The organism is Thermostichus sp. MS-CIW-23 (assembly GCF_054059455.1).
Genome location: NZ_JBSSCC010000028.1, coordinates 1 through 41,872 on the forward strand (window position 1 = coordinate 1; position 41,872 = coordinate 41,872).

A 41,872-nucleotide genomic window follows, 5' to 3' on the forward strand; every position below is an offset into this window, starting at 1 on the left:
TCTCTCCTTGGGGCGACTGTAAACTCGCCTGAAATTCCGAAACTTAGCTGTCCTCTGGGGCCGCTAGGGATTGGGATAAAGCCCGCACCCTGCGCGTAGCGCGGGTGTCGGGTAGTTTACTTGGACTGACTCCCTCCACCAAGTTGAGCAGGGATCCCGGCCAAACCGCTTAGACAAGGGGAACTGACCTACGCAAAATGGAGGAAGTAGGGGAAAAGCATCTCGTAAATCACTCGGTCGAAGCGTGCCCGTTTACCTGTACTGGGGAGATGACACCTATCGCCTGATGCAGGCGGTGCAGCAGTTGCGCGACCAAGTGCTGGATCCCCACTGGGCTGCTTTTAACTACGATCGCCTGCCGCCGGAATCCACGATTGCCGGGCTCAACCAAGCCATGACCCCGCCGCTGGGATCCACCGCCCGCTTGGTTTGGCTGGAAGAGACGACGCTCACCCACCATTGCTCGGAAGATCTGTGGGAAGAAGTGGAGCGCACACTGGCCCAGTTGCCCCCCACCACCCATTTGCTCTTGACCACCAGCAGCAAACCGGATGGGCGCCTGAAATCCACCAAAATCCTCAAAAAAACGGCCATTGTCCGCGAGTTTTCGCAACTGGCCCCTTGGGATGAGGAGGGCATTCTCCAGCAGGTGCAGCGGGAAGCTGAACAACGGGATCTGGCCCTCAGCCCGGCAGCCGCCCAGAAATTGGCCGAGGCGGTGGGCAATGACTCCCGTCGCTTGGCGATGGAATTGGAAAAGCTGGCCCTGTTTACGGCAGGTCAACAGGATCCCATTTCTCCTGAACAAGTCGAGGCGTTAGTTCCCGCCAGCGCCTACAACAGCTTTCAATTGGCGGGATCCCTGCGCAAAGGGAATCTGGAACAAGCCCTACGCATCTTGACCCATCTGCTGGATCACAACGAGCCGGCTCTGAAGGTTCTGGCGGTGTTGGTGGGCCAATTTCGCACCTGGCTATGGGTGCGGCTGCTGCTGGATCAGGGAGAACGGGATCCCAAGGTCATCGCCCAGAAAGCAGAAATCGGGAATCCCAATCGGGTTTACTTTCTGCAAAAAGAGGTGGGATCCCTGAAGACCACAGCTTTACTGAAAGCAATGCAGCAGCTTTTGCAATTGGAATACAACCTCAAGCAAGGACAGCCGGAACGAGATGCCTTTCAAGAAGCGCTGATCCAAATCGTGGCTATATTGGGTGAAGGCCGAGCTCAGAGCAAGTAGAGCAGAATAAACAACACGATCCAAACCCCATCCACAAAGTGCCAGTAGATCTCGGCAGCTTCGACGCCAAAATGATGTTGAGCGCTGTAGTGGCCGGGTTTAAAGGAGCGCCAGAGCACTGCCAGAATAAACAGCAACCCTGCCATCACGTGGAGACCATGAAACCCCGTTAAAACATAGAAGGTGCTGGCAAACAAATTGGTGGTGAGGCCAAACTCCAGGTTGCTGTACTCATAGAGTTGCCCTGCCAGGAAAACCGCCCCCATCAGCGCTGTGAGGGCAAACCACAGCCGCAGACCCCTGACATCATCGGCCTTGATGGCCGACCCAGCTTTGTGAATGACGAAGCTGCTGGAGAGCAAAATCACCGTGTTGATCCCGGGCAAGAGCAATTCCCGCTCTGGGGTTCCCTCCGGCGGCCAGACAGGAGCGGTGAGGCTGTAGGCCAGGTAGGCCATGAACAGCCCTAGGAAAAGACAGCCTTCTGCCACCAAAAACATCAAGATGCCAAAGACGCGATGATCTGGGTGCTCAGCGTGGGCAGTGTGGGCCCTTGAGTGGCCAACCATCAGCGTTTCAGAGGCAAGGGATCCTTGCATATTCCTTTCCACCTAAATTCCTGAATTCCTGAGACTTCTTGAGGCTGTACAAGCAGCCCAGCCAAGACTGGAATACCCAGTGAGCAGGGGATCAGCCGCCCACCGGGCATCCGGCCTGCTAAGAAGAAGTAGGCTCCGCTTCTGCCAGCGCCAGCTCCCGCAAGGTTTGCAACTGAGCAGCAAAGTAGTCCAGCGTCTCCTTGCTGTGCAAACCGTAGTCATAGGGGCCGGTCAGCAAAATGGGATCCCCATAAAAGTTGTGATGGGGCGGGGGAGAAGAAGTTGTCCACTCCAGTGTCAGGGCCTGCCAAGGATTATCCCCAGCTTTTGGCCCGGCCACCCAGGAGTAGATGGCGTTAACCAAAAAGGGCAGGGTGGAAATGGCCAGAACAAAGGCCCCCACCGAGCTGATCCAGTTGAGGTCGGCAAATTGGGGATCGTACTGGGCCACCCGGCGGGGCATCCCCATCAGGCCCAGCTTGTGCATCGGCAGAAAGCAGATGTTGAAGCCGACGAAGGTCAGCACAAAATGTACCCGCCCCCAAAACTCATTCAACATGCGCCCCGTCATCTTGGGGAACCAGTGGTAGATGCCGGCATAGATCCCAAAGACGCTGCCGCCAAACAACACGTAGTGTAGGTGGGCCACCACAAAGTAGGTGTCGTGAACGTGGATATCCAGAGGCACCGAGGCGAGGATAATCCCGCTCAAGCCGCCGATCACGAACATCGAGACAAAACCCATGCCAAACAGCATGGCCGAGCGGAAGTGGATTTTGCCGCCCCACAAAGTGGCCAGCCAGCTAAACACCTTGATCCCAGTGGGAACGGCAATGGCCATGGTGGCGATCATGAAGAACACCCGCATCCAGTCAGGGGTGCCGCTGGTGAACATGTGGTGCGCCCAGACGATCAACCCCAAAAAGCAGATGGCCAAGCTGGAATAGGCAATGGCTTTGTAAGCAAAGATGGGCTTGCGGGCATGCACCGGCAAAATCTCCGAGATCATGCCAAAGACCGGCAAGATCATGATGTACACCGCCGGGTGGGAGTAGAACCAGAACATGTGCTGGTACACCACCGGATCCCCGCCGCCGCTGGGGTTGAAAAAGGCCGTACCCGCCAACAGGTCAAAGCTGAGCAAGATCAACGCACCAGCCAAAACCGGTGTTGCAATGAGGGTAAGAATAGATGCTGCCAGCATGGCCCAGCAAAACAGCGGCATGTCTTCCATCTTCATGCCGGGCATGCGCATCTTCAGAATGGTGGTGATGAAGTTAACCGCCGCCAGGATGGAAGAGGTTCCTGCCAACAAAATGCTCAGGATCCAGAGTTCTTCCCCCACCTTGCCGCTGATCAAGCTGAGGGGGGGGTAGGAAGTCCAGCCGGCAGCCGGAGCCTCTATGAACAGGCTGGCCAAAAGCAGGATCCCTGTGGGCGGAACCAGCCAGAAGGCCACCGCATTCAGCTTGGGAAAGGCCATATCCCGCGCCCCGATCATCAGCGGTACCAGGTAGTTGCCAAAGCCCCCCACCAAAGCAGGCACGATCCACAAAAAGATCATGATCGTGGCGTGCAGGGTAAAGGCACCGTTGTACCGCTCAAAGCCGAGAAAGTCGGCCTCTGGAGTAGCCAGCTCTGCCCGTACTGCCGTCGCCAGCGCCCCTCCCACCAAGTAGAAGAAAAAGGTGGTCACCAAGTACTGGATCCCGATGACCTTGTGATCGGTGGAGAAGGTAAAGAAGCGCCACCAAGGCTCAGCAGGAAGTTCAAGTTCAACCTTCGGTGCAGCAACAAGTCTTGGGCTGTCTTGCAGCTGGGTCATTGCACAAAAGCTCCTATATCGCGTTGGCAGAATGTTGTTCCCACAAGCGCAGGCCAAAGGGGCGTCAGGGATCCCAGCTAGCCTGCGGAAGGAAGGGATCCAGAATGGGACTGGAGAGACTTCAAATCTGAGGGGGAGACGCCCAAACGCTGGTGGTGGACATGGGCAAAGGCAGACTCGGCCTCAGGGGAGCCTGGCCGAGGAGAGGGATGGACTGGCGAGAAATCTGAAACGAGGGCCAAGGTGCTGCCCTCGCCACGGGCGGCCAAAACTTGCTCCTGCTGCCAGCGCTCGAAGTCTTCCGGCGTATCCACAAACAATTGCCCTGCCATCACCCCATGATAGGGGCCGCACAGCTCTGCGCAGATGATGGGGTACTGCCCCAGTTGAGTGGGCACAAACTCCAGGTGGGTCTCTCGGCCCGGGATCACATCCTGCTTGAGGCGAAACTGCGGCACCCAGAAGGCATGGTTCACATCCAGAGCCGTCATATCCAAGCGCACCCGCTTGTTTAGAGGAAGGTGCAGCTCGCTGGCCACCAGGCCGGAATCCGGGTAGGTGAACATCCAAGCATATTGCATGCCCTGAACTTGGACGACCAGATCCGGCTGGCCCATTTCCTTCCCGGGTAGCACTACAGGGGTATAAGCGTAGCCGGGATCCCCCGCCTCAGCTTCGTGGGAAGACTCCATCGCCATGGCTGCGTGGATGTGCCCGCCGACATCAGCACCCCCGTAGATGGCCTGGTAAACATCCAAGCTGGCCAAGCCCAACCAAAGAATGATCACCGCCGGCACCGCCGTCCACACGATCTCCAGCAGCACATTGCCGTGACTGGGATCCCCATCGCCTTTGTCGCCTCGCCGCTTGCGGTAGCGGACAATACAGTAGAGAAGTACACCCTGTACCACCAAAAAGATCCCTGTGGCAATGGTTATGGTGCTGTTAAAGAGGCTGTCGAACAAGGGGGCTGATTCGGCAGCAGATTCGGGAAGCAGATGGTGGTTTTGCCCGTACCAAAGGCTGGCAAGGGTCAGGAGGATCCCCATACCCACCAAGATGATGTTGCTAATCGCACTCACGACTGCTTTTCCCCAATACAGAGAGCATCTACCCTAGCAGACAATCCGCCCACAGCGTTTGCAGACTACGTTTTCTACTGTTGCCGTTTTTTGTTTTTGTTTACATTGCTTACAGGGCTTACAAAATTTTTGCCTATGGAGCCCGATCCGCTGTGCACGGACTTCCCACCGCTATCAAATACTAGTTCGCGGGGGAAAGAAAGTTGTGTAGACTTATGGATCTCTTCAGGATCTTTCAGGGTGAGCAGTGACGAGGCGGAGCTTTGGTTCCGAGATTTTCGGCAGACCTGTGTAAGGGCGGTACCACATTGAAGGCTGGCTCTGGTTGAGGGTCATCTCTCCAAGCTGAGATTTTTGCTGGCTGTAGACTGAGGTAGGGTGGGATAACCCCGCAATTGGGCTGGTTTGGACAGGTTTTCTCTCTTTAATCTCTGCTTCTGTTTAATCTCTGCTTCGCTTTCCCCAATGTCTTCTCCCCATTCACTGGCGACCTTGCTATCTGATCCAGGGGATCCCTTGCCGATCCAGACTCCATCAACGGTCTCGGAATTGGCCGGAATCTTAAAGGAGTGCCAAGGGCGGAAAGTGCTGCCGCTGGGGCAGGGGAGCAAGTGGGGCTGGGCCCACTCTGTGGAGCCGGTGGATTTGGTTCTCAGCACGCGCGGCTTACGCCGGCTCATCGACCATGCGGCTGCTGATCTCACCGTCACGGTGGAAGCTGGCATGACTTTGGCGGAACTGCAACACATCTTGGCCGAGCGGGGGCAATGGTGGCCGGTGGATCCCCTCTATCCGGAGCGGGCTACCCTGGGGGGCATTATCGCCACTGCCGATACGGGTTCTCTGCGCTGGCGTTACGGCGGGATCCGCGACTTGCTGCTGGGCATAGCCTGGGTGCGGGCGGATGGGGAAGTGGCCAAAGCGGGCGGGCGGGTTGTCAAGAATGTTGCTGGCTATGACCTGATGAAGCTGTTCACCGGATCCTTGGGCAGCTTGGGAATTTTGACCCAGGTGAGCCTGCGGCTTTACCCCTTGCCGGCAGCTCAGTCTGCTTTGCTGGCTACAGGATCCCTGCCGGAGCTGGAGGTTTTGTGTCGGCAGGTGCTGACCGGCCCCGTTAACCCTGTGGGGGTGGATCTCTGGCTGAGGGCAGAGGGATCCCAAGTTTGGCTCAGCTTTCACGGCTCGGAGCGAGCAATCGCCCAACAGATGGCCCAAACGCGGCGGCTGGCCCCTGCAGGGCTGACTTTGCAGGAAGTGAATCCCGACTCTCTGCCCCTGCCTCAACCCGGCTCAGGGGCGGTGCTGGCCAAGTTCGGGTGCCTGCCCAATCAGAGCCTGGCAACATTGGAGCAGTTTCAAACCCTGTTTCCTGGGGCTCAGGTGCAACTGCACCGAGGCTGTGGGCTAGGGCGGGCTTGGCTGGTTCAGCCAGAAGTGGGATCCCTAATGCAACTGCAGCGCTACCTCAAGTCCGCAGGCGGATTTCTCCTGCTTCTGGAGGCTCCGCCAGCTCTGAAGAAGGCTCTTGCCCATGACTTTGGCCCGGCTGCCAGCCTAATGCGCAAGCTGAAGCAGCAATTTGACCCTGCCGGCACCTTCAGCCCCAGCTTGATATAAACATCGCCCTCGCCACCGCTGCTTCCTCGGGATCCCTCTGGCCAAACGTCTTGTTCCGGTGCATGATAGATCTATAAGAAATTGAAACATTTCTTAACATCATTTCTCAGTATCTCAGCGTCAAAGCTAAGAGAGGGATCAGCATGAGCATCGAGTGGCAACGGATACTCCGCGTTGGGGTGGGCTTTTGCCTTGGGCTGTTGATTGCGGTGGGCGGGGGATCCCTGACCTGGGCGCAACCTGCCCTGCCGGTGGTGCCGATGGAGCTGCCTCAGCCGCCCGTGCCGGTCTTGGACTTAGCGGATCAGTTGACCAGCAATCAGGAAGCTCAACTGGCACAGCATCTGAACAAGTTAGAGCAAGACACCGGCTGGAAGCTGCGGGTGCTGACTCAGTTCGACCAAACACCGGGTCGTCAGGTGAAGGAATACTGGGGCTTGAATGAGCGCAGCGTTCTGATGGTGGCGGATCCCAGGGGGGGCAACTTGCTGGCGTTTAATGTGGGGGATGCTGTGCGCGAGATCTTGCCACGTACCTTTTGGATTGAGCTGCAATCTCGCTTTGGCAACCAATTCTATGTGCGGGAGCACGGCACCCACCGCGCCATCTTAGAGACCGTTGATGTCTTGGATCGCTGCTTTCATCAGGGAGGCTGCCGCGTGGTGCCCGGCCTGCCTCAGGAGCAGTGGATCCTAACGCTGGTGACCTCGATTTTGGGCGGGATTGTCTTCGGGTTTGCCGGCAAGCCCCGCCATGCGGAGGAGCTGTTTAACTGGCGTTGGGCCTTGCTCATTTCTCCCCTGTGGTTCATTCTGTTCGGGGCCTTCGGTATCGGGCCGGTGGTCACACGCACGCAGGACTGGATCCCGGTGTTGCGCAACGTCTTGGGGTTTCTGGCAGGGGCTTTGGTGATCTACCTGGCTCCCATTGCTCGCCCGGCAGTGGATCGGCAGTAGCCGACTCTTGAAGTCGGATGGGTGAGTTATGATTAGATTTAGAGAAGATCAAGGCCCTCCCCAAGGGCTCTAGGCTGCTGCCCAAACGCTCCGAGCCGCTTCTGCCCTCCCAAAGGGAGAGGGCGGCCAGGGATTGAGGGAGCAAGCTGGCTATTTGAGATGACTATGGTTGCATCTCTGGAGAAGCTCTCAGCAGCAACTGTCCGAGCCCTTCTCTTGTGGTGCTGGGATCCACAGGACAAGGCCAAGGGGAAATCCTGGAAAATGCTAGGCTTGGTAAAGCCAAATTGCTGGTGTAGCTCAGTTGGTAGAGCACTCGACTTGTAATCGAGCGGTCGTCAGTTCGAATCTGACCATCAGCTTTTGTTGCTATAGAGCTGGGCTCTGCTGTCTCCTCTCGCTGAAGCCGAACTCAGCTTCTACACTGGTGGTTAGATTGGCATTAGCGGGATCCCTGGGTCTTGTTGACAGGAGGCCAAGGCCGTTCCCTGCTCAGTTTGGCATACCTACTCAGCCGATTGGATTGTTCTCCTGATTCTTCTTGGATGTCTATGTCCGGTCTCCCAGCCGCTACGGTTCGTCGATTGCAAAAGCTGCCCCAGGTACCCTCGGTGTGGGAAGGGGATCGTCACAAGCTCTCAGGATCGCCACCCGTGGGATCCCAAACGGAAGGGGAGTGCATTCTTTGGGTAGATGGCGTTCAGGGCGTGGTACGGGCCATGGAGGTGGTGCCCGCCGATTCTGGCTTTGAGCCGATGGTGCGAACCTTGATCATGGCTATGGAGCGGCCCCATGCTGCCTCACCTGCTCGCCCCCAGAAGATCATCGTGCGGGATCGAGAGGTGCAATTTTTCTTGCGCGGCATTCTGCACCAGCTGGACATTAAGGTGGAATGCCAGCCGGAATTGCCTCTAATCGATGAGATCCTTCAGAGCTTTGAAGAGGCCAACGAACGGATCCCTCCCCCTCTGCCGGAACACTATGTTGAGTTGCTGGCCGGCAAAGCCCTTACCCTCTGGCGAGATGCTCCCTGGGATTACCTAGAGGATCACCAAATCTTGGCCATCGACCTAGATCACTGGGACATCCAAACCCTTTATGTCTCGGTGATGGGGCGGTTGGGCATGGAGTATGGGGTACTTTTCTATCGCTCGCTGCCCTCCCTTAAACAGTTTCGCCAGGATGCGGGCCAGCCGGATACTCCCGAAGAGATGGAGGAAGCCTTCCTCAGGCAAGATTGTCTCTATCTCACCTTCCAAGCTCGCAATCCTGAACTCAACGAACTGCCGGATCTGGACTTGGCAGAGTTGGATCCCGAGGAAATTGAGCCGAACTTCGGCACCATTCACCCCCTGGAAGGCTTGCGCGTGACTTTGCAGGAGGATGAGGCGGCGGCCTTATCGGTGGCCTTGGAAGCCTTGCATCGCTTCTTCAAGCAGTACCACCGCAAGCTGGAAGATGACTTTCGCTCCTATCAAGGCCGGTACCGCATTCCCAACCCCCAAGAGAAGGGAGCAACCCTTTCGGTGCAGGTGCGCACTCTGCCGGACGTGGCTGAAGAGCTGCTGCAGCTGGAAGGGGAGGAGGAAGAACCTGCCCAAACCCTGCTGCGGGATGATTTGGTGCCCGAGGGCGCGCAGATAGGTCTAGGGGTCTTGCCGTGGACAACGGTGGAAATGCTGCGTCGCACGGGGCAATGGCATCCTCTCCCCCAAAGCAAGCTGGTGAAAAATGGAGAAGGGCTGCCGGTGGTGATTGTGCGCACCTCTCGATCAAAAGCAAAGCAGCTCATCGAGAATTTGCGTGGGGAAGGCGGGCCCCAGGGCGTTTGTTTCAACACAGGGGTGGATCCCTTCGATGGCGATCGCTACGACCTGGAAATTGTGCAAACGGGCAATCGTGACCTGCACCTGTTTGGGGAGTTTCCCGAAGATGATCCCGTCCACTCCATGGCTCGCAAGCGCTGGGAGCGGCGTTGCCGCGATACGGGTGGCTATTGCGGCTTGGTGGTGGCAATGGGAGTGAATTCTGCCCGTCCAGAGCTGCAAGTGCGCCACATTCTGGCCCTGTTTGAGATGCAGGCTTTGAACCCAACGGGACTGGGACTGGGGCCGATGGTGCGGATTAGCCGACAATTGCACTTGCCTTGACCGTCCAGATGGAGGCAGGTTAGGTGCTGCTGGTAACCTGAGCAACTTTCTCCCAGCCGGGATCCCTTCTTTCTATCTCTGGCAGGTTTACCGGGCGGTGATTCGGTTTTTCCAGGGATCCACGCTATCTTGGCTCTGGTTCTCTCCTGGGTGCTGACCGGCAAAATAGCTCGACAAAGCATCTCGACAAAGCATACAGTGGCCCTATCATCTGGGGGCTCTGGTATTGACCCTCAGTTTGTGGCAAGTGCTTGGAGTTTAGGGCAAGGGATCCCAAGTATCCTGCCGCCGCAGGGTAGCTTGTCGCAGCCGAGCCAAGTTGGCCGATCCAGTGCAAAAGGCAACAATGCGCAGCTCCTCGATCACGGCGCGAAAGGTGTCCACCACTGCCTGCATCTGTCCTTGGGAGACGGCGTGTAAAGCGGGGGCGGCCATACCCACCACATCGGCTCCCAGACGGATAGCTTTGGCCGCGTCGATGCCATTGCGGATGCCGCCGCTGGCCACCAGGGGTAAGTCCGGCAGCAGGCGACGAATTTCCAGCAGGGACAAAGCCGTTGGGATCCCCCAGTCCCTGAAGCTGTGGGCAATGCGTTTTTTGAGAGCATCTGTTTGGCGATGGGCCTCCACCTCGCTCCAACTGGTGCCGCCCGCCCCCGCCACATCCAGGGCTGCCACGCCGCATTCGGCCAGCTGCTGGGCTACTTTGGCACTGAGGCCATTGCCCACTTCCTTCACCACCACCGGCACCGGTAACTGCGCCACCAACCGTTCGATGCGGCCATACAATCCACGCCAGTCGGGATCCCCTTGGGGCTGAACCGCCTCCTGGAGAGGATTGAGGTGCAGAATCAGCGCATCCGCCTCGATCATCTCCACCGCCCGTCGCGCCTGCTCCACCCCATAGCCGTAGTTGAGCTGAACGGCACCCAGGTTGGCCAGCAGCAGAATATTCGGGGCCACTTGGCGCACCTGGTAAGTCCGGGCTAGCTCTGGATGTTCCAAGGCTGCCCGCTGGGATCCCACCCCCATGGCAATGCCCAACTGTTGGGCAGCGGCGGCCAGTTGTCGGTTTAGCTCATGGGCAGCCTCTGTTCCCCCCGTCATGCTGCTGATGAGCAGGGGTGCCTGTAGGCGTTTTCCCAAGAATTCGCAGCTCAGGTCGATCTCCGGCAACAGCAGCTCCGGCAGCGCCACATGCTCAAAGAAAAACCGCTCAAACCCGGTGCGGATCCCTTTGGCAGCCACATCCTGCTGCAGAACAATGTCCAGGTGATCCTGTTTGCGCTCGGAAATGGGGGGGAGAGAATCGGCCATCATGTCAGCAGTGCGGAGCACCTTGGTCTTGGTAGAGATTGTCAGTCTACAACGCCGCGCGCTGCCAAAAGCGAACAGCATTGCCCGTTCGCGCTAGCGGGACGGAGTCCAAGGTGACTCGCTATCTACTGGGACAGCAGTGCGGTTCCCGGTAGGGTGCCGGAGGCATAGCACTGTCGCGTCAGCGGTGCGGAGCACTATGATGTGGGCGGGATCCCAACCGAACAGCCATGCAACCCTTGCACATCTTGCTGGCAGAAGGCAACCCTCATCTGCGCAGCTTGCTGTGTTGGCATTTGCAACAGGCCGGACACCAAGTTTGGGCAGCAGAGACCCTTCGCCAAGCAAAGACTCTGCTGCAACACCAGCCCATTCACCTGCTGATTTTGGATGCGGAGCTGTCCAACCGCGGCGGGCTGCAACTGTGCCAGTGGGCCCATCGCCAATGTGATCTGTTAATTCTGCTACTCTCCCACCGGGGATCCGAGGCGGATATCATCGCCGGCCTGGAGGCAGGAGCGGACGATTACCTCACCAAGCCCTTCAGTATGCAACTGCTGGATGCCCACCTTCTAGCCTTGGCTCGGCGACGACAGCGGCATATTCCTCCCACCTTTCTGCAGTACGGGGATCTCAAAATTGACCTGGTGCAACGGCGCGTTGCCCTGGCCGGGGAAGGGATCGACCTCACGCCCCAGGAGTTTAGCCTGCTGATGGTGCTGGTGCAGGCGGACGGGGATCCCGTCTCTCGTCTAGAGCTACTAGAGCGAGCGTGGCCGGATTCCACCGATAACCCTCGCACCGTCGATACCCATATCCTCTCGTTGCGCAAAAAGCTGGAACGGGATCCGCGCCAGCCCAGCTTGATCCACACAGTGCGCAATGTCGGCTACTGCTTTGGCCTCAGCCCCCCGCTGCCTCAGGAACAGAAAACCGTTTCAGTGGCTGCAGGCGTTTCGGGATCTGGGCCTCAGCGGCAGCGTCGTGGAGTCGCAGCGTCAGGGGAGGCACCTGCAAATCAATCAATCAAATCCCGCTAGGCAGATTGCGCAGGATCCCAGTCGGGATCGCTCAGTTGCAGCAGAGACCGGCGTACCCGCTGCTCCAAGGCCAGGTTGTGATGTCGGCGGCTGACCTGCAAAGCTGCCTGCAAATCCTTAAAAGCTGTTGCTTTATCTCCCATATTCCAGTAGGTCAGCCCTCGTCCGTACAAGCCATACTCGTCGGAGAGGTCAATCCGGTTCATATCCGCTTCCAGGCGAAAGGCCCGCTCGTAGTCGTCCAAAGCAGCTTTGATCTCCCCCAGCGCATAGAGAAGGTTGCCCCTGATGTAGAGAACGTTGGGCTGCTGGGGTTCTCTTTCTAAGCTGCGGCTGAGGTCGGCAATGGCCTCGTCAAAGTAATCACCACAGGCGTAGGTCACCCCCCGCTGGTAGTAGTGGGCTGGGCTGGGATCCCAGTCAATAGCCTGCGACCAATCGGACAAAGCCGCCTCCCAGGTGCCCAGGTAGCTGTGCAAACGGGCTCGCTGGGAATGGGCAAGCGCTGAGGTGGGATCCAAGCGAATGGCTTCATCCAGATGAGCTAGGGCCAAAGGCAGGGATCCCTGTTGCATGAGCAGGTTGGCCAAGCTGAGGTGGTGGGGGACATTGGGGTGTAGGCGCACCAGCTCAGCAAACTCCGCCGTTGCTCCCTGGAGATCCCCCTGAGATTGACGAATCAGCCCGCGATAAAAATAGGGTTCTGGTCGCCGCGGGGCCAACCGGGTCGCCTGGCCGAAATCCTCCAAGGCTTGGGGAACTTGGCCGAGGGCAAAGTAGGCTTCTCCCCGCAAAATGTAGGCGTTGGCCAGGCAGGGATCCCGTTGCAGAGCCAAGCTGAGCTGTTCAATAGCCCCCAGCAAATCCCGGTTCAGCCACCGTTCTCGACCACGGTTGTAGGCCAAGATGGCCGGACGGGTAAAGGCAGAGATGGCGGCTGCACCCACCAGGCCCATCACTGCCAAAAGACGATCCTGCCGCCAGCTGGCCATGCTCCCCAGCAACAGGGCAACCGCAATCAAAAGGCGCAAACCGGCAGAGTCGTGGGCTCTGAACATACTGCTCTGCACCGCTGTTACGAGCGTATCCTGTTTTTTTAATCTGCTCGCGAGCTTCTGATACATTTACGCTGAACACTGCTGAACATCACTGTTCAACTATGCAGCGATAGCATTCTGTTTGTTTCCATTCGCGTTAGCGGGACGGAGTCCAAACAGAATGGCGGTATCCCGCAAAGCTTTGAGTAGAATACCCAAAGCGCAGTTTCCGTGTCGTCTTACTACCAATTTTCTGCTTTGCTTTGGCTACCATGTTGGCAGACTCGAAAGTAAACAGAAAGATCAACTGGTAGTAATCCGTACTGAACATATTATACATTATTTTCAGTATAGTTGAGCTTATTATTGACTAGAGTCATGCTCTCTGATTCTGCCCGATTTGGCAGCGAAAAACGCCGAACAGCTCAAGCCCAAAAAGCTCCCGTAGCTCACTTGGATCAAGAGTAGAAAGGGGATCCCCGTGCTCCTCCCAACCCTTTAGCTTGTGGGGGTGTGGGGGTAGCTAAGCCCCGCACTGTACCCGTAGCGTCAGTGTCGGGATACAGATACCCCCACATGGTGTATGATGAGAGTAGTTGCACAAAACGGCTTTGCCGGAATCTGGTGCAGCTACGCGGTGGGACATCCCGTGTCTGCTCGCAGAGGGTTCTTGCGTAGGCTCCCCGATGAAGCGAGAAGCCCACACTGTACCCGTAGGGTCAGTGATGGGAGTATGTCACGCCCAGAGCATCAACCGCAGCTCATAGGGATCGTGCATATCGGGGTGAAAGGGCAGCAAGCGGATGGCTAACCCTTGCAAGCCGCTGGCCTCATAGCAAATCTGGCCGGAAAAGATGGCCCGATCCTCCAGCGTCTCCACATAGCGCAGGGAGATTGCCTGTCCTTTCTGAATCTGGCCCTCATCCTTGACCGGCCCCTGGTAAGCTTGCACAATCACATCCTGAGGTTGCAGGGATCCCAGCCGCACTTCCACCGTCACGGTGAGGGGATCCCTGGCCATCACCACTTGGTCATCCTGTGCCAAGGCAAGGCCGGCAGCGGCAGCTTTCTTCGGGGTTTCGATCTGGACGTTGAGAACCTGGATGTTGTACCAATGCTCCTGCAGGTGGTTTTGCCAACGAACGAACTGGCGGGCCGACTCGAAGTGGTCACGGCGCATGCGGTCGAAGTAGTTGCTGAGAGGAATGTAGGCTCGCTGGACGTACTCCAACAGCATGCGCTGCGTGCTGAACTGGGGGCAATTGAGGCGAATCGCCTGCTTCATGCGCTGGATCCACTGATGGGGTAGGCCATCGCTGCCGCGCTGGTAGAAGAGAGGGGCAACCTCCTGTTCCAGCAAGTCGTAGAGGGCATTCGACTCCACCTCATCTTGATAGGCGCGATCCTCATACTCCTCACCGCGGCCAATGGGCCAGCCGGTCTGGTAATAGTCAGCCTCGTCCCACCAGCCGTCCAAAATACTGAGGTTCTGTCCACCGTTGGCTGCCGCCTTCATGCCACTGGTGCCGCTGGCCTCCCGGGGGCGCAAGGGGTTGTTCAGCCACACATCCACCCCGGCCACCATCAAGCTGGTGACATACATGTCGTAGTCCTCAATGAAAACCAAGCGCTGGCGAAACTCCGGCTGCCGCGACACCTGCACGATCTGGCGGATCAGCTCTTTGCCGGGTATGTCGCGGGGGTGGGCCTTGCCGGCAAAGATAAACTGCATCGGGTACTGAGGATGGTTGAGCAAAGCCTTGAGCCGTTCCAGGTTGTGGAGCAAAAGGGTGGCCCGCTTGTAGGTGGCAAAGCGGCGGGCAAACCCAATGGTAAGCACCTCCGGGTTGAGGGCCTCAGAGGCCCGTTGGATCTCAGCCGCTGAGGCAGCCCGTTTCTGGAGCTGTTCCATCAAGCGCTCGCGGGTAAAGTTAATCAGGCGGGAGCGGCTGCGCTCGTGGGCCCGCCACAATTCCCCATCCGGAATCCGATCCACCTTTTGCCAGAGGGGATCCGAAGGAGGAGCCTCTGCCCAATCCGGCCCCAGGTAGCGGTCGTAGAGGGCTTGGTTCTCCTCCCCCACCCAGGTGCGGACATGTACCCCGTTGGTGATGGAAGTAATCGGCACTTCTTCCAGCGGGATCCCAGGCCACAGCCGGCTGAACATCTTGCGGGAAACCGCCCCATGCAGCTTGCTCACACCGTTCACAAAAGAGGCCATGTTGATGGCCAGCACTGCCATGCTGAAGGGAGATTGGAAGTCGCCAGTATTTTCCCGTCCCAAAGCCAAAAAGCGCTCCCGGCTCAGGCCCATCTGGCTGTAGTAGAAGCCGAGGTAGTAATCGATCTTGTCGGGCGGGAATAGGTCGATCCCGGCGGGCACCGGCGTGTGGGTGGTAAACATCTGGCTGGACTTGGCCACCTGCCAGGCCTCTTCAAAGCTCAGCCCCTGCTCGACCATCAACAGGCGAATCCGCTCCACCGCCAAAAAGGCCGAGTGCCCTTCGTTCATGTGGTAGACGGTGGGATGGATCCCAAGGGCCCGCAAGGCCCGCACACCGCCGATCCCCAGCATGATCTCCTGGTGGATGCGCAGATCTTGGTCGCCACCGTACAGCTCATCGGTGATGTCTTGGTCGTACTGGCTGTTGGGCTCGATGTTGGTGTCCAGAAGATAGAGGGGCACCCTCCCCACCGTCACCTTCCAAATGCGGGCGAACACCTTGCGGTTGGGATAATCCACCTCAATGCGAATTTCGCGGCCCTCCGCATCCCTTTGCAGCTCCAGGGGCATGTTAAAGAAATCGTTAATTGGGTAGCGTTCCTGCTGCCAGCCGTCGGGGTTGAGGTACTGGCGGAAATACCCCTTTTGGTAGATCAAGCCCACACCCACCAGGGGCAAGCCCAGGTCGCTGGCCGCCTTGAGGTGATCCCCGGCCAAAACCCCCAAGCCGCCTGAGTAGAGGGGTAGACAATCCGCCAAACCAAACTCTGCCGAAAAATAGGCGTAGCACTCCCCTTCCACCGCTTGGGCCGAACGATACTTGCGATACCAAGTGTCCTCCTGCAGGTAGCTCTGCAGTTGTTGGCTGGCCCGTTCCAACTGGGCCAAAAAGCCGGGATCCTCCGCCAATTCATCCAGCCGTTCCTGCCGGATCCGGCCCAGAAGAGCCACCGGGTTGTGGGCACAGGCATCCCACAGATCCGGATCCATGCGCCGGAATAGGCTGCGGGTTTCTACGTTCCAACTAAAATGCAGGTTGTAAGCCAACAAGCGCAGACTTTCCAGCGGAGTAGGCAGGTAGGGAGTGACCTTAAACGTGCGTAGCGGCTTCATAAAGACTGGGAGGAGCGTTGTTTCCACTGTCAGGCTACCTTGCCCTCAGCCTGAGGGCGTGGCTTTTTAACTTGAATGTCGATTTGTAATCCAGTGGATGCCGAGCTGTAATCCAACGGCTGCTCGAACTCCCTCAGGGCTTTGTTTAGGATGGATCCGACTGCGCCCCTGGCCGATACGATCGCTGCCATTGCCACTGCGGTAGTGCCTGAACAGGGCAGTGTGGGGATTGTGCGCCTTTCCGGGTCACGAGCCCTTCCCATTGTCCAAGCCATCTTTACCCCTGCCCGCCGCAGCGCAGTCTGGGAGAGCCATCGGCTCCTCTACGGCTGGATCCGCGACGAGAAAGGCCAAATCCTGGACGAAGCGCTGGCTGTTTGGATGCAGGCCCCCCGTTCTTACACCCGCGAAGATGTGACAGAGCTGCATTGCCACGGTGGCATCATGGTGGTTCAGGCCACGTTGCAACAATGCCTGCGGCAGGGGGCGCGGCTGGCTCAGCCGGGGGAGTTTAGCCTGCGCGCTTTTCTGAATGGCCGCATTGACCTCACCCAGGCCGAGAGTGTGGCCGATCTGGTGGCGGCCCGCTCCCCTCAGGCGGCCCGGATGGCCCTAGCAGGCTTGCAGGGTAAGTTAGGGGGATCCATTCGCGCCCTGCGCCAGGAGCTGCTGGGTTTGTTGGCAGAAATTGAGGCTCGCCTCGACTTTGAAGAGGATCTGCCCCCCTTGGATGTTGCCGCTTGGCAGGCCCGGCTCCAAGCTATTCAAGCCCAGATGCAAGCTCTGCTGGCCACGGCAGAACGGGGACAACTGCTGCGCACCGGGGTGAAGGTGGCCATTGTCGGGAGGCCCAATGTGGGCAAGTCCAGCCTGCTCAATGCTTGGTCAGGACAGGATCGGGCCATCGTCACCGATCTGCCCGGCACCACCCGCGACGTGGTGGAATCCCACCTGGTGGTAAAAGGGATCCCCGTTCAACTGCTGGACACTGCCGGCATCCGCGCCACCGAAGATCCGGTGGAACGGCTGGGGGTGGAGCGCTCCCAACGCCTAGCCCAGGCTGCCGATGTGCTGGTGCTGGTCATCGACGCCCAAGCGGGCTGGACGGCTGCCGACGCCGCCATCTACGAGTCGATCCGCCATCGCCCCCTCATCCTGGTGATCAACAAAACCGACCTCGCCCCGCCAGAGGGGATCCCTCTCCCCCCCGAGATTGCCCACCGCGTCCCCGCCGTTGCTGCCCAAGGGAAAGGGATCCCGGAGCTGGAAAAAGCCCTGGAGCAGCTTGTCACCCAGGGACGTCCCCAGCCCAATCTGGAGATAAGCCTGAACCAGCGGCAGGCCGCTGCCCTCCAACAAGCCCAAGCCAGCCTGGAACAGGTGGGGCAGGCCATCCAAGCTCAGCTCCCCCTGGACTTTTGGAGCATCGACCTGCGGGGCGCCCTACATGCCCTTGGCCAGATCACCGGCGAGGAGATCTCGGAATCGGTGCTGGATCAGATTTTCAGCCGCTTCTGCATCGGTAAGTAGCCCCCTAACTCATACTCATTTTGAGTTTGTGTTACTATGGGCTCAGTTGGGAAGCCGAAGCGGATCCCCGATAATGGAAACACAGTTAGGAGGTTGGCCATGGTTACCGCCGAGAAAACCCGTCTCTACCCCACCCAGATCGATTTGCCAGCAGAGGCTCGCGCGCAACTGGTGGAGCTGCTCAACCAGTCCTTGGCAGACACGTTGGATCTGAAGACGCAGGTGAAACAGGCCCACTGGAACGTTAAAGGCATGCACTTCATCGCCTTGCACGAGATGTTCGACACTTTTGCCAGCACCCTGGAAAACTACGTGGACATGCTGGCGGAACGGGTTACGGCGCTGGGGGGCATCGCCCGCGGCACGGCTCGCATCGTTGCCCAAACCTCCACCTTGCCGGAGTACGATCTGGCCGCTGAAGAGGGTCGGGATCACCTGCAGGCTTTGGCAGCCCGTTACGCTCAATATGCAGCTTCCGTCCGCCGCAACATCGACCGCACCACCGAACTGGGGGATGCCGACACAGCAGACCTGTTCACCGAGATCTCGCGCCAGATCGACAAAGATCTTTGGTTTATCGAGGCTCACCTGCAGGCGTGACGCCAGCGAGGCCAGTCACAGGCAAGTGGATCAAGCAAAATGGGCGTTAACGTTCCCCTCCTGTATTTGGTGGCTCTGGCCAGTATCCTCGGCGTGGCGGGCTTCTTTGTCCTGCGGGAGGTGCTGCGGGTACGGGCCCAGGAAAAGGTCATCCGTGAGCTGCAGCCCCGCCTGAGCAAAGGCAAGGGATCCCCGCAGGAGCACTACGAGTTGGGCAGCGTCTATTTGCAAAAAGGCCTCTACGACCAGGCGGTTGCCCAGCTCAAAAAAGCCCTAGAAGTGGCCGGGGAGAACATTCCCCCCGTCTGCAACGCCCTCGGTTTTGCCTACTTCAGCCAGGGGCAGTACGACTTGGCCATCCGTTACTACAAGGATGCCGTGGCTGCGGATCCCGGTTATGTAACTGCTTGGAACAATCTGGCCCATGCCTATGAGAAGAAAAATCTCTATGGCCCAAGCCTGGAAGCTTACGAAACTGCCCTGAAGTTGGATCCCCGAAATGCCATTGCTAAGCGGCGCTCGGAGTCTCTGCGCAAACGGTTGCAGCCCAGCCCCTGAGGATCCCATCTGCAATTTCATCCGCAGAAATACTCTTGACCGCAGCACAGTTGTCCATAGGAGTTGGCTCTAAAGACTCCATCCTGCCTGTGCAGGCACTTCCTTATCCTCTCAAAAGAAGATTGATAATACTGAAATCTTGAGTGCAAATGTAAGATCCGGTATCGTGTTGCCTGGGCTGGTATTATGTCTTAAATAAAACGAGAGGCCATTTCATGGATTCGCAATCGGTAGCACCTGTGGTTTTGGTGATCCTGGATGGCTGGGGTTATCGGGATGCTCTCGATGGCAACGCGGTGCTGGCTGCGGAAACCCCTGTCCTGGATAGCCTTTGGGCTGCCTATCCCCACACCCTGCTGCAAGCTTCGGGTCGGGCCGTGGGCCTGCCGGCAGGACAGATGGGCAACTCTGAAGTCGGGCACCTGACTTTGGGGGCAGGGCGGGTGGTGCCGCAGGAATTGGTGCGCATCAGCGACGCGATAGAGACAGGATCCCTTTTCCAGGATCCCTTGTTGATGCAAGTTTGTCGCCAGCTCAGAGAGCGAGGGGGCCGTTTTCACTTCGTTGGCCTTTGCTCCGAGGGGGGGGTTCACTCCCACATCGACCATCTCTATGGGTTGCTCAAGCTGGCGGCCCAGGCTGAGATTCCGGCCTATGTCCACGCCATCACCGATGGCCGCGACACCTTGCCCCGCGATGGTGCCAGGGTTCTGGCCGCCCTGGAAAAAGAGCTGCAATGGCTGGGCAATGGCGTCATCGCCACCCTGAGCGGACGCTACTACGCCATGGATCGGGATCGCCGTTGGGAGCGCACCCAAAAGGCCTACGAGATCATGACCCAAGACGGCCCTGGCCGTGGACAAAGCGCCGCGGAGGTGATGGAAGCTTTCTATGCCCAGGATCTCACAGATGAGTTCATCCCGCCCACCCGCCTGGCTCCGGGGGCTGTGCAGCCGGGAGATGCGGTGCTTTTCTTCAACTTCCGCCCAGATCGCGCCCGCCAACTTACCCAAGCCTTTGTCTGCCCAGATTTCTCAGGCTTTCAGCGCCCCTTGCTGCCGGCTCTCACCTTCATCACCATGACTCAGTACGAGGCGGAGCTGCCGGTGCAGGTGCTTTTCAAGCCGCAGAACCTGGATCACCTGCTGGGCCAAGTGGTGAGCGAGGCCGGCCTCAAGCAATTGCGCATTGCCGAGACGGAAAAATACGCCCATGTCACCTACTTCTTTAACGGCGGCATCGAGCAGCCCTTCCCCGGTGAGGATCGCATCCTGGTGCAAAGCCCGCTGGTGACCACCTACGACCAGGCGCCGGAGATGTCGGCAGTGGAAGTGACCGACAAGGCGATAGAGGCCATCGCCCGCCGCGAATACAGCCTGGTGGTGCTCAACTATGCCAACCCCGACATGGTAGGTCACACTGGCAACTACGAAGCCACCATCTGCGCCCTGGAAACGGTGGATCGCTGTTTGGGCCGGCTGCTGGCGGCAGTGGTAGATGCGGGAGGCACTACTTTGATCCTGGCGGATCATGGCAATGCAGAGCTGATGTGGGATGAGAACGGCAACCCCTGGACGGCCCACACCACCAACCCCGTTCCCTGCATTCTGGTGGAGGGGGAAAGGCGCAAAATCCCCGGCTGTGGCGGCGATGTCAAGTTGCGCTCCAACGGCACTTTGGCTGATGTGGCCCCCACCCTGCTGGAGATCTTGGGCCTGCCTCAGCCCCCCGAAATGACAGGACGTTCGCTTTTGCAGCCGGCAGAATACACCATCCTCCAGCGGCAACCCAGTCCTGTGGGGCGGTAGGTGCCAGGGATCCCTTACTCCGTCACTGGGATCCCTTCTTGGGCCAGCCATGCTGTTAGCTCTCCCCAGTTGCGATAGACAGCCAGAACCCGTGAGCGATCGGGGTGATAGGGGGCAGCCAAGCGCTCCAACTGCAAAAAGCGGGCCTGGGGAGGGATCACCGCCGCTTCGGGGTCGCTGGGGGTAGCTCGCCTCAAAGAGCTGCTGTAGCCTCGGTAGATAAGAACCAAGTCCATTTCTCCCTCGCTTTCCACCTCAACCCGGAGCACCTCCTGCGGGTGGTCTTGGCTGTAGCGCTCCAAGGCCAAGGGCCAAGGCAGGGCCCTCATGCTTCCAGTTCCCCCTTATCAGTTCCGGGTCGCAGCCGCCAGACAAAGTAGAGGCTGTAGAGCAGGTAGGCCACCAGCCCCCAGGCCCCCACGCTCCCCAGCAGCTCCGGCGATACATTGGGATGGAAGATCTCCCGAAACCCCAGCGGTGGCCCAAACCAAGCCCGGCACTCCTCTGGCAGAGAAGTGCGGAAAGCACAGGGCACAAAGGCCCCCGAAAAGAGGATCCCGGCCCCCATATAACCAGTCAGGCCCCACCGCCAGAGCAAAAAGGCTCGCGCCGCCCAGGTTCTCGACTGCTCGAGAGCAGCACTCCAGTCCCGCCAAAACCAAAGACAAACCAAGATCAACAGCCGCGCCATTGCTCCACTGAGAAAGCTGACGGGCAGGCCCCCAATCATCAGGTACACCGTCACCGCCAAGAGGCTCGATACCCGCCAATAAACGATCAATAGCTGAATCAAGGGCCGCAACCCCACCGCAAAAGCCCAAATCAGCAGCAGCAATGGCATCACCACCGTCAGCGCCACTGCCAAGCGGTAGTCCAGCCAGATTGCATCCACCAGCGAACTCTGGGGAGTCATCCTCACCCTCTGCCACTCCTGTCCCTTAGTATATGAAACCTGGGGGATCCAGGACGGGACACAGAGAGTTACGGAATGTTAACGCCTGCTGACCATCCCCAGCAAAACTTTACACCAGACAGCTTTCAGAAAGTTTTCCATTTTGCCGCTACCGATCCCCGAAAGTGGTAGATTCTTAGCTAGCTCCTCAGAGGAGCATGACTCTAGTCAATAATAAGCTCAACTATACTGAAAATAATGTATAATATGTTCAGTACGGATTACTACCAGTTGATCTTTCTGTTTACTTTCGAGTCTGCCAACATGGTAGCCAAAGCAAAGCAGAAAATTGGTAGTAAGACGACACGGAAACTGCGCTTTGGGTATTCTACTCAAAGCTTTGCGGGATACCGCCATTCTGTTTGGAAACAAACAGAATGCTATCGCTGCATAGTTGAACAGTGATGTTCAGCAGTGTTCAGCGTAAATGTATCAGTATCCCTGTCGTTCGGAAGGCCAGCTGCCTGTCTGAGCGACCAGCGGAGTCTCCTTCAGACCTTGGCCCAACTTAATCTCATTAAGTATTGTTACTTAATCGTGTTATCTTGGGTTAAGGTCAAACCTTGAGAGGCATGACCTCGAAACCATGGCCCGTTCTTCCAGACTCCTCTCTCACAGTTCTACCCGTTGGAAGGCGACCCAGTGGAAGCCCAGACCACTGCCTCCCTTGGAGAATGCACCTCCTTCTCCGAAGCGGGAGGAAGAGACAGGGGATCCAGTTGCGTCAGAGCCACCCCTTGCCCTGGGGAAGCCCGATTTGGCGAGGAAGGTGAAGGGTGGAGCTAGGGGGGCAGCAGTTGCTGGCAGCGGGAGCTATGAAGCGCTGCAGCTGTGGCTGGTGCTGGTTACCTTGGGGGTAAGTCTGGCCATTGCCGTGGGAGTGGCCCTGGTTTACTCTCTGGGGGTAGCTGCCAACTACTTGCTGGGGGCGGTTGTTGGCGTGGTTTATCTGCGCATGCTGGGCCGCGGCGTAGCGGAGCTGGGCAAAAGCCGCAACCGTTTGGGGGTGACGCGTTTGGCTCTGTTTGTCGGGCTGATCGTTTTAGCCACTCAGGTGAAGTCTTTACAGATATTGCCCATTTTCCTGGGGTTCATGACCTACAAGGTCACCCTGCTCATTCATCTTGTCCAGACCTTGACCCGTTCATCTTCTTCTGTGTGATGCCCATGAACCTGTCCTTCTCCTCTCCTCCTCTTTTGGCAGAACTCGAGGTCGGCCATCACCTTTACTGGCACCTGGGCAAATTCACGGTTCACGGGCAGGTTTTGATCGCCAGCTGGATCGCCATTGCCCTGATCTTGACGGTGGTTATCTTGGGCACCCGTCAACTGCAGCGGGAGCCGGCTGGTCTGCAAAACTTTGTCGAGTATGCCCTGGAATTTGTGCAGAGCATTGCCCGTGCCCAGATTGGCGAGAAAAACTTCCGGCCCTGGGTACCCTATGTCGGCACCTTGTTCCTGTTCATCTTCGTCTCCAACTGGATGGGCAACCTCTTCCCCTGGAAGTTAATTCCCCTGCCGGAAGGGGAGTTGGCCTCCCCCACCAACGACATCAACACCACTGCCGGGTTGGCGCTGCTCACCAGCATCATGTATTTCGTGGCCGGCATCAGCAAGCGGGGGCTGTCTTACTTCAAAAAGTACATCGAGCCTACCCCGATTCTGCTGCCCATCAACGTTTTAGAAGATTTCACCAAGCCCCTCTCCCTGAGTTTCCGTCTATTCGGCAACATCCTGGCAGAAGAGCTGGTGATTGCGGTGTTGGTGTTGCTGGTGCCCTTGTTTATCCCCGTGCCGGTGATGATTTTGTTTCTGTTTACGGGGGCGATTCAGGCTTTGATCTTCTCAACCCTCTCGGCAGCTTACATTGGAGAGGCGCTGGAAGGTCATGGAGGAGGGGATCACCACGATTGAGCCCGCTGTTTGGCCGATCACCTTGGCCTTTTCACGGAGGATCATCTCAAGTGGGCCAGCGCAAGGGATCCCTTCTTTTGGTAAGGTTTGTTGGGGCTGACAGATTGGTTCTGAAAGCCGCCGACAAGGGAGTGATTTGAGGCTGTAGTGTATCAGACCCGATCACCTCTGAAGCTCAAGAGACGTTGTTGTTGTGTCAATCACCAAGGAGCATCTCACTATGGATCCGTTAACCTCTGCTGCTTCTGTTCTGGCTGCTGCTCTGGCCATTGGTCTGGGATCCCTGGGTCCTGGGATCGGACAGGGGAACGCCGCTGCTGCTGCGATGGAAGGGGTGGCCCGCCAACCTGAGGCGGAAGACAAGATCCGCGGCAACCTGCTGGTTAGCCTGGCCTTCATGGAAGCTCTGACCATCTACGGCTTGGTGGTGGCTTTGGTGCTCTTGTTTGCCAACCCCTTCGCCTAGTGTCCTACGGGGGCGGGCCGCAGCGATGGCCGAGGTGAGCCATATCCGCCCCCCAACCCGGCCTGACGGTAGACCTAAGTTTCTGTTGGGGTCATAACACCCATGCTCTTCCAAACTCTATTGGCTGTTGAAGCGGCTGAAAAAGGTGGTCTTTTCGATCTGGATGCCACCCTGCCCCTGATTGCCATTCAGTTTTTGCTGTTGGTGGCAGTGCTCAACTCCCTCTTCTATGAGCCGGTTACGCGGGCTATCGACAGCCGCAGCGACTACATCCGCACCACTCAAGCGGAAGCCCAAGAGCGGTTGGACAAGGCGGTGTCGTTGACCCGACAGTATGAGTCTGAGATCAGCCAGGCCCGCTTGCAAGCCCAGCAGGTGATCGCTGAGGCAGAGGCTGCAGCTGCTCGCATTCGTTCCGAGAAACTGGCTGCTGTGCAGGCAGAGATCCAGCAGAAGCTGGAGGCGGCGCGGCTACAGGTCGAGCAAGAGAAGCAGGCAGCCCTCGAACAGCTGCAGCAGCAGGTGGATGCCATTGCCGCCCAGATTACCCAGAAACTGTTGGGCAGTGCTCGTTAGATCGCTGGTTGGAAGTACTTTTGGAGGAGCTTGCGATGCCTGTGTGGAGTTGGGTGGCCGGTTGGATCTTGGCTGTGGCCGAGACCACGGAGCTACTCCCAGAAGCCAAGGCAGGAGAGGGGGATCTCTTGGCCAAGATTCTCGAGAGCAACCTGATCAACATCGCGATCATTCTCACCTTGCTGTTTATCTTGGGTCGCAAAGTGGTGGGAGAAGCCCTGGCCAAGCGGCGGGAGGGGATCCTAGAAGAACTGCGGCAGGCGGAGCAGCGCAAACAGGAAGCCATCGAGAAGCTGGCGGAGGAGCAGCAAAAGCTGGCCCAGGCTCAGCAGGAGGCTGAACGTATCCGCAAGCAGGCGGAAGCCAACGCCGAAGCCCGTCGGCAAGAGTTGTTGGAGCAGGCGGAGCGGGAAGTGGAGCGGCTGCGGGCCAATGCTGAGAAAGAGTTGTCCAGCGAGCAGGAGCGGATTCTTCAAGAGTTGCGTCGGCAGATCGTTCGCCAAGCCCTGAGCAAGGTGGAGCAGGAGTTGCCGCAGCACCTCAACGAAGAGACCCACCGCAGCCTGATCGAGAGAGGGATCCAAATGATTGCCCGCTAACTCTCAAGGAGGAGAAAGGTATGATCAGCAGCACAATGGCTGAGAAGGTGGTGGATCCCTATGCCGAGGCTCTCATTGCTCTTGGGTCAGGCCAGGGATTGCTGGACACTTTTGCCGCCGATATGCGCTTTATTGCCGAGGTTTTGCGGGCTACGCCGGAGCTGGGCCAGTTTCTCGCCAACCCGGTGATCAAGGCCGAGGCCAAAAAGAACCTGCTGCAGCAAGTATTTGCCGATCAGATCCACCCTCTGCTGCTGAATGCGCTGAAGTTGTTGACCGACCGCCGCCGTATTATGTTTCTCGGGGCCGTCTGCCGGCGCTTTTTGGATCTGCAACGGAAGCTCCAGAACATCGTCCTGGCCGAAGTGACGACGGCGATACCCTTGACGGAAGCTCAGCAGCAATCGATTCGCGAGCGGGTGATGGACTTCACCCAGGCCAGCGGTGTGGAGTTGCAAGCCACTCAGGATCCGGAGCTGCTGGGAGGGGTGGTCATCAAGATTGGATCCCAGGTGATCGACCTCAGCTTGCGTGGACAGTTGCGCCGGCTTGCCTTGCAGTTGGCCTAAGTTGGTTTTTGAGGATCCCTTCCCATTACTTGAGAGGACTGCTATGCCTACCATTCGCCCAGACGAGATTAGCACCATCATCAAACAGCAGATTGAGCAGTACAACCAGGAGATGCAGGTCTCCAATGTGGGGACAGTTCTGCAGGTGGGGGATGGCATTGCCCGCATCTACGGTTTGGATAAGGTGATGGCCAGCGAGCTGCTGGAATTTGAGGATGGCACCACCGGTATTGCCCTCAACCTGGAAGAAGACAACATCGGTGCCGTGCTGATCGGCTCCGGGCGGAATATCCAAGAGGGATCCACCGTCAAATCCACGGGCAAGATTGCCAGCATCCCGGTGGGGGAAGCCCTCTTGGGCCGCGTGGTGGATCCCCTGTGCAACCCCCTCGACGGCAAAGGCCCGATCCAGTGTACGGAGTCTCGCCTGATCGAATCTCCGGCACCTGGCATTGTCGATCGCCGCTCTGTGTACGAGCCCCTGCAAACCGGCATTACCGCCATCGATGCCCTGATCCCCATCGGGCGGGGGCAGCGGGAACTGATCATCGGCGACCGCCAAACCGGCAAGACCACCGTTGCTGTGGACACAATCCTGAACCAAAAAGGGCAGGATGTGATCTGCATTTACGTGGCCATTGGTCAGAAGCAGAGCACCATCGCCCAGGTGGTGGGCATCCTGACCGAGCGAGGGGCTATGGACTACAGCATTGTGGTGGCTGCCGGCGCCGATAGCCCGGCCCCGTTGCAGTGGCTGGCCCCCTACTGTGGCGCCACCATTGCTGAATACTTCATGTACCAGGGCAAACACACCCTGGTGGTCTATGACGACCTCTCCAAGCAGGCGGTGGCTTATCGGCAAATGTCGCTGCTGCTGCGCCGTCCACCCGGTCGGGAAGCTTACCCTGGGGATGTGTTCTACCTGCACTCGCGGCTATTGGAGCGAGCCGCCAAGCTGAGCAGCCAACTGGGAGAGGGATCCATGACGGCGCTGCCAATCGTGGAAACCCAGGCCAATGACGTGTCGGCCTACATTCCCACCAATGTTATCTCCATCACCGATGGGCAGATCTTCTTGGAATCGGATCTGTTCAACGCTGGCATCCGCCCGGCCATCAACGTCGGGATTTCCGTCAGCCGCGTCGGCTCGGCAGCTCAGACCAAGGCGATGAAAAAGGTGGCTGGCTCCATCAAGGTGGAACTGGCGCAATACCGCGATCTGGAGGCCTTTGCCCAATTTGCCTCTGACCTGGATGAGGCTACCCAAAAGCAACTGGCCCGCGGCCAACGGCTGCAGGAGTTGCTGAAGCAGCCACAGTACTCTCCCCTGTCTCTGGATCAGCAGGTGGCCATTATCTATGCGGGGACGCGAGGCTATTTGGATGACATTCCGGTGGAGAAGGTCTCCAGCTTCAAACAGGGCCTTTTGGCTTACCTGGGCACCACCCATCCCAAGTATGGCGAGATCGTCCTCTCCACCAAGCAACTCACCGACGAGGCAGAAGAAATCTTGAAAACGGCCATCACAGAGTTCAAGCAGAGCTTCGTGGCCAAGGCGGCCTAGCCTGACGCGGATCCCTGTCAACCACCGTTCGCGTTAGCAGGACGGAGTCCTTAAATAGAGGGAATGGGTTATGGCAAATCTCAAGCGTATCCGCGATCGCATCAAAGCGGTCAAAAACACCCGCAAAATCACCGAGGCCATGCGGCTGGTGGCAGCAGCCCGAGTGCGCCGCGCCCAAGAGCAAGTGATGGCCACCCGTCCCTTTGCCGACCGACTGGCCCAGGTTTTCTATCGGCTGCAAACTCGGCTGCGGCTGGAAGATGTCAACTTGCCTCTGCTGAAGCAGCGGCCCATCCAGACGGTGGGGCTGTTGGTGGTGGCCGGGGATCGGGGCTTGTGCGGAGCCTACAACGCCAACGTGATTAAGCGCACCGAAGAGCGCGTCCGCGAACTGCAGGAGACGGGACAGCAGGTGCAGCTTTACCTGGTGGGCCGCAAGGCGGTGCAGTATTTCCAGCGGCGCTCCGCTCCCATCGCCAAGACCTACGTGAATTTGTCGCAGATCCCCACGGCGGCTGAGGCTGCCCAGATTGGGGATCAGCTCCTCTCGGCCTTCTTGTCTGAGAAGGTGGACAAGGTAGAGCTGCTCTACACCCGTTTTGTCTCTTTGATCAGCTCCCGTCCGGTGGTGCAATCCCTGTTGCCCCTCGATCCGTCGCGGTTGGCCACTCAGGACGACGAAATTTTTCGTCTTTTGGTGCGGGGCGGAGAGTTTACTGTCGAGCGCAGCAAAGTCATCGCAGCGGTCTCGGCCCCACCTCAGGACATGATCTTTGAGCAGGATCCCGTGCAGATTTTGGATGCACTGCTGCCGCTGTACCTGAACAACCAGTTGCTACGGGCCTTGCAGGAGGCGGCGGCCAGCGAATTGGCGGCTCGCATGACGGCCATGAACAACGCCAGCGACAATGCCAGCGAGCTCATTCGCACGCTGGGTCTTGCCTACAACAAAGCTCGCCAGGCGGCTATTACCCAGGAGATCCTGGAGGTGGTGGCCGGAGCGGAGGCCTTGTAGGGTTCTCAAAGGAGATCCCCTGAGGAGCCGAGGTTGCGTTGCCGCGCCATCTGGGAGTTGAGCAGAACCACCGGCAAAATCCCCACTAAGACAATGGCCAAAGCCGGTGCCCCTGCCTCCGCGAGACGCTCATCGGCTGCCAAGCGGTAGGTTTGCACCGCCAAGGTGTCGAAGTTGAAGGGCCGCAGCACCATCGTGGCCGGCAGCTCCTTCATCACATCCACAAATACCAGCAGCATAGCCCCCAAGAGGCCACCCCTCATCAAGGGCAAATGCACCCGCCAGAGGGTACCCAGGGATCCCTGCCCCAGGCTGCGGGCTGCCTCATCCAAACTGGGGGGAATGCGCAGCAGCGTGGCCTCAACGGTGGCCAAAGAAACGGCCAAAAACCGCACCAGGTAGCCGAACACCAAAGCCGTGAGGGTACCGCCGATCACCAGGCCAGGTGGCTGTTGCAGCACCACCTGCCGCAGGTAGCTCAGCAGTTGATCCAACCACCCTAGGGGAATCAGAACCCCCACTGCAATCACCACCCCAGGCAGCGCATAGCCCAGAGAAGACAACTGCACTGCCAGCCGCAGGCCCCACGGGGATCCCGCCCGTCCTAGCCCCTGCATGCGCAGCCCGTACAGCACCACCACCGACACGGAAACGGCAATGACAGCCGTGATGGTCGATAGCAGAAAGCTGTTCTGGGCGTAGCTCCAAAAGCGGCGACCTAGCTCCCCCTGGCGCAGGGTCATATTGAGCAGAATCAAGGCCGGCACGACAAAGCCCAGCCCAATCGGGATCCCACAGGCTAGCCAAGCCCCCACCGCCCGGATCCCTTGTAGGCGGTAACGGGTTGGGGTGGGTTTGAACCCTTGGCGATAGTAGCGCGCCCGTCGGCGGGAGAATTGCTCCACCGCCATCAGCAGCAACACCAGCAGCAACAGCAGCGCCGAAAGCTGAGCCGCCGCCACCGGATTGCCCAGGGCCGTCCAGGTGCGGTAGATGCCGGTTGTAAAGGTATCTACCCCGAAATAGCTGACGGTGCCGAAATCGTTGAGGGTTTCCATCAAGGCCAGCAGACAGCCGGCCACGATCCCCGGTCGGGCCAGCGGCAAAGCCACCTTGAAAAAGCTGGCCCAAGGCCCATAACCCAGGGAGCGACTCACCTCCAAACAGGCTACCGACTGTTCCTGAAAGGCCAACCGGGCCGAGAGGTAAACATAGGGATAGAGGGTGAGGATCAGCAGCAGGATCGCCCCCCACAACGAGCGAATGTTAGGGAACCAGTAGTCGCCGATCCCCCAACCTGTTACCCGCCGCAGCCAGATCTGGAAACCGCCGGTTACCTGCAAAAAATCGGTGTAGGCGTAGGCCAACACATAGGTGGGGGCCGCCAGGGGCAGCACCAACATCCACTCCAGCCAGGCCCGCCCCCAAAACTGACACATGGTCACCAGCCAGGCAGTGCCACTGCCCACCAGGATGACCCCCGCCGCCACCCCTGCCATCATCACCAGGCTATTGCGCACATAAAGCCCCAAGACCGTATCGGCCAGGTGCTCCCAAACCTGCCGCTCGTCCGCAAAAAGGCTGAGCAACACCGTAAGGACAGGAACGAGAATGAGACCGCTGAGGGTCAGAGTCAGAAGCGCCCAGCCGTTCAGAGGAAAGAAGCCACTTCCCGGCAGAGATTTGCTCAACAACTTCAACCTCATCTCTTTGTCCATCTCAACAGGCGGGAGCTACCTCTTGAGCAACTCCTGGGGAAGAAAAAGGGATCCTCCAGGGATCCCCAACCAAGTTTTCTCTCAAAACAAGCTCTTGGGCAGCTTAACGAAATAAACGATGTTCTCGTCTTGCTTGTTACAAGCATAGTTTTTTCTTAAACCGCGCCCTTTTCCGAGACGATGCCAAAGTCGTCGTCGTTAACTATCGCTAGGGTAGTTGAGTTGAGAATGGCCAACCGCTCGGGCTTGTCGTGGGGATAATTGGGGATCGACATAATAATACTTCTTCTTTGTTTTCTGTGGTCAAAAGCAAATCCCGCTTTGGAACGGGAGCCTTTTCGGGAAGGTTTTCAATTGCCTTTGCCGGGCTATTGGTGTAGAAAGAAGTTAAAGAAAGCAGGAGCAAGAACAAGCCTGCTGTTCGCAGTTGTTTCATTTGGCAAACCTCCAGAAGCTTTTGAAAAAGAAAGACAGGACGCCTGAGCGGCCTCGAACGGAAGCAACGCCGTCCTAGAGTATCGACGCTTGGCCAAGAACCGTCAAGCTGCTTAACGTTCACGGCGTCAAGCAATGAAAGGCTGCACTCAGGGCCTGTCCTGGAGGCCTGATCTACTTCCAACCGGCCCGATCCATTACCTTTAGGGCATCAGGGGTGACGCGGCCAATGCTGGCGGCGTTGATCGTATCTTCCTTAAAGGTGCCAAAGCTGGCCACCAACGAGTCGATCTCAGCCCCGGGCAGTACCGGGTACTCATTGTTGCTCTGGGCAAAAATGGCCTGCGCCTCTGGCCCGGAGAGAAACTCCAAAAATTGGATGGCCGCTTCTTTGTTGGGAGCTGTTTTCAGAATGCCGGCCCCGCTGATGTTGACGTGGGTGCCACGATCCTGCTGGTTGGGGAAGAAGACGCCGATTTTCTCGGCTACGGCGCGCTCTTCTGGATTGTCGGATTTGATCAAACGCGGCAAATAGTAGGTGTTGGCCAAAGCCACGTCTCCCACCCCGGCGGCCACGGCCTTGATCTGATCTATGTCTCCCCCTTCCGGCGGACGGGCAAAGTTGGCCACCAAGCCTCGGGCCCATTGCTCCGTTTCCGGGATCCCGTGGGCCAAGATGATCGAAGCCGTCAAGGATTGGCTGTAAACGTTGCTGGAGGAGCGGGTGAGCACCTTGCCCCGCCATTTGGGGTTTGCCAAGTCCTCATAGGTGGACAACTCCTTGGGATCCACCTTGTCTTTGTTGTACATGATCACCCGCGCCCGCTTGGTGAGGCCAAACCAGTACCCCTCTGGATCCCGCAGAGACTCGGGAATATTTTTGGAGAGCGTCTCCGACTGGATGGGTTGAAACCAGCCCTCGTTCTGAGCCCGCCACAACCGGGCAACATCCACCGTCATGAAGATGTCGGCGGGGCTGTTGGATCCCTCGCTGCGGATGCGCTCGATGATCTCATCGGCTTTGCCCTGCACCCAATTCACGGTAATGCCCGTTTTCTGCTGGAAAAGTTCGTACAATTTCTCGTCTGTGCTGTAGTGTCGCGAGGTGTAGAGGTTCACTTCCCGATTGGCGCCATGGGCCGGACGCAGAAGAGACCCTGCTGCCAGAGCCGCAGAACCTAGCGTGGCTCCACTGACAAATTGCCGTCGCGATAAGCGCATACCCAACTCCTAAGTTCAAAAACATCTCAAGAGACACAGCTCCACCGGCCAGGCTCTCTCTGAGAAAGCACCGGAAAGCCAAGCCCAAAGGACAAAGACAGTCCCCGCAAGCCTCACTCTGTTGGCTCTTATCTTGGGCCAACCTTATTGAGACTTTTATTCAAGAACTTTGCCTTGAGGCAATGATAGAAGATCTCAAGTACCAGGTCAACCTCTTGGGAGTTGTTCTCACTTCTCACCCTTTGGGATGAAACTGGGTGGCTTCCCCTTGTCCTCGACAGCGCCTGAGATGGCCAGCAACGCAGCCGGTCTTGTTGAGCAACGGGTCTCTACCCAGGGCTTTGCGGTCAGCGGTATTGACAGCACTCGCGAAAGCTGAAGAGGCTTCGGGTATAAAGGGAGCAGGGTAGATGACAGAGCTATGGTGAGCTCCCTTTCGAGATCGCCTCATGCACAGGTGCAAGAGAATAGCAGGGATCCAGGTGTCTCTATCCTGGTCTGCGGCTACAACGATTTGGTGGAGCTCACTCTCCAAGCCCTAGAAGCTTTTGGACATCGCGCTGTAGTAGTTGCTCCCGATCTGCCCCCTCATTTGGAAGAGCAGTGGCAATACCTACAGGCGGATCCCCGCCAGCCGGGGGTGTTGCAGCGGGCTGGGATCGAGCGGATTAGGGTGGCGCTGCTGCTGGAGGACAGCGACCAAGCCAATTTCGAGCTGGCTTTGCTGATTCGAGATCTCAATCCACAGGTGCGTGTCGTCTCCCGTCTGTTCAACCACAGCCTTGCCCGCTATCTCGACTCGGCTTTGCCGCAGCATTTTTCCCTATCGGTGGCGGCTTTGGCTGCCCCGGCTTTTGCCCTTAAGGCTGTTTCCGACGAATTTGTTGGCTACTTTGAGCTGCCCCAGCTGGAAGCCCAGCCGGCCACGCTTCCGCCAGAGCTGGCAGATCCGGCTTACTTTGTCTCAGACCGAGAGACCACCCTCTGGAACGTGGTAGAGCTGACCATCGGATACAACTCCCGCCTGCTGCATATGCCCCTCTCGGAGCTGGAGGAAACTTTTGGGGCGCGGGTGCTGTTTCATTACCCGGTGGATGGGCTTTCTGACTTTTCCAAACAGCGAGTTTTCGACGACTTTGACCACGAGGCAGAGCTGCTGGAGGGGGATCGCGTTTTGGTCATTTGCGATCCCAGAGCCTACCTGCAACTGTTGGAACGCAACGGGCGACGGGGCTCCTCACGGGCACAGCGCTGGGCCAGCGGCCAGATGCAGGACAAGCGACAACAACGGCAAGGCAGGTCGTTGGGGCGGGGATCCCTTGGGTCTTGGCTGCGCAGAGGAGTGCAGGGACTCCTACAGGTCAAGCCCATCGTGCGCACCCTCACCTTCACCTTGGGGGCCATGCTGGTGCTGGGGGTGATCAACTTCAGGATGATCGGCAAACCCCTCATCGATGGGCTTTTGCTGACGATCGTGGTGCTGACAGGGGGCTATGGGGATATTGAGGCTTTTCAACAGCCGGAAACACCGCTGGGGGTGAAGGTGCTGGCGGTGATGATGACCTTGGTGGGGGCTGCCCTGGTGGGGTTGATTTACGGCTTGGTGACCGACAAATTGGTGAGCAGTCGCTTTGGCTTGGGTCGGGCTGCCCGTATGCCCAAAGAGGATCATGTGGTGATCGCAGGGTTGGGGCGGCTGAGCTATTTGGTGCTGCAGTTGTTGCGGCAGATGGGCTACGAGGTGGTGGTGGTGGATCCCAATAGCGAGAACCCTCTCTTGGAGGCAGCGGAACGGGAGGGAGCGGTGGTGGTTCGTGGGGATTATGCCCTGGCAAGCACGCTGCAGCAGGCTCGCATTCAAGGCAGCCGCTGCCTGATCTGCACCACCCCTGACGATCTCACCAACCTGGAGACGGCCCTGACGGCCCACAGCCTGCAGCCGGGGATCCGCACCATTTTGCGGGTTACCGATCCCGAATTGGCGGCTCGCATGCAGCGCCACATGCAGACCCTGGGGATCAGCTACAGCGCTACCGGGCTGGGGGCACGGGCTTTTGCCACCGCAGCACTGGTGGGATCCGTCTACGGCACCCTGGCTTGGCAGGGGGAAACTCTGCTGGTGACGCTGCTGGAGGTCTCTGCCCATTGCCACTACCTGGGGCTATCCTTGCGCCAACTGGCCCAGGACTATGACCTGGTGATCTTGCTGCATCGCTCCCGACCGGGGAAACCCTGTGTTTTTCCCAAGATCTGGCAAAAAGAGGGCAAGACCCTGTTGAAAGAAGGCGATCAACTCTATGTGATGGGAACGGTGGAATCCCTGATTCGCCTGACCCAAGGACGGCCTCTGCCCCCAGAGCTGTATCAGGTGCGCCTCCTAGAGTATCGCAACCCCTATTTTGAAGAGGAGATCCTCTCGGCTTTATCGTTCTACGCACGCCTGCCCAAAACGGCCCTGAAACCCCTATTGGGCTGTCTGCCGGCGGTGGTGAGCCCACCCCTTCCCCGCGACAAGGCAATCAAGTTAGCCCGCCAACTGCGCAAGATGAGCACTGAAGTGCAGGTGTTTGCCCAGGCGCAGCCTGCCCATTGGATCCCTGCAGCCATGAACGAAAACAGCGAAAGTAATCTGAATTGATTTGGACACTGTTCTGTTTATTGGTCTATTCTGCACTCCGTAGTCCAAAACATCTCGTTATGGGCAGTTGGACATTCAGGAGATAGGCTTTTCGGCTGCAAGTCGCACAAAGCGATTTTGGTTGTAGAGCTGCTGAGCCACCACTGCGAAACCCACCTTCTCCAGCAACCACACCAGGTCTTCGGCGCTGAAGCGATTGTGCTCGTAGAAGTGGGTAAACTGATCCAGCAGCGTTTCCAAAGGCGTGTCCGACTGGAAGAGTTGGGCCTCTGTATCGGCATCGAAGTAGAGGCTGAGCGGGGCGCGCACCCAATCCACCAGCAAAAATCGCCCCCCCGGCTTGAGTAGACGCAACACCTCCTGCAACAAGCGCAAGGGCTGCACCATCTCGTGCAACACCACCACTGCCTGAGCTGCATCGATGCTGTTGGCCGCAAGCGGCAAGTGAGGGTCGTGCAGGTCGGCCTGCAGCAGCTGGATTCCAGGGATCCCTTTCAAATCCGCCGCCGCTCGCTCCAACATGTAGGGCATCACATCCACCCCGATGAAGTGCCCTCCGGGATAGCGTTGCGCCCACTGACCCAGAGCAAACCCCGGCCCGGTTCCCAGATCCAACAAGCGCGGTGCAGGAGGCAGACAGGGCTCGATGTGCATCTGCCAGAACTGCCAAAAAGCCTCGTTAAAGCGCCCAGGAGCTGTTGCCAGCATGCGCTCGCAGAAGCTGGGGCCACGGTGGTGCTGGTAGAGAAGCTGAAAGGTATCGAGGCCGGTCTGGGGCATGGCTGAAGATTGTTGAGAAAATTGCTAGAGGGATCACCAGAATTCGCTGATGGGCTGAAAAGAGCATCGGGGGATCCCCAAAAGTAAGGCCTAATGTCGGCCTAACGAGCAGTGGGAGCGCTGGAAAAGTTGGCAATGCCGGTCTCCAGGTCGCTAAAGCAGGTCAGTACCTTTTCCATGGAGGTGAGGTTGAGGACGAGGGCCACACTTTCCGGCACGCAACAAAGGCTAATGTTGCCCCCGGCAGCACGGCACTTGCGCAAAGCCGAGATCAACACCCCCAGCCCAGAGCTGTCCATAAAAGTGACCGACGACATGTCGATCAACATATTGGGATAACCGAAATCTAAAACCTGCTGGAGCAATTGCCGAACTTCTGAGGCGGCCTTGGCATCAAAACGACCCTCCAGCGGCACAATCGCCAGTTTTTGCCCTTGTGGAGTCTCAGCAGTACGGATGCGCAGCTTGAAATCCATCGTTTCCAGTGAAGACCTCATGCCCCACCTTAACACCATCCGCTACCGCCCACCAGGAAATCTTGTGAAGATCCCCAGGGACAGCGCGGCTCCCTCCAAAAACATCTGCCCTCTCGCCCCCAGCTCCTCTCCCAACAAGCCAGAGGGAAGCCGTGTAAACCCATGAAGTAAGAGCCGCCCCAGAGCTTAGCAGGAACTCCATCCCCCGCAGGGAAGGGATCCGGCCTCGGCCACAAATTCCGCATCTTAGGCGGATCTACCTACAGCATAGGTTGCAGGGTTAAAGCCTCCGAGTCTATGGAGGGAAGGGACACATGCAAACGGGGGCGGTGCATAGAGAGCAACTGGGCCAGCCGCTTGCGCAGCTCAGTGCGGGGCACAATCGCGTCGATGAGCCCTTGGGCCAGCAGGTACTCGGCGGTTTGGAAGCCTTCTGGCAGCTTGCCCTTGCCAATGGTTTGCTCGATTACATTCGGCCCGGCAAACCCCACCTGCGCGCCCGGCTCGGCCAGGATCAAATCTCCCAGCATGGCAAAGCTGGCAGTTACCCCGCCATAGGTGGGATGGGTGAGCACGGAGATGAACAATTGTCTGGCGTCGCGGTGCCTTTGTAGGGCAGCTGAGGTCTTGGCCATCTGCATCAGGCTGAGGATCCCTTCCTGCATGCGGGCCCCCCCCGAAGCCGAAAAGAGGATCAAGGGCAGGTGATCGCAGGTGGCCCGTTCCGTGAGGCGGGCGATCTTCTCTCCCACCACCGAGCCCATGCTGCCGCCCATGAAGCGAAAGTCCATCACTCCAATCGCCACCGGGATCCCTTCCAGGCTTCCCAACCCTGTCAGGACGGCATCCTTGAGCTGGGTGCGCTCCTGGTAGGTGGCCAAGCGCTCGGAGTAGGGCTTTTGGTCGAAAAAGTGTAGGGGATCCGTGGGAGCCAGGTGTTCGTCCAGGGGCTGCCAGGATCCGGGATCCAAAAGCTGTTCCAGCCGCTCTGGAGCTGTAATGCGGTGGTGATGCCCACAGCTGGGGCAAACTTGCCAGTTTTGCTGCAGATCCTTGGTGTAGGTCAGGGTGTCACAGGCAGGACACTTTTGCCAGAGGCCATCGGCAATTTCTCTCACCTGACGCTCTTTGTCGAAGGGGCTGCTACCTGTCAGGTTTAGAGAGGTTTGTCTGCGCCGCTCCGCAAACCAATCCAGTAGAGACATAGCTGTTGAAACACCTTTTCTGGCCAGGGATGTTGAGAGCCCTGCCGGTGAGCTGCGAAACACATCTCAACGTTCTCAAGCTATCAAAGAATCGCCCGACTGAAAATAGAGACAACAGCAAGCGATGGAGACTCGGTGGCAGGTGCTGACCACAGGGGATGGATCCCTGACCTTTTTCTCGGAAGAGTTTGGACAGGCTTTTCACAACGTCAGTGGTGCCGCCCAGGAGGCTTTGGAGAAGTTTGTCCGCCCTTGCCGGCTGGATCGGCTGCCGTTGGAACGGGATCCCGCCCAGCCCATTCGCCTTTTGGATATTTGCTTTGGCTTGGGCTACAACTCCGGCCTTGCCCTAGAAACCATTTGGCAAATCCGGCCCCACTGTTCTGTAGAAGTAATCGGCCTAGAGCGATCCCCGGAAGTGCCTCGCCAGGCTTGGCAGGCGGGGGTGGGATCCGACTGGAGCTTTGGGCAAGAATGGCAACACTGGATTGAACAGGGATCCTGGCAATCGGAGCGCTGGCGCGGAACGCTGCTGTGGGGCGATGCCCGGCAAACGGTGTTGCAGGTGCCGCTGGGGTGGGCAGATGCGGTGTTTTTGGATCCCTTCTCCCCTTCGGTTTGCCCAGAGCTGTGGACGGTGGATTTCCTGCGGGCCGTGGCTGAACGGATGCGACCAACCGGCATTTTGGCCACCTATTCCTGTGCAGCGGCGGTGCGAGCGGCTCTGTTGGAAGCAGGGCTTTTCATCGGCTCTACCCCCCCGGTAGGTCGTCCTTGGCCGGGGACAGTGGCCTCGCCCCAACCTGACCACCTGCCGCCTCTTTCCCCCATGGAGTGGGAGCACCTGAAAACTCGCGCTGCCGTGCCCTACCGGGATCCCACCTTGAAAGGAGATAGAGCGCAAATCCGGCTGCAACGCCAGCAGGAACAGCAGGCCTCCTCTTTGGAGCCCACTTCTGCTTGGAAACGCCGCTGGCCTGTGCAAGCCTAGAGAGTGGCGTTGCCGGAGTTCAGATCTGGACAACTTTCCCCAGGATTGCTGCCCGAGTGTATCCAAGACACCTGCGCTATTCCCGTACCCTTACGCAAGCCACCATTTCTTGACAAAGTTAAGCTAGGATGAAACTTTTCTGCTGTGAATGCCATGTCCTCTGAGGAGTCCTTCCCGCTGACGCGAGCAACCTCTGCCGGTACGCTGGTTGCCCTTTGTGCTGAACAGCACCGCGTCATCCTGCAGTTTTTGACTCGCCTGTCTCGAGCGCCGGAGTTGGATCTGGAGCAGCGACGCCTCTGTGTACAAAGGTTGCGACAGCGCCTCTCCCGCCACATTCAACTGGAGCGCCATGTTCTCTACCCCCTGCTCAGGTCGGCTCTCCAGGGGGATCCCCACCTCAGCGCCCAAACTGAGCGGCTGGAGCAACATCTGCGGGATCAGATTCCAGAGCTGACGCGCTTTTTGCACCAATCAGAGCGCACCCCGCAGCAGGTGGATCCTTCTGCTGCCCTTCACTTCTATCGGCAATTGCGGGCTCAGTTTGATCAGGAGGAGAAAATCTTGCATCCCCTCTTTGCCCAGCATGTTTCTCCCGAAGCAGAGCAGCAGCAGTTGCGTCTGTTCCGCAAACGCCTGCAAGCCAGCGCTGCTTCCAATCGCTCTGCACATAGCCGTCGCGTTGCTTTGAATGAGCTGGAACGGCAGGCGATAACCCGCCCTGTCTTGCCCAACGAGCGTCTCTGGTCGCTGCAGGGCAACACTGTGCAAATGTCCGCTCCCTAGTCGACGACGGTCTTGTTGTTGGAGGCTAGTGGTGGTATTTTTGCTGCAATCGGCTCCCTGACCCCAAAACCATGCAGCCCTGGGATCCCGAAACCTACGTCGATCAAATGGCCCAACTGCTGCAACTGCCCCTGCATCCTGAACACCGAGCAGGGGTGATCGAAAACTTTGCCCGCTTTCTGCCCATTGCTCAACAGGTGCTGGAGTTCCCGTTGCCGCCGATAGTTGAGCCAGATCCCACCTTTGACCCTCAGCCATGACCGGGGATCCCCACCTTCTCGGCAGCGCTGACGCGGTCTCTATTGCCAGGGCTGTCCGCCAGGGATCCGTGAGCGCCCAAGCGGTGGTGGCCGCCTGTCTGGAGCGGATTCGCCGGCGGGATCCCCAGCTCAATGCCTTCACAGCCGTGCTGGAGGAATCGGCTCTGCAAGCAGCGGAGCACGTGGATCGACAGGTGGCTCAAGGGATCCCTGTAGGCCCGTTGGCAGGGGTGCCTTTTGCCGTCAAGAACTTATTTGACGTGGCCGGCCTCACCACCCTGGCTGGCTCGGCGATCAACCGCGAGAACCCCCCGGCCATCCAAGATGCAACAGTGGTGGCTCGTCTCAAGCAGGCAGGGGCAATCTTGGTGGGCACCCTCAACATGGACGAGTACGCCTACGGCTTCGTCACCGAAAACAGCCACTACGGCCCCACCCACAACCCCCACGATCTCAGCCGCAGTGCGGGGGGATCCTCCGGCGGCTCGGCAGCTGCAGTAGCAGGAGGTTTGGTGCCTCTCGCCCTGGGCAGCGACACCAACGGCTCGATTCGGGTACCGGCCTCTTTGTGTGGCGTCTACGGCCTCAAGCCCACCTATGGCCGTCTATCGCGGGCAGGGGTGGCTCTGTTTGCCGCCAGCTTCGACCACGTGGGCCCCTTGGCCCGTTCGGTGGCCGATATTGCCCTCAGCTTCGATGTTATGCAAGGGCCGGATCCCCAAGATCCCGTCTGTACCCGGCGTCCTGTGGATCCCACCTTTGGGCAATTGGGGCAGGGGATCGAGGGCTTGCGCATCGCGGTGGCGGATGATTACTTTGCCCGAGGGGCAGAGCCCCCCATCTTGGCCGGGGTAGAAAAGGTGGCCCAAGCCTTGGGGGTCGGCCAGACTGTGCGGATCCCGGAAGCCCAGCGCGCCCGTGCCGCCGCCTTCCTGATCACGGCTGCTGAGGGAGCCAACCTGCACTTGCCCAACCTGCGAACTCGCCCCCACGACTTTGACCCGGCCACCCGGGATCGCTTTTTGGCCGGAGCCCTGTTGCCTGCCAGTTGGATCTTGCAGGCACAGCGCTTTCGCCGCTGGTATCGCCAGCAGGTGCAGGCCATTTTTCAGGAGATCGATCTGTTCATCGCCCCCACCACCCCCTGCTTTGCCCCCTTGCTCGGCCAAGAGAAGATGGTGATCGATGGGGTAGAGGTTCTCACTCGGCCCAACCTCGGCCTCTACACTCAGCCCCTCTCGTTTATCGGCCTGCCGGTGCTTTCAGTGCCGTTGCGCGAGAGCGGATCCCTGCCCTTTGGCGTACAACTGGTGGCCGCCCCCTATCAAGAAGCCAAACTGCTGCGGGCAGCCGCCTATTTGGAGAAGCTAGGGATCCCCAATGCCCAGCCGGTCTGAGCCATGAAGAGCCCTACTTTTGCAGCACATCTAGCGCTAGAGCTCGTGGGCATCTTCTCATGAACACTAAATATGTAGATGAACCGGTTGTTTGGTCAAGACAAGATTTCAATTGCTTTTGAGGAGCCGCTTTAGTCTCTGTGTAGCCTGTGGGTAACGTCTGAAGCTGTATTGGGGCAGACTCTTTGGCCTTGGCTCGCAAGAGAGATTGGGGCACCGGATATTAAAGTAAAATTAAGCCCCCAGTTGTTGTATCAAATGCCTCCTTCTCCAGGCTTGGCCAATAGAATGAACAGCATAAAATAGACACGGCACCCCCACCTGGACTCTATAACCCTATGGATCATCCTGATTCTGTGGCTCGGCGCTACATGAAACTGTGCGAGGCCTATCTCTCTCTCAACGAAGCCTTCGACAGATTGGATCAGTCCCACAGCCACCTACAGCGCCACTTCAAACGACTCCTTGGCTATTTCAGTGCTGCCCAACAAGCTCTGGTTCAACTGCCGCTCTTGCAACAGCGGATTGAGCAGAGCGACCGCTGGATGAACTCCTTGCGAGAAGAACTGCAAGCCAAAGAAGCCCGGCTTGGCGAGCTAATCGCCAACTACAACCAAGTCTGCGGCGAGCTGGACTCTACCAAAGCAGAACTGTTGGGCGCTCAAGCGCTGATTGAGAAACTGGAAGCCGAAAATGCTCAGGTTTTGGAACGCTTGAGTCGGCTCACCAACATGGAAGAGGAAATGGCAAACTTGGCGGAACAGCTGGCCCAAGCGAACGAAGCTCGTCAGCAGATGGAGGCTCGAAATCGCGAGCTGGAGCGAGCTTTGGGAGACCGGGATCAGCACATTTACAGCCTGCAAGAGCGATTGGCACAATTGGAGCAAGAGATGACCTTCCTGAAAGCTCAGCGGGATGAGGCCCAGCAAGCTGCACAACTGGCTATGTCTCGCGCTGAGCAGGCGGAAGCTAGGCTGAAGGTGCAAACCGAACAAGTTCAGACTTTGCAAAATAAGCTCCATCAAGCCGAGGAGCAGCTGGCCATGGTAACCCTGAACGAGCTGGAGCTCCTGCTCAGCCATAACTCGATGAACCTCTTGCAAGAAGCGGAGCAGGCTGCAGAAGTAGATGCCCAGGTGCTGGCAAGCGTACCGGCCTCTCTGGCCGAGGCGGAACACATTCTGCTGGAGATCGACCAGTTCATTCAGTTCATTTTGGCCTACTCGGAGCCCATGAAGTCGCAGGCTGCGTGACATACTCCCGACGCTGTAGCTAGCTTCCCGCAGGGTTGCTACGCACACAGCGCGGGCTTCTCAGTGACCCCTGCTATCGCTTCAGGCATTTCCTGAGCTTCAGGACTACGTCCCGCTGACGCGAAAAGGACGGGATGCCCCACCGCCCTGTAGAGTAGTGCGTAGTGACTAGTCACTAGTCACCAAATTTTCGGGCTGGAGGCCCGCACCATAGCCGCAGGCTTGGTGTCGGGAGGAAAGCCCTCCTCCATATAGGTTTGCTGGTCAAAGTCTGGATGAACTACAATAAGCCCATGAGCCAGACTATCTCTGTACGTTGCAAGCTGATAGTCCCACAAGAGTTGCATCAAGAAATTGACCG

37 protein-coding genes and 1 tRNA gene are annotated in these 41,872 nt (G+C 58.3%); 24 read left to right on the plus strand and 14 right to left on the minus strand.

The genetic code is table 11. From position 1 onward, the window contains the following. Positions 1 to 244: 244 nt before the first annotated feature. Entirely contained in the window at positions 245 to 1,237 is a 993-nt protein-coding gene (holA, locus tag ACVW0B_RS10275) for a DNA polymerase III subunit delta (RefSeq protein WP_011434243.1), read from the plus strand. On the opposite strand, the gene ACVW0B_RS10280 is transcribed toward holA, so the two are convergent. The 3 genes from ACVW0B_RS10280 to ACVW0B_RS10290 all read right to left on the minus strand — a co-directional run bounded on the left by ACVW0B_RS10280 (position 1,225) and on the right by ACVW0B_RS10290 (position 4,743). Next, complete coding sequence (locus ACVW0B_RS10280; RefSeq protein ID WP_011434242.1) at positions 1,225 to 1,836, minus strand: cytochrome c oxidase subunit 3; 612 nt, start codon at positions 1,834 to 1,836, stop codon at positions 1,225 to 1,227. The two genes, holA and ACVW0B_RS10280, sit on opposite strands and share 13 nt — an antisense overlap. Positions 1,837 to 1,954: 118 nt before the next feature. Beyond that, a complete protein-coding gene (ctaD, locus tag ACVW0B_RS10285; RefSeq protein ID WP_011434241.1) occupies positions 1,955 to 3,661 on the minus strand; it encodes a cytochrome c oxidase subunit I in 1,707 nt (568 codons plus the stop codon). A 77-nt stretch (positions 3,662 to 3,738) separates the two neighbouring features. Continuing rightward, positions 3,739 to 4,743 (minus strand): cytochrome c oxidase subunit II, encoded by a 1,005-nt coding sequence (locus ACVW0B_RS10290; protein WP_414421297.1) that lies wholly within the window; start codon positions 4,741 to 4,743, stop codon positions 3,739 to 3,741. Between the two features lie 516 nt (positions 4,744 to 5,259). Here ACVW0B_RS10290 and ACVW0B_RS10295 point away from each other — a divergent pair. From ACVW0B_RS10295 to ACVW0B_RS10310, 4 genes are all read left to right on the plus strand, one after another. Then, positions 5,260 to 6,363, plus strand: a complete 1,104-nt coding sequence (locus tag ACVW0B_RS10295) for an FAD-binding oxidoreductase (protein WP_457491613.1) — start codon at positions 5,260 to 5,262, stop codon at positions 6,361 to 6,363. A gap of 143 nt (positions 6,364 to 6,506) precedes the next feature. After that, on the plus strand, positions 6,507 to 7,319 hold the full coding sequence (locus tag ACVW0B_RS10300; protein WP_457491614.1) for a TPM domain-containing protein: 813 nt from the start codon (positions 6,507 to 6,509) through the stop codon (positions 7,317 to 7,319). Between the two features lie 289 nt (positions 7,320 to 7,608). After that, positions 7,609 to 7,681, plus strand: a tRNA-Thr gene (locus ACVW0B_RS10305). Between the two features lie 189 nt (positions 7,682 to 7,870). After that, positions 7,871 to 9,469: a DUF6930 domain-containing protein gene (locus ACVW0B_RS10310; RefSeq protein ID WP_457491615.1), complete on the plus strand. Its 1,599-nt coding sequence runs from the start codon at positions 7,871 to 7,873 to the stop codon at positions 9,467 to 9,469. A gap of 258 nt (positions 9,470 to 9,727) precedes the next feature. On the opposite strand, the gene fni is transcribed toward ACVW0B_RS10310, so the two are convergent. Further along, positions 9,728 to 10,786 (minus strand): type 2 isopentenyl-diphosphate Delta-isomerase, encoded by a 1,059-nt coding sequence (gene fni, locus ACVW0B_RS10315; RefSeq protein WP_414344467.1) that lies wholly within the window; start codon positions 10,784 to 10,786, stop codon positions 9,728 to 9,730. A 230-nt stretch (positions 10,787 to 11,016) separates the two neighbouring features. Between fni and ACVW0B_RS10320 the strand changes: the two genes are divergently transcribed. Further along, positions 11,017 to 11,826 carry a response regulator transcription factor gene (locus ACVW0B_RS10320; protein ID WP_457491616.1) on the plus strand — a complete coding sequence of 270 codons (810 nt, stop codon included), beginning with the start codon at positions 11,017 to 11,019 and terminating at the stop codon, positions 11,824 to 11,826. Here the strand turns inward: ACVW0B_RS10320 and ACVW0B_RS10325 are convergent. After that, positions 11,823 to 12,884, minus strand: a complete 1,062-nt coding sequence (locus ACVW0B_RS10325; RefSeq protein ID WP_457491617.1) for a tetratricopeptide repeat protein — start codon at positions 12,882 to 12,884, stop codon at positions 11,823 to 11,825. The genes ACVW0B_RS10320 and ACVW0B_RS10325 overlap by 4 nt on opposite strands. A 715-nt stretch (positions 12,885 to 13,599) precedes the next feature. After that, on the minus strand, positions 13,600 to 16,200 hold the full coding sequence (gene glgP, locus ACVW0B_RS10330; RefSeq protein WP_457491618.1) for an alpha-glucan family phosphorylase: 2,601 nt from the start codon (positions 16,198 to 16,200) through the stop codon (positions 13,600 to 13,602). Between the two features lie 150 nt (positions 16,201 to 16,350). Between glgP and mnmE the strand changes: the two genes are divergently transcribed. The 4 genes from mnmE (at position 16,351) to gpmI (ending at position 20,696) form a co-directional block, all read left to right on the plus strand. Then, a complete protein-coding gene (gene mnmE, locus ACVW0B_RS10335) occupies positions 16,351 to 17,730 on the plus strand; it encodes a tRNA uridine-5-carboxymethylaminomethyl(34) synthesis GTPase MnmE (protein ID WP_414409424.1) in 1,380 nt (459 codons plus the stop codon). 99 nt (positions 17,731 to 17,829) lie between these two features. After that, positions 17,830 to 18,330 carry a DNA starvation/stationary phase protection protein Dps gene (gene dps, locus ACVW0B_RS10340; RefSeq protein ID WP_414344460.1) on the plus strand — a complete coding sequence of 167 codons (501 nt, stop codon included), beginning with the start codon at positions 17,830 to 17,832 and terminating at the stop codon, positions 18,328 to 18,330. 39 nt (positions 18,331 to 18,369) lie between these two features. Continuing rightward, positions 18,370 to 18,888 carry a tetratricopeptide repeat protein gene (locus ACVW0B_RS10345; RefSeq protein WP_011434229.1) on the plus strand — a complete coding sequence of 173 codons (519 nt, stop codon included), beginning with the start codon at positions 18,370 to 18,372 and terminating at the stop codon, positions 18,886 to 18,888. Between the two features lie 215 nt (positions 18,889 to 19,103). Then, on the plus strand, positions 19,104 to 20,696 hold the full coding sequence (gene gpmI, locus ACVW0B_RS10350; RefSeq protein ID WP_457491619.1) for a 2,3-bisphosphoglycerate-independent phosphoglycerate mutase: 1,593 nt from the start codon (positions 19,104 to 19,106) through the stop codon (positions 20,694 to 20,696). Positions 20,697 to 20,710: 14 nt separating this feature from the next. Here the strand turns inward: gpmI and ACVW0B_RS10355 are convergent, their stop codons facing one another. Then, on the minus strand, positions 20,711 to 21,025 hold the full coding sequence (locus ACVW0B_RS10355) for a DUF7734 family protein (RefSeq protein WP_457384614.1): 315 nt from the start codon (positions 21,023 to 21,025) through the stop codon (positions 20,711 to 20,713). Next, the gene (locus tag ACVW0B_RS10360) at positions 21,022 to 21,609 is read right to left on the minus strand and encodes a DUF3177 family protein (protein ID WP_457491620.1); all 588 of its coding nucleotides are present in this window, start codon (positions 21,607 to 21,609) and stop codon (positions 21,022 to 21,024) included. The genes ACVW0B_RS10355 and ACVW0B_RS10360 overlap by 4 nt, the downstream gene beginning before the upstream one ends. Before the next feature lie 796 nt (positions 21,610 to 22,405). On the opposite strand from ACVW0B_RS10360, the gene ACVW0B_RS10365 reads away from it, so the two are divergent. From ACVW0B_RS10365 to ACVW0B_RS10400, 8 genes are all read left to right on the plus strand, one after another. Then, positions 22,406 to 22,810: a hypothetical protein gene (locus ACVW0B_RS10365; protein WP_238376806.1), complete on the plus strand. Its 405-nt coding sequence runs from the start codon at positions 22,406 to 22,408 to the stop codon at positions 22,808 to 22,810. Between the two features lie 5 nt (positions 22,811 to 22,815). Then, positions 22,816 to 23,562 (plus strand): F0F1 ATP synthase subunit A, encoded by a 747-nt coding sequence (atpB, locus tag ACVW0B_RS10370; protein WP_414330483.1) that lies wholly within the window; start codon positions 22,816 to 22,818, stop codon positions 23,560 to 23,562. A 220-nt stretch (positions 23,563 to 23,782) separates the two neighbouring features. Continuing rightward, positions 23,783 to 24,028 (plus strand): ATP synthase F0 subunit C, encoded by a 246-nt coding sequence (atpE, locus tag ACVW0B_RS10375; protein WP_235280127.1) that lies wholly within the window; start codon positions 23,783 to 23,785, stop codon positions 24,026 to 24,028. A 102-nt stretch (positions 24,029 to 24,130) separates the two neighbouring features. Further along, entirely contained in the window at positions 24,131 to 24,604 is a 474-nt protein-coding gene (locus ACVW0B_RS10380; RefSeq protein WP_414349846.1) for a F0F1 ATP synthase subunit B', read from the plus strand. A 35-nt stretch (positions 24,605 to 24,639) separates the two neighbouring features. After that, positions 24,640 to 25,203: a F0F1 ATP synthase subunit B gene (locus ACVW0B_RS10385; RefSeq protein ID WP_457403034.1), complete on the plus strand. Its 564-nt coding sequence runs from the start codon at positions 24,640 to 24,642 to the stop codon at positions 25,201 to 25,203. Positions 25,204 to 25,223: 20 nt separating this feature from the next. Continuing rightward, entirely contained in the window at positions 25,224 to 25,772 is a 549-nt protein-coding gene (atpH, locus tag ACVW0B_RS10390; protein ID WP_414330491.1) for an ATP synthase F1 subunit delta, read from the plus strand. Between the two features lie 43 nt (positions 25,773 to 25,815). Then, positions 25,816 to 27,336 (plus strand): F0F1 ATP synthase subunit alpha, encoded by a 1,521-nt coding sequence (gene atpA, locus ACVW0B_RS10395; RefSeq protein WP_011434218.1) that lies wholly within the window; start codon positions 25,816 to 25,818, stop codon positions 27,334 to 27,336. Between the two features lie 70 nt (positions 27,337 to 27,406). Next, complete coding sequence (locus ACVW0B_RS10400) at positions 27,407 to 28,351, plus strand: F0F1 ATP synthase subunit gamma (RefSeq protein WP_414330493.1); 945 nt, start codon at positions 27,407 to 27,409, stop codon at positions 28,349 to 28,351. A gap of 5 nt (positions 28,352 to 28,356) precedes the next feature. Here ACVW0B_RS10400 and ACVW0B_RS10405 read toward each other — a convergent pair whose 3' ends face one another. Together ACVW0B_RS10405 and ACVW0B_RS10410 are read right to left on the minus strand one after the other, a co-directional pair. Continuing rightward, complete coding sequence (locus tag ACVW0B_RS10405; RefSeq protein WP_457491621.1) at positions 28,357 to 30,057, minus strand: ABC transporter permease; 1,701 nt, start codon at positions 30,055 to 30,057, stop codon at positions 28,357 to 28,359. Between the two features lie 621 nt (positions 30,058 to 30,678). After that, positions 30,679 to 31,725, minus strand: a complete 1,047-nt coding sequence (locus tag ACVW0B_RS10410; protein WP_011434214.1) for a Fe(3+) ABC transporter substrate-binding protein — start codon at positions 31,723 to 31,725, stop codon at positions 30,679 to 30,681. 457 nt (positions 31,726 to 32,182) lie between these two features. On the opposite strand from ACVW0B_RS10410, the gene ACVW0B_RS10415 reads away from it, so the two are divergent. Beyond that, positions 32,183 to 34,363, plus strand: coding sequence for an NAD-binding protein (locus tag ACVW0B_RS10415; RefSeq protein ID WP_457491622.1), 2,181 nt, complete (start codon positions 32,183 to 32,185; stop codon positions 34,361 to 34,363). 75 nt (positions 34,364 to 34,438) lie between these two features. Here ACVW0B_RS10415 and ACVW0B_RS10420 read toward each other — a convergent pair whose 3' ends face one another. The 3 genes from ACVW0B_RS10420 to accD all read right to left on the minus strand — a co-directional run bounded on the left by ACVW0B_RS10420 (position 34,439) and on the right by accD (position 36,824). After that, the gene (locus ACVW0B_RS10420) at positions 34,439 to 35,143 is read right to left on the minus strand and encodes a class I SAM-dependent methyltransferase (RefSeq protein ID WP_414407702.1); all 705 of its coding nucleotides are present in this window, start codon (positions 35,141 to 35,143) and stop codon (positions 34,439 to 34,441) included. A gap of 101 nt (positions 35,144 to 35,244) precedes the next feature. Next, on the minus strand, positions 35,245 to 35,640 hold the full coding sequence (locus tag ACVW0B_RS10425) for an STAS domain-containing protein (RefSeq protein ID WP_414374470.1): 396 nt from the start codon (positions 35,638 to 35,640) through the stop codon (positions 35,245 to 35,247). A 239-nt stretch (positions 35,641 to 35,879) separates the two neighbouring features. After that, positions 35,880 to 36,824: an acetyl-CoA carboxylase, carboxyltransferase subunit beta gene (gene accD, locus ACVW0B_RS10430; RefSeq protein ID WP_414328771.1), complete on the minus strand. Its 945-nt coding sequence runs from the start codon at positions 36,822 to 36,824 to the stop codon at positions 35,880 to 35,882. A gap of 124 nt (positions 36,825 to 36,948) precedes the next feature. Here accD and ACVW0B_RS10435 point away from each other — a divergent pair, with 124 nt between their 5' ends. From ACVW0B_RS10435 to ACVW0B_RS10455, 5 genes are all read left to right on the plus strand, one after another. Further along, entirely contained in the window at positions 36,949 to 37,815 is an 867-nt protein-coding gene (locus ACVW0B_RS10435) for a tRNA (5-methylaminomethyl-2-thiouridine)(34)-methyltransferase MnmD (RefSeq protein WP_457491623.1), read from the plus strand. Positions 37,816 to 37,968: 153 nt separating this feature from the next. Then, positions 37,969 to 38,601, plus strand: coding sequence for a hemerythrin domain-containing protein (locus ACVW0B_RS10440; protein ID WP_457491624.1), 633 nt, complete (start codon positions 37,969 to 37,971; stop codon positions 38,599 to 38,601). Between the two features lie 71 nt (positions 38,602 to 38,672). Beyond that, positions 38,673 to 38,861 carry a DUF4089 domain-containing protein gene (locus ACVW0B_RS10445; protein WP_011430915.1) on the plus strand — a complete coding sequence of 63 codons (189 nt, stop codon included), beginning with the start codon at positions 38,673 to 38,675 and terminating at the stop codon, positions 38,859 to 38,861. Beyond that, on the plus strand, positions 38,858 to 40,258 hold the full coding sequence (locus ACVW0B_RS10450) for an AtzE family amidohydrolase (RefSeq protein ID WP_457491625.1): 1,401 nt from the start codon (positions 38,858 to 38,860) through the stop codon (positions 40,256 to 40,258). The genes ACVW0B_RS10445 and ACVW0B_RS10450 overlap by 4 nt, the downstream gene beginning before the upstream one ends. A 338-nt stretch (positions 40,259 to 40,596) precedes the next feature. Continuing rightward, positions 40,597 to 41,511: a hypothetical protein gene (locus ACVW0B_RS10455; RefSeq protein ID WP_457439722.1), complete on the plus strand. Its 915-nt coding sequence runs from the start codon at positions 40,597 to 40,599 to the stop codon at positions 41,509 to 41,511. Positions 41,512 to 41,690: 179 nt separating this feature from the next. Here the strand turns inward: ACVW0B_RS10455 and ACVW0B_RS10460 are convergent. Next, a partial coding sequence (locus ACVW0B_RS10460) for a hypothetical protein (protein ID WP_457491626.1) occupies positions 41,691 to 41,872 on the minus strand: 182 nt, incomplete at its 5' end.

Coding starts and splice junctions, on each gene's coding strand:
- ACVW0B_RS10280 (WP_011434242.1), bottom strand. CDS start 1,836: ATGCAAGGATCCCTTGCCTCTGAAACGCTGATGGTTGGCCACTCAAGG.
- ctaD (WP_011434241.1), bottom strand. CDS start 3,661: ATGACCCAGCTGCAAGACAGCCCAAGACTTGTTGCTGCACCGAAGGTT.
- ACVW0B_RS10300 (WP_457491614.1), top strand. CDS start 6,507: ATGAGCATCGAGTGGCAACGGATACTCCGCGTTGGGGTGGGCTTTTGC.
- ACVW0B_RS10310 (WP_457491615.1), top strand. CDS start 7,871: ATGTCCGGTCTCCCAGCCGCTACGGTTCGTCGATTGCAAAAGCTGCCC.
- fni (WP_414344467.1), bottom strand. CDS start 10,786: ATGGCCGATTCTCTCCCCCCCATTTCCGAGCGCAAACAGGATCACCTG.
- ACVW0B_RS10320 (WP_457491616.1), top strand. CDS start 11,017: ATGCAACCCTTGCACATCTTGCTGGCAGAAGGCAACCCTCATCTGCGC.
- ACVW0B_RS10325 (WP_457491617.1), bottom strand. CDS start 12,884: ATGTTCAGAGCCCACGACTCTGCCGGTTTGCGCCTTTTGATTGCGGTT.
- glgP (WP_457491618.1), bottom strand. CDS start 16,200: ATGAAGCCGCTACGCACGTTTAAGGTCACTCCCTACCTGCCTACTCCG.
- mnmE (WP_414409424.1), top strand. CDS start 16,351: ATGGATCCGACTGCGCCCCTGGCCGATACGATCGCTGCCATTGCCACT.
- dps (WP_414344460.1), top strand. CDS start 17,830: ATGGTTACCGCCGAGAAAACCCGTCTCTACCCCACCCAGATCGATTTG.
- ACVW0B_RS10345 (WP_011434229.1), top strand. CDS start 18,370: ATGGGCGTTAACGTTCCCCTCCTGTATTTGGTGGCTCTGGCCAGTATC.
- gpmI (WP_457491619.1), top strand. CDS start 19,104: ATGGATTCGCAATCGGTAGCACCTGTGGTTTTGGTGATCCTGGATGGC.
- ACVW0B_RS10355 (WP_457384614.1), bottom strand. CDS start 21,025: ATGAGGGCCCTGCCTTGGCCCTTGGCCTTGGAGCGCTACAGCCAAGAC.
- ACVW0B_RS10360 (WP_457491620.1), bottom strand. CDS start 21,609: ATGACTCCCCAGAGTTCGCTGGTGGATGCAATCTGGCTGGACTACCGC.
- atpB (WP_414330483.1), top strand. CDS start 22,816: ATGAACCTGTCCTTCTCCTCTCCTCCTCTTTTGGCAGAACTCGAGGTC.
- atpE (WP_235280127.1), top strand. CDS start 23,783: ATGGATCCGTTAACCTCTGCTGCTTCTGTTCTGGCTGCTGCTCTGGCC.
- ACVW0B_RS10380 (WP_414349846.1), top strand. CDS start 24,131: ATGCTCTTCCAAACTCTATTGGCTGTTGAAGCGGCTGAAAAAGGTGGT.
- ACVW0B_RS10385 (WP_457403034.1), top strand. CDS start 24,640: ATGCCTGTGTGGAGTTGGGTGGCCGGTTGGATCTTGGCTGTGGCCGAG.
- atpH (WP_414330491.1), top strand. CDS start 25,224: ATGATCAGCAGCACAATGGCTGAGAAGGTGGTGGATCCCTATGCCGAG.
- atpA (WP_011434218.1), top strand. CDS start 25,816: ATGCCTACCATTCGCCCAGACGAGATTAGCACCATCATCAAACAGCAG.
- ACVW0B_RS10400 (WP_414330493.1), top strand. CDS start 27,407: ATGGCAAATCTCAAGCGTATCCGCGATCGCATCAAAGCGGTCAAAAAC.
- ACVW0B_RS10405 (WP_457491621.1), bottom strand. CDS start 30,057: ATGAGGTTGAAGTTGTTGAGCAAATCTCTGCCGGGAAGTGGCTTCTTT.
- ACVW0B_RS10410 (WP_011434214.1), bottom strand. CDS start 31,725: ATGCGCTTATCGCGACGGCAATTTGTCAGTGGAGCCACGCTAGGTTCT.
- ACVW0B_RS10420 (WP_414407702.1), bottom strand. CDS start 35,143: ATGCCCCAGACCGGCCTCGATACCTTTCAGCTTCTCTACCAGCACCAC.
- ACVW0B_RS10425 (WP_414374470.1), bottom strand. CDS start 35,640: ATGAGGTCTTCACTGGAAACGATGGATTTCAAGCTGCGCATCCGTACT.
- accD (WP_414328771.1), bottom strand. CDS start 36,824: ATGTCTCTACTGGATTGGTTTGCGGAGCGGCGCAGACAAACCTCTCTA.
- ACVW0B_RS10435 (WP_457491623.1), top strand. CDS start 36,949: ATGGAGACTCGGTGGCAGGTGCTGACCACAGGGGATGGATCCCTGACC.
- ACVW0B_RS10440 (WP_457491624.1), top strand. CDS start 37,969: ATGTCCTCTGAGGAGTCCTTCCCGCTGACGCGAGCAACCTCTGCCGGT.
- ACVW0B_RS10445 (WP_011430915.1), top strand. CDS start 38,673: ATGCAGCCCTGGGATCCCGAAACCTACGTCGATCAAATGGCCCAACTG.
- ACVW0B_RS10450 (WP_457491625.1), top strand. CDS start 38,858: ATGACCGGGGATCCCCACCTTCTCGGCAGCGCTGACGCGGTCTCTATT.
- ACVW0B_RS10455 (WP_457439722.1), top strand. CDS start 40,597: ATGGATCATCCTGATTCTGTGGCTCGGCGCTACATGAAACTGTGCGAG.